Below are 56,904 nucleotides of genomic sequence, written 5' to 3' on the forward strand. Positions count from 1 at the left end.
AAAGGAATCCTTCTGGTCACCTTACTCGCCGTCTCGTACTTTCCGCCCGCGGCGTTCATTTTACCCCTGTTCAACTTCTTCACCGGAAACGTCTCCGTGCTGGGCGTGTCGAGTCCGAACTGGTTCAACACGCCGGGTGCGCTAGTCACGCCGTTCAGCGGACTCTACATGCCCTTGACGATTTTTATTCTGACGACGTTTTACGGACAAATTCCGGACGGGTTGGAGGACGCTGCCCGCGTCGAGGGTTCGACGCGAATCGGGGCGCTGTTTCGCATCATCATGCCGCTTTCGGCACCGGGCGTCGCCACGGCGGGAGTGCTGACGTTCATTTCCGTCTACAACGAGTTTTTCTTCTCGTTCCTCATGACCGACGGCCAACCCCAACACTGGGCACCTATCGTGTGGGGGATTCTCAACTATCAGGGCCAGTTTCAGGCGTTCTACAACCTGATGGCCGCCGCGAGTGTCGTCGGCGTTCTGCCGGTTGCGGTTCTCGTCGTCATCGCACAGGAAAAAATCGTCAGCGGTCTCACCGCGGGCGCGCTCAAGGAGTGAATCCCAAAGCCGCACCGCCGCTTTTTCGACGGCGTCAGTTCGTTCTTCCGAGGCGTACATGCCGAATCGTAATTGCGTTCGTTGGAACGCCGGCAACCACCTGCACCAGCGGATGACTGGTTTGCAAGCCGATGAACCTCGCTGTTGACGACCACTCGGCTGGAGAATTCGGGCATGCTCGGTTCGCCGGAGTTGTCGAGCAGTTTCGGTGCGGTTTTGTCGATTTAATATCGCTGTATCAAATTTATAGATGATTTTTGACATTGGGTTTTAAATCGATGAAAATCGACTTTCAGCCGTTCTTGATTCTGTTTTCTCTATTTTGGCGGTCGATAGCTCAGACTCGGATCGGCCCATCTGATAAATAAAATATATTTATTGCTTCGTTCGGAGTGGTGTTTACGGATACCGACTACAAATAACTGCAACCGCACCGCGACAGCCACACGCCTCCCCAACTGATTCCCTCACTCGCTTTGTTCGCTCGGTCATCCGCTTTCAGAGCGAAGCTCTGACGAGCCATTCGTTCGCTTCGATCATCACGAAGACCGCACGCGAACCTCACCACTACACGCGCAGATTTAAATACCGAAACGGAACCACTCCAGTTCAACAGCCCTAAGCACGGGGCAGACAGAGAAACTATGATGGCGGACTGGCGGACCATATTCGGTCACGACGAACCCTACGACGAGCAAGAGGATGGCATCGAGACGGCCATCGAAACCGCCCGCGACGATGGCTTTTCGGTCATCGAAGGAGCTTGCGGAACTGGCAAGACCATGCTGGCGCTGACGGCGGGTCTACACCTCGTCCGCGACCCCGATAGCCAGTACGAGCGCGTGTTCGTTCTGACCAGCGTGAAACAGCAACTCCGCCAGTTCGAAACCGACCTGAAGATGATAAACGCGAACCTGCCGGACGATTGGAATCCGATTTCGGCCCTGACGCTGATCGGGAAAGCCGACGTATGTCCGTACAACCGCGAAAACGCGGGCGGCATCGACGACTCGAACGTCTACGACCGCTGTGAAGGGCTACGGGAGCGAACCCGCGATATAACCGGCGAAAGCGGTGCCACGACCGCTCAAAATCTCGCCTCACGGGCCAGAAGCCAGCAGATGGGATTGGCGGACAGCGGCAGTCAATCGGGAGGCGCGTCCTACCTCGAAACGGCGGGTGAACCGTCGCCCTATCCGCCAGAGATGCCGGAGTACGGCGATGTGGAGTACTGTCCCTTCTACGCGCAGTTTTTGGAGGACATGCCCGAGGACGGCGACCCGATCGAATCGGTTCCGTTCGATTTCGACAGCATGGGCCTCATCGAACCGAGCGATCTCGTCGCGCATTCGGTTCAGTGGGGCACCTGTCCGCACTCGATGATGGGCGCGCTGTTGAACCACGTCGAGGTCGTCGTCGGAAACTACTACCACGCCTTCGACGAAGTGACGACGGCGACGTTCACGGGCGCGCTCGTGGACGATTCGACGTTTCTCGTCTGCGACGAGGCGCACATGCTGGAACCCCGAGTCCGCGACCTCGTGAGTCAGTCGGTTGGCGACAAAACCCTGCGTGACGCGGAAGCCGAACTTACGCGCGTCATCCAACCCGTGAAGTTCGACGACAAGGATTCGACGCACACCACCGCCGATGCGAACCTCGTTCGTTCCGAACTCGAAGATGCGAGCGTGAGCCTACGGGAACTGGAGCAAACGCGCGATTTCGTCCGCGACCTCCGCGAGGAAGTTGATCGACGAGTGACCGCCTACCTCGAACGCGAACATCGCGGGTGGAAGGCGAATCTCACCGATCTGCCTGACGCGGAAATTCCGCTCCGCGACCCGACCGTCCCGCAATCGGACGAGATTTCGAAGTGGGCGGAGCAGGAGGGCTACGACGGAGGAACGTGGGCGCGCGCCGAAAAGGTCGGGGCGGTCGTCGCCAAAATCCTCAACGAGGCAGAGGAGGAAGACAGAGAGCGGAGTGCCCTGCCCGCGGGCAGGGCACTCGGCGAGTGGTATCGCAACGACCACGAGGAGTATTTCCGCGAAATCGTCCTCGAACGAACGTGGAACGACCGCGAACCCGGCGATTCGTGGCGGCGAGCGTACAACGCCCAACTCGCCATGCAGAACTGCGTTCCGAGCGACGCCATCGGCGAACAGCTCGGCGAATTCGGCGGGGGAATTTTGATGAGCGCGACACTCGAACCGCTCGAAATCTTTCAGGAGGTGTCGGGACTGGTTCACCTCGAAAACGACGGCAGACCGGTCGTGGAACGAACCTTCGGCCTGAACTTCCCGAAATCGAACCGCGAGAGTTTCGCGGTGGACGCGCCGAAGTTCACCTACAGCAACCGCGGCGCGCCGGGCGACGAGACAAGGGAACGACAGGTGTACGCTGACGCGATTCGGGACGTGGCACAGTCACCCGGCAACGTCCTCGTCGGAATGCCGAATTACGCGGAAGCGACGTGGGCCGCGGAGCATCTGCGCAAGGTTGTTGACAAGCCGGTTTTGCTGGACGAGAGCAGTGCGGACGACGCCACAGAGGACTTAAAAGACGAATTTTTCGGCGGAGAGGCGAAAGTCCTCGTCACGAGTCTTCGAGGAACTCTCACGGAGGGCGTCGATTATCGAGGCGACCGGCTCAAAGCCGCGGTCGTCTGTGGCGTTCCAATCATCAACACGGCAAGCCCGCGAACGCGTGCGGTTCGAACCGCTTACGAACGAAAATTCGGCGACGGATTTACCTACGCACTCACGGTTCCAGCGGTCAGAAAGGCACGGCAGGCACTAGGGCGAGTAATTCGCGGGACGGACGAGACGGGAATCCGCGTGCTGGTGGACAGCCGATACGCCCGCGAGTCGTGGGATGGCGTCAGGGAGTTTTTCCCGGAAGCCGAACGGGAAGAGTTTCAACCAGTCAGCCCCGACATGCTCTCGCTCGGACTGGAACGATTTTGGCAGACGCACTGAGACGGCAGGACGACGACACGAACTGCTGGCCTAACCGGCGAATCGCGGAGCGAGTCCGTAAATGACGACCTTTCGGCCCGAGTGGGCGTGACGACTAGTGGATTGTTTCCGACGGTCGAAACGGGGATAACGCGGACATCTCGCACACAATTCGCGGTTACGGAACCGAACAGTGTGACCGGTTTTTACTCGGCGCAGGCGTCCCCCGTTCAGAGGAACAAAATGACGGGGTCACCGAAATCACAGCGTCGAGCGTTTTTGAAGACGGCAGGGGGTGTTGCCGGAGTCGGAGTTCTCGGACGCATCGCGATGGCGCAGAACAACCAGACGGAGACGACGGACACGACCAATGGAGGCAATACGACTGAAACCACGGACGGTGGTACCGAAACGACGACTGGAGGTGAGCGGGTTATCGTCCTCGGCGCACGAACCGACGCTTGGCTCGGGTTGGCGCCGGGCGTCATCGAGCGTGCGGACAATCCGACGATAGGGTTGGTTCCAGGCGAACGCTATCGAATCGTCTGGGTGAACTTGGACGGTGCAAGACACCGGTTACAGATACTCGGCGAAGAAAACGGAGATTCGGGGAACGTGTTGAGGGAAACCGGAGCGTCATCCCGCAGGGGGGAAACGCGCGCGATGTCGTTCCGCGCGACCGACCGTGTGCGGCGCTATCGCTGTCGGTATCATCCGAATAGCATGCAGGGCAATATCGTCCGGTCGGGTGATTTCGGAACGGGGACGGAAGGAACGTTCACGACGGAGGAAACGACCGTCGATGACTTCACCGATACGACCGATGGGACGTTTACGACAGATACGACCGAAGGGACGTTCAACACGGGCACGACCGAACGGTTTACGACCGAAACGACGGACGATTTCACCGACACAACCGAAAGAACCGACACTACCGATACCACGAGCAACTACTAAGCGGAGTTTCTATCGCTGGTCGCGATATTTTCCAAATAACTTCGTGGACGATTCATCGGAGATTCGGTGGGGGTGAACCGGTTTTCAAAGAAACAAGCGAAAAAGCCAGATAATATGATAGAAAGGTATCATATTATCGTTCAATGTGTAGCGAGCCAATCGACAAAATATAGTTAAAGAATGTAACTTAGAAGAACGGTTAGCGGTTTTGTAAACATCGCTATTAATTTTATTCGGATTATAATATTACTCCAACATCTCCTGAGTGCAGTTGTCGAAACAGTTGGACTGTGATGACACCGGAACTGCGGGACTGTTCGCACTCGATACGGAAACAGGCGAGACCAAGTGGCACCGAGACGGTAACAGACCAGTGTACGCTGACGACCACCTCTACGTGGCAACGGAGACGGAACCGAGGCGGTCAACCCGCAGAGCGGAGTGACCGTCTGGACGGCACCAGACGTGAGAGGGTCGATGAGCGTCGCGGACGGAAGCGTCTACGTGCTCAATGACACCGAAGGTCGGATAATCTCGCTGGATGCCGATGCGGGGACGGAACAGTGGAATACCACGCTTCCGGTCGACGAGGATGACGTTTCGGGATACGCAATCTCGAACGGCGTCATCTACCTGACCGCCAACCCGGACACGGTGTACGCCCTCTCGGCTGACGACGGCAGTGCGCTGTGGACGAAAACTGCAGAGCACAGCATGGCGGACAGCACGATTGACGAGATTAGTGCTCCCGCCGTAGCGAACGGCGTCGTGTACGTCGGCACCGATGACGATTACGAGTGGAACAAGCCGGAGAACAGCGAAGAGATGGGTGCCGTACACGCCTTCGGCGGCCAAACTGGCGAGGAAGTCTGGCGCTTCGAAACCGCCGCCGACATCCAAGGGCCGCCCACGGTTGCCGACGGACAGGTCTACATCGGTGGCGAATACGCCAGCCAAGACGCCTGGGAGGACGAATCCGAGTACTCCGATCACCCCTCTGACCTGGTTGGAACGGTGTATTCGAGCAACGTAGTGTACGCACTGGATGCCGATTCCGGCGACGAGAGCTGGAGTTACGCTGTGTCGCGGTACACTAACGACAAGAGAGTTCGCGGTATCGCGGTCGCCAACGGCGACGTATACGCGTGGACCGACGACGACGCCACGTACTACCCGTCGGGTGAACTCTTCGCGCTCACATCGAGCGACGAACGACCGAACTCAGACGAACGGTTGGCTGACGATTCGCTGTACGAACAAAACTCGCGGCCAACCGAGACGATAGAGACGGAACCACCGAACGCCGACGAGAAGGAGTTCGAAGGCGGCGAGACCGTCTCGCTCGATGCCTCGAACTCGACAGATTCGGACGGCGAAATCGTCTCCTACGAATGGGACCTCGACGGTGACGGTGAGTTCGAAACGACCGGTACGACTGCCGAAGTAACGGTGCCCGACTGTGAAATCCTCGAAGTTACACTGCGCGTCACGGACGACGACGGTAGTGTCGGCACCGGTAGCGCCGAGCTGCGCGGCAAGTAACGAATCGTAACGACCTCGGTCGCTTTTTTTATCGCTGTTCGACCAGTTCAGGCGTACCACCTTCGACGACGTGAGCGTCTCGGGCGTCGAACCCGACGCGAACCCGGTCGTTTTCCGGTGCCTCCGAAACCCGAAGTATGACCGGTTTGCCGTTCCAGTCCAGGTGTACGCGGAACGCTTCGCCGAGAAACTCGACCGTCTCGACGGTCGCCGAGAACGTATTTTCGCCACCGCCCAATCGAAGTGCTTCGGGGCGAACGCAGAACGTCACGTTGCCGTCCGTCGCGTCTGCAACTCTAAACTCGTGGTCGTCGACCGCGACCAGCGACCCCCCCGTTTCGTGTGCAGCCGTCTCGCCCGAGAAAACGTTGTTTTCACCGACGAACTCCGCGACGAATCGTGATTTGGGTCTGCGATACACATCCTCTGGGGAACCGATCTGCTCGATTCGACCGTCGTGCATGACGGCCACGCGGTCGCTTATCGCCAGCGCCTCCTCTTGGTCGTGGGTGACGTAGATGGTCGTAATGCCGAGGTCGGACTGGATTCTGGAGACTTGCGTTCGAAGGTCGTCCCGGAGGCGCGCGTCGAGGGCGCTCATCGGTTCGTCCAAAAGAAGCACGTCCGGGCCGGGGGCGAGGGCGCGAGCGAGGGCAACGCGCTGTTGCTGGCCGCCGGAGAGTTCGTCGGGATTACGGTCGCCGAAGTCGGCCAAATCGACCAATTCGAGGAGTGATTGAACGCGCTCGTCTCGCGTCACCGTTCCGGGCGGGTCGCGGAAACGGAGGCCGTATCCGACGTTTTCCGCGACGCTCATGTGGGGAAACAGCGCGTAGTTCTGGAAGACGATTCCCACGTCGCGGTCTTCCGGCGGCACGCCAGTCATTTCGCGTGTTCCGAACTGGACTGTTCCTGCGGTCGGTTCCTCGAATCCGGCAATCGCGCGGAGCGTGGTCGTCTTGCCGCATCCGGACGGGCCGACGAGGGTGAAGAATTCGCCGTTTTCGACGTGAATCGAGAGTTCTTCGAGGGCGGTCACGCCGTCGTACTCCTTGCGCACGCCGGAGAGACGAACGTCAACCATTTTTCCACCTCGTTGCGTCCATCCGCCCACCTCCGAAGGACAGTCTATCCATTCTCCCACCTTCCGCCGAGGCGATCGATGACGACGAAACTGACCGCGGTAACCGCGAGCAGAACGGTTCCCATCGCGGTCGCTGGGCCAAGCGTTCGGTTGCCGAGGTAGCGTTCGACGGCGACGGGCATCGTGTAACTGCTACTGCCCGTGGCAAGAATAACTGTCGAGTCGAATTCGCCGATGCTGATCGCGAAGGCGAAGGCGGCCCCGGCGGCGAGTCCGGCCGCGACGAGTGGGAGTTCGATGTCCACCAACGACCGGAATCGGGTCGCTCCGAGCGCTCGCGCGGATTCGACCATTCGGGGGTCGATACCGGAAAGCATCGGGGCGACGTTTCGCGTGACGAAGGGGTAGGCCGCGACGGCGTGAGCCGCGACGATGGCGACCGCGCCGCCGACTTGGATTCTGGTTCCGGCGACCGGAACGCCGAAGACGAGTCCGCGAAGCATGCCGAGACCGACCATCACGCCGCTAACCGCGAAGGGAGCCATCGCAATCGCCTCCACGAGTCGGCCACCGCGCGCTCTGGAAACCACCGCAATGACGACGCCTATCGGGAGCGCGATGAGGAGCGTGCCGACGCCGAAGAACAACGAGTTCTGGACTGCGACGCCGGGTTTCGTCTGAAAAGTTGCCCCCGAAACCTGCCGGGTGACGAGAAATTCGTAGTACCGCAGGGTGAATCCGTTCGGCCCGGTCAGGCTTTCGAGGACGGTGCTGACGAGGGGGCCGACGAAAAGGACGCCGACGACGAGGACGTAGACCAGCACGCCCGCGCGTTCGAGCGACTCCGATAGCCCGCGAACGCCCGAAAACAGCCGTTTTCGGGCAAGTGGCCGACTCGCTCGGGTTGCTGAAGTCTGTCGCGCTTCGTACCTGAGGTATGCGTAGGTCAGCCCCAGTGAGAGGGTGGTTTCGAGAACGGCGAGAACCGCGGCTTCCGAATAGTCGAGCCTTCGGACGAGGTCGTATATCCACACCTCGACGGTCTGGAACTGGAAGCCACCCAGCGCGAGCACGATGGGAAACGACATGAACGTGAAGATGAACGCGAGAAGCGTACCGGTCAGAATCGCGGGGAGGAGTTGCGGAAGGAGCACGTCGCGGAACGCTCGAAACCGCCCTGCGCCGAGGCTGCGGGCGGTTTCGACTTCGCGCGCGTCCACGCTCTCCCACGCTGCGTTCGTTATTCTGGCGACCAACGGCGCGTTGTAAAACGCGTGAGCGACCACGATTGCTGGCAGATTGTAGAGTAAGGAATACGGTCCCAGTCCCACGATTCCGAGCGCGTCGTTTAGCAGGCCTCGCTGGCCGAACATCGCCACAAAACCGATGGCGACGAGAATCGAGGGCATGACGAACGGGATGATGGTCAGCGACCGAATCATCCGTCTGCCGGGGAACTCGTAACGCGAGAGAATGTACGCACCCGGCAATCCGATGGCGACGCTGGCGAGCGTGGAGAGAAGCGCTTGCCACGCCGTAAAGCCGAAGATTTCGTTGATATAAAACTGGTCGGTTAGAACGTTCAGGAAGGCGTCCAGACTGCCCGCATCCGCAAAGACGATGGCAACCGGAAAATAGAATAGCACGGCGAGGACGGCAGTGGTTGCGACTCCGAGAAGGGGGAGCGCGTGCCGTTCCAGCCACTGCCGAACTTCCATTCAGTTGGTTGCGATTTGCCGCGCCCACTTGTCAACCCATCCTTCGACGTTGCCCTTCAGATCGTCGTAGGAGTAGGTCACCGGTTGGTCGGGCGCTTTGGCGTACTCGTCGAACTCCTTTCCGGGGTCGGCCCAGTCGGTCGCCGGGAACTGGACGTTGAGCGTCGGAATCTTCGACTGGGCTTTCTTCGAGAGCACGAAGTCGAGGAAGACGTCGGCCAACTGCGGGTTGTCCGTGTCGGCGAACTTCGCCATCCCTTCGGGGTTCGCGTAGCCCTGTCCGTTCAGGAAGCCGATTTGGTGTTTTTGCATATCCGCGCCGGAGCGGTTTGCGTACACCTGGTCGGTGGAGTAGGAGACGACAATCGGCCGTTCGCCGTTCGAGTAGGCCGTGTAGGCCGCATCCCACGACCCGAGAATTTGGGTATCGTTTTGCATCAACTGCTTCCAATAATCGAGATATGCGTCGGGGCCCTTCTCGTGAATCGACCAGAGCAGAAATGCGCGCCCGGTAACCGCCTGCTGGGCGTTTTGGGTGATGAGCGTGCTCCGGAACTTCGATTTCGTCAGCGCGTCGAATGAGGCGGGTTCGTCCACTTGGTGTGCGTCGTAAACGAGGCTGATGTAACCCGTGTCGTACGGAACCGCCCGCCGTTTCGGGTCGAACTTCAGATCGTCTTTGACGTGGCCGTAGTTCGACAGCGAATCTGCAACCGGAGCGAACAACCGTTTACCGCCGATTTTGTCGTCGATCGTGATGAGATGGTCGACGTTCAAACCGACGTACACGTCGGTGTCGATGGTGACGCCCTGCGCTTTTCGCTGAATGAAATGATTCACCTCGTTTTCGGGCGTCTGCCATTCGAGCGTGGCCTGCGGATATTCCTTTTCGAACTCCGTTTTCAGCCACTGGCCGGGCGAGGAACTCGGCGAATCAACAAGCGCGCTGTACGTGGCAACTTTCAGCGTGCCACCGAGCTCGGCTTGAGCGGTCGTCTTAGCGGACGTTCCCGAAGCACCGGAGTCCGTCGGTTCCGAACCGGAATTGTCGAGACAACCGGCGAGCCCTGCGAGGGCGGCGCTTCCCGCCGTGAGGAATGTTCGACGTTTCATTACCCAGTGGTTGTAGTCGGTGATACTTAACCGGCATGATGTTCGGCCCGTGGAGAGAAGTGGACAGGAGGGAGTGTAAATTAAATATCGCTATATGAAATATGCCGAGGATGGTATCACGCTTGCAGAATGGAAACTTCGAGTAGATTGAGATTCGTGCTGAAGTACGTGGCGTCCTCTCCGAGTCGAAGACGGTCACCGGTCGGCAGAAATTGGCGCGTGAACAGGAACGTGTAGATGGGCGTCCCGTAGATTTCGTAGGTGATGACGTATCCGTTATAATCGTCCGGTTGCGAAAGTACCTGCACGCCGTCGGGCGGTTCATCGAGGATGGCGACGGTTATCGTGGCGGGAAGATTTCCGAGGACGCGAAACGGAACGTGAGGGTGATAATCGCGGGTGAACAGCAATGCGGTACCAATCGGCGGACGTTCACCGGTCTGGCGGGTGAGGACGTTAAAAACGGATTCGAGCGAAGGGGGACCGACTGAAGTGGCGTCGATGAGTTCCGATGGTTCGTTCGCTCGTTCACGGTCGTCTTTCATACCAGTTCAGTCATTTTGGAGTACGGAAACGGACGGTTTGGTACCCACTCTTCTCTCTGTCGTATTCGAAAAATGAACGCGAAATCTCGTTGTTCTTCAACCAACACAACAGCGGACTACTTAGTTGCCGCCTCCGCCTTGGAGGTTGGTGCTCAGCAGGTTGAGTTCGCTGCTGAAGATGGTGGCGTCGCCAGAGAACCGTCGTCGGTCGCCCGAACTGAGACTCGCAGACCTTGAGAACATCATCGTGGTTATCGCCGCGTTTTGGCCCCCAAGGTTGTAACGAATCACGTAGCCGCTGTAGTCGTCGGGCTGGCTGATTTCGGGCACGTCACCGCCACCGGGTCGTTCGAGCAGTCGCACCGTAGTCGATTGCTCCAAGGCGTTCGTGACGCGGAATGGAACGTTCGGGTGGTAGTCGTATGTGTAGACCAACACCTCACTGTCCTGCGCTGCGGCGGTTCCGGCACTACCGAGACCCAACGCAAGCGCACCCGTTGCGAGCGCGCCCTTCTTCATAAACGAGCGTCGTTCTGCCGATTCGACGTTTTCTGTGTCTGTTTGTTTCTTCTCGGTCATCCCTTTTCCCCTCCCGGGGTGACAGGCTATAGGCCGGAACCTACGATAAAGGGCTTCCACCGTTTTGCAGGCCAATGAAAAACTATCCTCGTTAGGTTCACACCAGCAATCGACTCGAACAGTTAACATTCGAACCCTCTTTTCCGTTACCGAGTCGCCTGAGGCCGTTTCCGGGTGGTAATGACGAAAACCACGCCATCGTCGTGAGGTGATTCCATCGAGCAACGCGAATCGCCGACGGCGTATCGGAGCGAGCGGACGGAAAAGAGCCGTTACGACCGAGCGCGTGTGAATTGCTCCCCGACTACGCCGTTTCGAGTTCACCGTCGGAACCAGTCCACTCGGTAAGACTCCCCTCGTAAAACCCGATGTCGTCGTAGCCCAGATGCGAGAGGACGACGTAGGTGTGGCTGATTCGTCGGGCAGTGTTGCAGTAGAGAACTACCCGCTTGTCGGGTGTCACGCCGTTCGAATCGAGGATGTCGCGGAGTTCGTCCGACGATTTGAGACCGCGGGTATCGTCATCCACGAGGTCGAGCCAATCGACGTTGATCGCACTCGGTAGATGTCCCTCGGCAAACTCCTGGGGGTCGCGGGTATCGACCAGCACGGCATCCGGGTCGTCGATTGCCGATTCGACTTCTTCGCGTCCGATAAGTGGATTTTCCTCGGGTTCTCGAACCCGATACGTCACCGCATCCGGGTCTACTGTGTTGGACGTCGTTTCGTGGGTTCCTTGCCACGAACTGAAATCTCCATCGAGGAGGTGGAGGTTTTCGTGGCCGTACAGTTCGGCGGTGACGAGGAATCGTGCCGCGAACACGCCGTGCATGTCGTCGTAGGCGACGATGGTGTCGTTTTCGGTGATTCCGGCATTTCCGAGGAGGTCGGCCCACGTTTCGGCCCCGGGGAGCATTCCCGCGTCGTCCGCGTCGGCGGAGCGAAATTCATCGAACGGAATGTTGACCGCAGTCGATAGGTGGCCGATTCCCTCGAACTCCCATTCGTCGCGCACATCGACGACGTGTACCTCGTCCAGTCGTGCTGCGAGCCAGTCCGCGGAAACGACGACGGTATCCTGCATCAAATCGACCTAGCGACGCCAACGTCTTAGCCACCCGGGTTCCGTCGAATCGAGCGGAAGACCGGAGAATCCGGAAATAATTTCCGGATGTTTGTGGTTGATTTCCGCCAGTGTATCCGACGACAACGCTTTGCGGTGAAATCGGGCGTATTTTGCGGCAATATACGCCGGAAGACTCGACAGAAGGCGGAACCTTCCGGCAGTAACAACGATATAATCGGGGCGCAGAAAGATAGACGTGCATGAGTAACAGTGATTACGCAAAAGACGTGCTCGTGACCGCGGACTGGGTCGAGGACAACTTGGATAAGTTCGAGAGCGATGATCCCGAATACCGCCTAGTAGAGGTGGACGTGGACACCGAGGCGTACGACGACGCCCACGCCCCCGGCGCAATCGGGTTCAACTGGGAAACCCAACTACAAGACCAGACGAAGCGGGACATCCTCGAAAAAGAGGACTTCGCAGACCTGCTCGGAAACCACGGTATCACCGAAGATTCCACCGTCGTCTTGTACGGTGACAATTCCAATTGGTTCGCGGCCTACACCTACTGGCAGTTCAAATACTACGGCCACCGCGACGTGCGCCTGCTGGACGGCGGCCGCGACTACTGGGTCGAAAACGACTATCCGACCACGGACGAAGAGCCGGAATTCTCCGGAGTCGAGTACAACGCCCGCGGGCCGTTCGAGGGAATCCGCGCCTACCGCGACGACGTGGAGAAGGCGATCGACCGCGGCGTTCCACTCGTGGACGTTCGCTCGCCAGAAGAGTTCAGTGGCGAAGTGCTCGCCCCGCCAGGACTCCAAGAAACCGCACAGCGCGGCGGCCACATTCCCGGCGCGTCGAACGTCTCGTGGGCGGCCACGGTCAGCGACGACGGCACGTTCAAAAGCCCCGATGAACTCCGCGAACTGTACGAGAGCGAAGGCGTAACGAACGACCAGGAGGTCGTCGCCTACTGCCGAATCGGCGAACGCTCCTCGATTGCGTGGTTCGCGCTATCGGAGCTGCTCGGCTACGACAACGTCGTCAACTACGACGGGTCGTGGACCGAATGGGGCAACCTCGTCGACGCACCTATCGAGACCGGAAGCGGAAACTAGTCGCAAAGCGGTCGATAAATCAGTATTTTCTATCGATGAAAGTGGTCGAGGAGGTTCGATAAGAGCAACACGTCAGAGGTACGTATCTATACAGAGACCTACTAGCAGGGGTTATAGAGAAGCGACCGAATCTCGATACTGACGCGTCTTCCGGACGCTTCACGAGATCACACATGACCGGTAGTTTCGATACAATCGACAAATTGGCCGAACCGAAACCGAGAGCCACCGACGGGCGATCGTTGGAGTTGTCGTCCGTCGTGGTCGAGTACAATGGCGAACCGGACAGATGTACTATTTATCCGACCGAAGCGACCCGCCTCCAGCGAATGGCGAACTGGATGACCGCCGACGCGGATGCGTTCGTTCCGCTTGACGAGATGTGTTAGTCCGTAGCCTGCTCGCGGTTCGTCCTTCGTTCGTCCGTTTTCTTTCCGCCGTCGGAGAATACAAGCGGGTCGCCTGCGTACCGTGGCGCATGGATTCGGACGAATTTGTCGAAGCAGTCCGTAAGGAGAACGAAACCGCCCTCTCGCGGCTCGGTTCATCGAAATCCCTGTACGCGGCAACCGGAGGCGAACTGGAACCCGACGAAGTGTTTCGGGCCGCCGCCGACTCCGAGCATGCGGCATCCGAGACGTTCACTCGGTGGGCCGATTCGGAAGACGACGAGGATGCGAGCGACCTGTTTGCGAGCAACGCCGAGACGGAGACGAAGCATTACGAGACGGTTTCGGGGAAAATGGACGACCACGAACCGGGCGATATTCCTGCACTGCACGAGTATCTCCGCGGACTGGACGACACCCGCGAACGACTGGGTGGATTCGTCGGGCGCACGCTCGCGAGCGAAAAATCGAAGACGCAGTTGACTGGTTTTTTCACCGGGCAGGCGGACCCCAAATCGGCGAGTCTGTTCCGCGATTTGAAAGGCGACCTCGAAGAACAGTTGGACGGAGCGGTCGAGCTGCTCGCCGAACGTTGCAATTCCGACGAAGAGTGGGAGCAGGCAAAAGAGGCCGCTAACGGCGCGATTACCGCGGCGTACGAAGAGTACACGGAATCATTGGAGTCGATGGGCGTCAATCCGAAACCAGTCTGCTGAGTGAAGTCCACCGCGAAGTTCAGACGCCGCTTACGGTTTCGCGGTGTGCTTTGACGTGGTCGTAAGCGCTCTCGATTCGTTCTTCCGTCTCCTCGTCAACGTCGGATTTGAGTTCCGACAGCGAGTGCATGATTCGGTCGAGTCGGCCGTGGTCGGGACCGTGGTCTGCTTCCGCGAGGTCGCTTAGCGTATCGGCTTGCGATTCGAGTCGGTCTTTTACGTCGCCGGAAACATTCGTGCTAGCGTGTTTCAGTTCCTCTGCGGCTTGCACCAGTTCTTCTCGTGGCATGGCCGGGACTACGACGGGAAGGAAAATAGTGCTATGGGCGCGTGCAAAAATGGGTGCGGAATCGCATCCGAAACGGAAGTATCGCCGCTCCTCAACCGGGAGATATTCGGCAGAATTCGAACGCGAACGACCGGTGAAGGGGAATCGCGGAAACCCCAAAACCCTCCCAGATTGCCCATTCGAAAATTGACTCGGGCATCGCGTGTCGCAGCACGGTTGCCGATTATAGGGGTGAGCAGGAATTCCCCCATCCCCCCAGAATGCGGGGGTGACCGCATTCACTCATTGTTGATAGTCGAGTAATGTGTAAATAGTGCTTCGAACGTCCAGCTTTTTTATTCGTATCGAAGCGCGTCGATGGGGTCGGTTCGGGCCGCGCTCCACGCCGGATACAGTCCGGCGACCACGCCGACGAGAACGCCGACCGCGATTGCGATGGCGAACCACTCCAGCGGGAAAGTGAGCGACACGTCGATGTAGCCCGCGACGAGGTACGCCGCGCCGACGCCAAGCGGCGTTCCCAGCAGTGCACCGAGCAGGCCGAGCATGACGGCTTCCACGAGGAACAACTGAATAACGTCCCGGCGCTGTGCGCCGACGGCTTTCATGATACCGATTTCCTTGGTTCGCTCCGTAACGCTGACAAGCATGATGTTGGCGATACCGATGGAACCGACGACCAGCGAGATGACGGCGATACCCGTCACGAAGCCGGTGAGCGTGTTGAGCAGGTCTTGCACCTGCTGGAGCAGTTCCTCATTCGTCCGGGCAGAAAAGTCGTACTCCGTCGGCATGAGCGAAGCTGCATCCGAATCAGCTTCGAGATAGCGGAGCATCTCGTCGCGGGCGGGTTCAACCGCGTCCGGGTCGGTCGCAACGACCGTGAGCAGCGGATACACGCGGCGATTCTCGCCGTCAATCGACACGCTCGTCTCGTAGAACGGGTCGGTCGGCGTGTAGACCCGCGGTTGGGAGGCAAAACCCTCGAACGGCCCCTGACTTTCGGAACCATTCAGAATGCCGACCACGGTAGCGTTGACGCCCGAACCGTTCGCGCGGAGGATGGCGATGGAGTCGCCGACCGAGACGTTTTCGTCGAATTGGGTCGCCGCGGCGGTGTTCAGGACGACTTCGTTCGCGCCGCTCGAGAACGCGCTGCCGGATTCGAATTCCGCGCCGTCGAAGTACCCGGGCGTGATGGCGACGACATCGCTTCTGGCCACCGTGTCGTTGCCGTACCTGAGCCCCGAGGTCGGAACGCTCCCGCGCGGGATGACGCTTTCGACGGTGTCGATGCCCTCGATTCGGGTTATATCGCGCTCTGAGAACACGGGTTGTGCGCCCGCGCCGGGCGCACCCTGCTCTCCCTCGGGGCCGGTCCAGACGTAGATTTGTTGGGCTTCCTCGCCGCCAACGTCGCCGATGATGGACGCCTGTACGCTTGCACCGAGAGTTGCGAGCGCGATGACCGCCGCAACCCCGATTATCACGCCGAGCGTCGTCAACGACGAGCGGAGTTTGTGACCCCGGATGGAGCGCCAACTCATTCGGAACACTTCGCGCGCGTCCATCAGTCGTGTTCTCCGTGGTTTTCGGTCGTGCGCGCCGCAGCCATACAAACGTGAACGGAGTATATCGTCAAAATCCTACCGCCGACGCGAGTTGGGTTGGGTCGAAAACCACATGGACAACGTGGCGCGCGCATCGGCGGGTCTGAGGAGAACGAGGTTTCGCAAAAATCTCGGACGCGAGCGGTGCAACCGCGAGCAACGAAGACCCGTCGATTATCTCGCGAGGGATGAGCAACCGAGCGCAGGCGAGGGAGCGAATCGGTTGGGAAGGATGTGGCGGTTGCGGTGGCAGTTATTTATTGTCGTGATTTGCTCACTACTATTTGACGATACTACGTTTTGGCAAATCACGACAACAAACGAAGCCCTCGAACTTCGCTCGTTTCACTCGCTCCGCCCTCGCCCTTCATCCGCCACGGAACCGCCTTGGTCACACCCACCCCAGCCGATTCCTTTGCTCACTGCGTTCGTTCTGGTCATCCACCATCAGTGGTACGCTCTGATGAGCCATTCGCTCGCACGGGAAGAGACACGGTTTCCCCTGCTCTCGTTCGCGTCGCTCACGAGAACTCCGCCGTCGCTCACGAAGACCTCGCACGCTATCAAGACAGGCCTTCGGACGATATGTCCTCAGGCCTGTCTCAGCGCGCCACAGGAAATAAAGCGAAATTCGTAACTCCACCTATCCAAACGTCCTCGCAAACCTTTTTCGAACCGAGGCGAAAAACCACATCGTATATGAAATCGACGGGTGGAAGCGACGAGGCGAAGCGAAACGCGGGCGAGAGCGCGGCAGAGGCGGTCAAAGACGGGATGGTCGTCGGACTGGGAACGGGAAGCACGGCGGCTCACGCGATTCGCGCGATTGGGCGCGCGGTGGACGCCGGAATGGATATACGGGGAGTTCCGACTTCGTTCCAGTCGCGCCAACTAGCCCGTAAGGAAGGGATTCCGCTGACCGACCTCGATTCGGTGTCGGAAATCGACCTCGCAATCGACGGGACAGACCAGTTCGCCGGAGGAAGTCTCATCAAGGGCGGCGGGGCGGCCCACGCCCGCGAAAAAGTGGTAGACAGTGCGGCGAAACGGTTCCTCGTCGTGGCAGACCCGAGCAAGGAAGCGGAACGACTGGATCACCCAGTCCCAGTCGAAGTGCTTCCCCCCGCTCGAACCACGGTAGCCGCGGATATCCGGGAGTTGGGCGGGGAACCCACCTTGCGCGAAGCGGAACGAAAGGACGGTCCGGTCGTCACCGACAACGGAAATCTCGTTCTCGACTGTTCGTTCGGTGAGATTCACTCGCCCCGGGAGCTCACGAGGAGTCTCGCGTCGATTCCCGGCGTGGTGGAACACGGCCTATTCGTCGGGATGGCGGACGAGATTCACGTCGGCACCGACGACGGCGCGGAAATTCGGTAGTCGGAGGGTCGGAGAACGTTCAGCAGTCGCTGGGCGGGCGAAAAATAAATGGAAGAAAGTTTCGTGTTTTACAGGTCGCGAGGTTGGACCGTCTTCCGGTCGTTTTCCTCGGCACGTCGGGCGGCGTCATCGAGGAGCGCAGCGACTTCTTTGTCGAGTGCATCGTAAAAGTCCGACGCAACGTTTTTGTCGTCGAGCGCTTCCTTCACAGCGGCTTTGACAATAAGGTCTGCCATACAGGATTGACGTTCCGTAGCCCAGTTAATAAAGCTTCCCAAATTATGCGGTTAAGCCCCACGAGTAGAAGAATCCGCCCGACTCTACCAACTGGGCCAAAACTTTTAAGTTGAGAAAAGTAGACAGGCGTGGGACGATAGACGGGAGTAGGAGGAACACAGAGAGGCATATATGCGGGAATTACTCGAAGCGGTCGCCGCGGGAGAACTGAGCGTCACCGAAGCCGAGTCAAGACTGTCGGGCTACGCGACGACGGAGGCCGGACGCTTCGACGCCGCCAGAGAGACGCGCAGAGGCGTCCCGGAGGCGATTCTCTGCGACGGGAAAATGCCCACCGAGGTAGCAACCCTCGCTACGGCGGCCGTCGAAACGGCGGGGCGAGCGCTGGTCACGCGGGCCAACGACGAGCAGATACGAGCAGTCCGCGCACGCCTCGCGGAGGAGCATCCGGACGCGAACGTCCGAGTCCGCGAGCGAGCAAACATTCTCGTCGCGCACGCAGTCGGATTCGACAAACCAGAACTCGACGCCACGGTGGGCGTCGTCAGCGCGGGCACGAGCGACGCGATTCCCGCCGGAGAGGCGGTCGCCGTCGCGGAAGAGATGGGCGCAACCACCGAAGAGATTCACGACGTGGGCGTGGCGTCCCTCGTGCGCGTGCTGGACGAAGTAGATGCGCTCCGCGACCTCGACGTGCTCGTCGTCGCCGCCGGACGCGAGGGGGCGCTCCCCACGGTAATCGCGGGGTTAGTCGATACGCCCGTCATCGGCCTGCCGGTTTCGAACGGCTACGGCCACGCCGGACAGGGAAAATCCGCGCTCTCGGGGATGTTGCAGTCCTGTACCGTCCTTTCGACCGTGAACATCGACGCTGGATTCGTGGCGGGTGCACAGGCAGGGTTGATAGCGCGAGCGATAGATTCGGCGAAGGAATGATGATGGGAGCGAAAAGTCGAGAGTAGTTCAGGGGTGTCGTTCAGGCGGACTGCGTTCGAGTGTCTTGCCGTTGACGTCGGAAACTGACCACCGTAAGCGGGAGAAGAATCGCCAGCAGGACGGCGAAACCAATGGTAGCGAAATGCAGTTCGAAGAACCCGACAGCGGCAAGGTACGCCCAGAAGAGCGCGTACCCGGTATCAGTGACGAGAACGATTCGCGGTTTATCCTGGATGTACCGACCGTAGAGCATGACGAGTTGGGCGACGAAACTCACTACCGCGAGACCAATGAGAAGGAGACGCATTTTCTGTACGGTCGTTTTTCTCCGATATAATCGTTGTGCTACGAACGGTTCTATCGGATGAGCAGTCGTCGAAATCGTGGGAGAAACGAAAATCAGCGAGTGGTCACGCCGAGACTTTGATTTTGTCTTCAGCGCCCAACGCTTCGACCACCAGTTCGGCAACGTCCACGACTTCGATGTCCTCTTCGTATCCACCCGTTTTCCGTCCGTCCTCGTACATCGTCATGCACATCGGGCAGGCGACGACGAACTTCTCGACGCCCGAGGCGGCGTCCGTGTCCTCCAGCGCCTCCCGGATGCGCTCCTCGCTCGGTTTGGGGTCTTCCTCGAAATCCATCCAGAGGCCGCCGCCGCCGCCGCCACAGCAGAACGAGTTGGCGCGGTTGCGCGGCATCTCGTCTAGCGTACAACCGGTACCTTTGACGATTTCGCGGGGTGCCTCGTACTCGTCGTTGTACCGCCCGAGGTGACACGGGTCGTGGTAGGTGACGGTGTAGTCGAGTTCGTTCCCGGACAGACCCGTGCGGCCCGAGCGGAACAGTTCTTCCACGACCTGCGTGTAGTGATAGACCGGTGCGTCGAACTCCTCCGCCATCTCCGGATACTCGTTTTTGAACGTGTTGTAGCTGTGCGGGTCGGTACAGACAATTTTGTCGAAATCGCATTTCTCGAACGCGGCGACGTTGTCCTCAACGAGCATCTCGTACAGGCCTTCCTCGCCGACCCTGCGAACGTCGTTTCCGTCGTTTCGCTCCTCCTCGTAGAGGATGCCGTAGGAGACGCCCGTCTCGTGGAGGATGGTAGCCAGCGAGCGCGCAACGCGGCGATTTCGCTCGTCGTAGGACGGATAGTCGCCGACGTACCAGAGGAACTCCACGTCCTCGTCGCGGGCATCGGGAATTTCGAAGTCGAGTTCCTCCGTCCACTCGGGACGACGGCGTTCGGGGTCGCCGAAGGCGTTCCCGTTCTGGAAGACGTTCATCATCGCGTCCTGCACGTTCGCGTCCATCTGGCCGGATTCGGTCAGTCTGCGGTTCATGTCGCTGAACGACGTGAGGTGTTCGATGTCAACCGGACAGGCGTCCATGCACGCCATGCAGGACATGCAGGATTCCATGGTCCTGCTGTCGATGACGCTGGAACCCCCGTCCGCGATGATTGGCTTCTCGTCGGTCGTTCCGGCGTCCAGATTCTCGCGGTACTGTTTCAGGTCGAGAATCACATCTCGGGGGTCGAGCGGCCGACCGGAGGCCTTTGCCGGACAGACCGACGAACAGCGGCCGCATTTCGTACAGGCGTCCTGGTCGAGCAGCTGCCGCCACGAGAAGTCGTCGATACTCGTCGCGCCGATTTCATCGGGGCTGGCGTCGGACGGGACGCCCGGAAGCCGTTTGCCCGCTTTCTCGTCGCGCGTGACGACGTTGGCGAACGACGAGAGCATGTGGAACGGTTTGGCGTAGGGAATCGCCGCAACGAAGACGAGCGCTGGAATCGCGTGCGCCCACCAAACGACCGGATACCATGCCACTGCGGCAGTTTCAGAGACGCCCGCGATTTTGAGCACGTCGGCTACGAACCAGCCGACAAAACTGACGGTTTCGAAGTCAGGAAAGCCGGTTCCGAGAATTCGGAACCCTTCGGTGATGTAGCCGCCGACGCCGAGCACGAACAGCGTCCAGATGAACAGGTCGTCCTCTCTACTGGTGTGTTTCCCCCAAAGACGGTGGTTTCGGACCCAGTAGCGTCGGTAGATGGCCATGCCGACGCCGACGACGAACAGCAGGCCCATCGCGTCCATCACGAGCGAGTAGGCGAGGTAGAAGTTACCGGCGAAAAACGAATCCTCACTGCCGAGGACGTAGTGGGTGAACTTCTGGTAAATATCCATATCGATGGCGAGAATTGTCGTACCGATGAGGAGGGTCAAAAATCCCCATAAGATGAACGAGTGCATCAAGCCGCCGTACAGGTCGCGGTTGAACTGTTTCTCGTTCGAAAGCACAACTTTCGCCGCGTGCGTGATTCGACCCGGAAGGCCGTTCAGTCGCTCGAACCAGTCGTCTTCCCCGTTTGCGTACCGCGCGAAGCGGTTGTAAACGCCGAACAGGAAGAAGAAGACGGCAACTGCGGCGAGGAAATAAAATATCGCCTCGCCGATAAGCCCGATTCTCCAGAACGTCGGACGCGTCGTGCCCGACGCCTGTGCAAGCGCGAAGATTTCCATGTTTTATCAGGTGGAGACGAATTGCTTAAATCTTGCTTCCCGTCCATCCTCCCGCTGTCTTGCGAGAATAAAAAACAAATTTGTAATTTATACGAATACCCAGCCGACGAGCGCGCAGATGAGACAAATCGCCGGAACGTCGCGGCGCGAAATCGCCAGCGGGGGAAGGGTTGGGTTCCACGCGAAACAGCGAACGCGGAGTGCGAGCGAAAACGTATCCGCGCGGGAGAACACGCGCGCCACCCCCGCTGCCCCGACGAGCTGCATTCGCTCCGCGAGCGACCGCTCCGTTCCGAGTCGGGCGGCGATAGCTTCTCGAATCGCCCGTAAATCGGCCTGTAAGACCGGAAGAAAGCGAAAAACGAAGGCGACACCCATCCCTAAAAATTGACCGGGGCGACCGGGGACGAGCCACTGAATCGCCGCGCGCGACTCCCGAACCGGCGTCGTCCGGATGTACGCGGCGCTCACACAAAGGATGAGAATCACGCGATAGCTGGCCAGCGCGGGCGGAATCGCGTCTGCCGGAACGAACCACGGCGACCCGAGCGTCAGGGACGCGAACAGCGGCCCGCCGAGCAAAAACGGAAAGACGGATCGAAACTCGCGGAGCACCCAGAGGGGCGACGTCTCCGCAGAGATAAGAACGACTCCGACAAGCACGCTTAGCAATGCAAGACCGCGCGGCGTCGTGTGTGCGAGCGCGGCGAAGGCGAAGACGGCCTGAAAAAACAGCTTCACCCGGGGGTCGAGTCGTTCCGAAAAGGCCCCCATTGAACGATGCGAAAGCGTCATGGGACGTGGATGCCGAAATCGGCGATTTCCGACGCCACATCGTTCGGTTTTCCATCGACTGCAACCCGTCCGTCCTGGAGTGTGACAACTCTGTCGGCGAGCGGCCACACGTCACGCAGGTCGTGCGTGACGACGACGAATCCGGTTCCCTTGTCCGAACAGCGTTCGAGGTGGGTGATCACGGAATCGCGCGCCGGAGCGTCCAATCCGGTAAACGGTTCGTCCAGCACGAGGTGTGCCGGTTCCATCGCCAGCGCGCCCGCGATAGCGACGCGCTGGCACTCGCCGCCGGAGAGGGAGTCGATTCGGTCGTTTTTCCGGTCAGCCATTCCGACCGCGGAAAGCGAGGTTTCCACCCGGCGGTCGATTTCCTCGTGGGAAAGACCGAGGTTTTCGGGGCCGAACGACACGTCCGCGCCGACAGTCGCCGAGACGAAAGTGTCTCGCGGATGTTGAAACACCATTCCGACGCGCGTTCGCGCGGCCACGAGGTCGTCTTCGACCGGCGTTCCATCGACCAGTACCTCACCCTCGTCGGGCGTGAGCAGGCCGTTGAAATGCCGGACAAGCGTCGTCTTGCCGCTCCCGTTCGGCCCGGCGAGGACGACGAACTGTCCGTCGGAAATCGTCAGCGAGACGCCGTCGAGCGCGACCGTTTCACCGAATCGGTGAACCAGGTTTCGCGTCGTTATCATTCGGCGGTGACGCGGTCGCTCCGAACGATACCGACCGCGGCGGTGATTTTGAACGCTTCGAAGGGAACGAACGCCAATGCCGAAAGCGTGAACGCCTCGACCAGCGCGTAGTTACCGAAGTACGAGAAGCCGACCGTTCCGAGCACGTAGATGACGGCGGTTCCGGCAGCCATCCCGGCGACGAGTCGAACGACACCGACTCGTTTCGGGTCGTGGAGCGTCAAACCGCCGTGGACGATGATGCCGATGACGAACGCGGCGACGGGGTACGAAAGCAGGTAGCCGCCGGTGAGTCCGACCAGTTCAGCGACTCCGGCGGAGCCATTGGCAAAAATCGGCGCGCCGGCCGACCCTGCGACGAGGTAGAGTACCGTGGAGGCAGACCCCCAAAGCGGCCCGAGGAAGATTCCGGCGAGGAAGACGCCGAGGACTTGCAGTGTGACGGGAATCGCCGGTGCAAGGGGGTTGGGAAACGAAACTTGTGCAAATGCGCCGATAACCGCCGCGAACAGCGCCGTACGTGCGATATTTCCGACCATTTGCTCGCCGACAAGTTCGACCGAACCGGTTTCAGTTGACATGGTCAATTATCGCTCGTCAACCAGTAATATAGCTTCGGTTGACAAGGAGAGTATTAAATATACTAACATGCGAACAGACTCCGAAAATTGGACAAAATTCCACTAGTCGCCCAACAGGTTTTTATATTATCGCAGCATCAGGTACGCGCCATGGATAAGAAAACCGAGGAACTTCGTGACATCTTCATGGATGTAACCGACGAGGAAACAGTTACGGAGAAACAAGCGGAGACGCACGGCTCTCTCGGCTCAGAAGAGAAGGTTAACGAGCGACTGCGCGATGTTATAGAGGAGATGCGCGGGCGTTACGACTTCGGAACGTCCCTCTCCGACGACGAGTTGGCCACCGTCGTTCGACAGTTCTCGGCGGGCAAGGAGGACAACGAAATCGCGGACGAACTCGGCGATGCGTCGCTCGGTGAGACCGTCTTCCGCGCGCGAATCGACCTCCACCTCTTTCGGGAATCGGACACCGATGCACCGTTCGACATCGCAGACCTCAAGGATTGTCTCGTCTCCGAGATGTCGGTCGCCGACTGCGCCGACCAACTCGATACGAGCGAATCCACGGTTCGGCGCTACCAACGCATCATCGAAGCCAAAGACGAAGCGCGGTCGGTCAATCAGCAGTACACCAACGAGTTCGAAAACATCCTCCAAGACCGCGAGCTATCAGACCGGATGACGCAGGATATACAACAGGACGGATTGGAGGACGCGACCGAGGGAATGGAGTCGAACGTTTCCTTCTAAAACCACTTTTTTCTGCGGTCGGGAGCGAAAACCAGCGCCGTACGGCGCTGGTTTTCGCCTACCTCTCTGGAAAAATCTGGACCAAAAGCCTTCGCTCCTTCCTTCGGTCGTCGCTCGGCCCGCTCGCTCGTTAATTCATTCCTCGCTCGCAGAGAGTGGCTAATTCCTCCGGTTGCGGAGAATGCGGATGCCAGCGGACAGACACTGGGCTGATTCTGGCGAATGGGTAATGGGCCGATTTCCGAAAGTTGTTTCGCCTACCGATTTCCGGCGATTGGATCGTCTGCTGTCGCATGGTGGTGGAACCAGCGTGCTATTCACGGTGGAAGAATATCTCTAATCGATGGTTCGGATGTTGATTCTGCTGAAAACGAGAACGTCGGGTTCTCACGAAACTGGTAGTTGAAGAAGATCGAACCGGACGTCACTCAGCGCCGGATTCGACGCCTTCTTCGACGGTTGGGGTTTCGATTTCCGCGTCGTCGAGACGGGTGATTCGGGCCTTCATGATGCGAGTGTTTTCCACCTGTTCGACGTGGAGGCGGACACCTTCGTAGTCGATATCTTCGCCCTCCTCCACGAGTCTTCCCGCGCGGTTGAAGATGAACCCGGCAATCGTCTCGAACTCCTCGCCCTCCGGTAGTTCGATGTCCATCGCGTCGTTCACTTCGTCGATGTTGACCTCACCGCGGACGATGACCGTATCGTCGTCGATGTATTCGATTGGCTCTTCTTCCTCGCCGTCGAGGATTTCGCCGACGATTTCCTCGACCATGTCCTCCATAGTTACGAGTCCCTCCGTCGTCCCGAACTCGTCGATGACGATGACCATCTGCATCCGGTTTTCGCGCATTTCGGTCAGCAGTTCGTCCACGTTTTTGCTTTCCGGAACGTGAAGCGTCGGTTGAATCAGATTGTTGAGTTTGAGACTGTCGCCAGCCTCGCCGTAGGATTTCTCGCGCACGAGGTCACGAACCGTGACGATACCGATGACGTTGTCCAGACTACCCTCGTACACCGGAACGCGCTCGTGGCCCGCTTGAACGAGCGTTTCGATTGCTTCGTCCACCTCGGCGTCCTGCGGTACGGCGGTCATGTCGAGGCGGGGCGTCATCACCTCCTTGGCGATGGTGTTGTTGAACCGGAAGATGCGGTCGAGCATCTCGCGTTCGTCCTCCTCGATGACGCCCTCGCGCTCGCCCGTCTGAATCATGTCCTGAATCTCGTCGCGCGTGACGTACGAGGTCTCGATTGCCGAGCGACCACCCGTGACGCGGTTGATGACGCGCGTGAGATAGTCGAACGTGATGACGAGCGGGAGAAGAATGTATTCGGAGTATTTGAGCGGTTTTGCAATCCTGAGTGCCCACGACTCCGTATTTTCGACGGCGTAGGATTTCGGCGCGCTCTCGCCGAACAGCAGGACGAGCGACGTGATACCGAACGTCGAGATGAGCACTGCTGGGCCGGGGTTGAAGTAGATACCGACGATAGCAGTCGAGAGCGAGGACATCGCGATGTTGACGATGTTGTTTCCGACAAGGATCGTGACGAGCAGACGGTGCGGGTCGTTTTTCAGCGAATCAACCGTTTTTGCGCCTTCGACACCGTCTTCGACCAGTGCTTCAACTCGATGTTTTGCGAGCGAGAACATCGCAATCTCGGACGAAGAGAAAAAGGCGGAGAGACCAAGCAAGATGACGATGGCGGCCAATCCACCCCACTGGATAACCGAATCGGTGATTGTAACACCAAACATACTATCGGGCGGAGCGGTTTGCGCGAGGATGACCAGTTTCGGAGAGAGTGTCATTCAATAACCCACCTTGAGCGTGGGTGGGATTAACTCTTTATTCTTTTGCTGACTGATGTGACGGGTGAAACTGCCGCGAGCGAAGCCCTTACGGGTATTTCGTTCCAAACGTTGTCCATGAGTGCCAAGACAGCAGACCCGACCATCACGCTGTATCGATTACAAGCGTGCCCCTACTGCGAGCGCGTGGTTCGGAAGCTACAGGAGTACGATCTGCCCTACCAGTCGCGGTTCGTCGAACCGATGCACTCCGACCGGAACGTCGTCAAGCGAATCAGCGGGAAGCGAACCGTCCCCGCCATCGTGGACGAAAGTACGGGCGTAACGATGAGCGAGAGCGCGAACATCGTGGCGTACCTCGAAGGAACCTACGGAGGAGAGAATTGATGGTCGAGTTCGACGTCGTTGAACTCGGCGAGGCGGAGTATCCGGAAGTCGGTGAGACGGCCCCCGATTTCACGAGGCCGCTCGTCAACGAAGAGTTCTGGGAGGATGTCTCGCTTTCGGACGTAACCGCCGACGGACCAACACTCCTCGTGTTCTACACCATGGACGGCGGATTCCCGGCGACCTACGTCTGGAACGAACTGCGCGAACGCGCGTGGGACGAGGACAACAACGTGCAAATCGTCGGCCTGTCCATTTCGACGCCGTACGAACACAAGACGCTCATCGAGGAGCGCAAAATGGATTTCCGACTGTTCAGCGACCCGGCGAACGAAGTCGCGGAGGAGTACGGCATCGACTTCGAGATGGACGGGATGTCCGGTATCAGCGAACCGCGGCCCGCGGTGTTTCTGCTGGACGAAGAGAGAACGATCGAATACGCGTGGGTCGCAACGGAGTGGCCGGAGTTTCCGAAGTACGACGAAGTCGAAGCGGCCATCGAAAAACGATAATCTACACTCAAAGCGTTTTAAAGAAGGGTTCTGTTTGAAGCAACACCAAGTTCCGGGCATCGGAAACTGTTAGGAAAGCGGCAACGGTGTGACGCTACGTTTTTTCCCCCCACCGTAGAAAAGCGAACGTGGACGAGATAGAGCAAGCAGTGCGTGCCATTCGAGACGGGAACCTCGCCGTCTATCCGACCGAAACGGTGTACGGCCTCGGAGCGGACGCCCTCAATCCAGACGCCATCGAGCGAGTGTTCGAGGCGAAACGGCGGGCGCGAGAGAAACCGATTTCGCTCGCCGTTCCGGACGTGGAGTCCGCGCTTTCCTACATTCGCCCCACGGAGCGCGAACGAGAGTTTATGCGGGATTTTTTACCGGGGCCCGTTACCGTCCTCTGCGAAAAGCGGGACGTCGTTCCGGACGTACTTACCGCCGGTAAATCCCGCGTCGGCGTTCGGATTCCCGACCACGACCGAGCGTTGGAACTGCTCGAACACGTCGCGCCGATTACCAGCACGAGCGCGAACGTGAGCGGGCGAGCGAGCGTGACGCGCGTCGCCGACCTCGATGAGGAAATCAGGGACGCCACAGCCGTCGCAATCGACGGTGGGGAAACCGGCGGAACCGGGAGCACAGTCGTGAACGTCGAACGTGGCGAAATCGTTCGGCGCGGCGAACTCGCCGACGGAATCGAGGCATGGTTAACCGCCGAGACTCCCGAGGAGTGAGCGAAGAGAACGGGTTTTGACGCCGCACTCGGCGCGGTACTCACACGCCTCACATTTCGACCGATTGTTCAGTCGCGGTGGTGGCCCGTCGATAGCCCGAGCGGTGCGAACGGCGCGGCGATACGCGGCTTTGCGACGGGTACCGAGCCGAATCTCTCGGACGACACCGTAGGCAGGGTATTCGACGAACGCGCGCTCTACCATTCGTTCGTGTTCCCACGAGAGCGCCTTCGCCGCGGCGACGGTGCGGACGGTTTGTGCCTCCCAAACGCCGTGTTCGGGAGGTGCTCCGGTGAAAATCATCGACGGAACGGGCGTTTCCAAATCGAGGACTTTGTGAACGATTCCGCGGCATTCTTTTCCCTCGGTGAGTCGTTCGCGGTCGGAAGGAGAGACGAGTTCGGGCCACGCATCGAAGTCGGTCGCGAGGTCGAGATTCGAACGTAACTGGCCGGGAGAAACTGCAATCGGGCGGGCAGTCAGGTCGGCCGAATCTGCGGCGAGAAGTTCGTCGTACTCGAACGCGAGTGCTCGTCGTTCGGTTACGAGGTCGGGAATTTCGATGTCGTCCCGACGCTGATAGTACAGTTTGCGCGGACAGTACGTCGCGGTTGCGAGTTCGCTGAACGGAATTTTCGGCACGGCGGTTTTGGCCGCGGTATCGTATATAAATCTCAGGGCGTGTCGCACGGGAAAACAGCAAAAGGGGCAAGAGTCTGGACGGACTCTGTTCGCACATGAGCGACTTCGATAAGGAGGCTGAGCGGGAGAAACTCCGCCAGCAGTACGAGGCGGAAAAGGAGGAACGAAAGGCGACCCAGCGGATGAGCGAGTTGCTATTGCAAGGGGCAACCATGACGGGGAAACACTGCGACGACTGCGGTGACCCCATTTTCCGCCAGAACGGAACCGAGTTCTGTCCGACCTGCCAACAGCAACGGTCGGCGGGTGAATCACCTGCCGAAGCGGAGGCAACGCAGAACGCAGAGCAAGAACCACAATCGGGAGAAACCGAATCCCCGGAAGGAATTTCCACGGATGCGGCGAATATCGAAGTCGAAGAAACGAGTGCAGAAACGACCGGGCAATCACCCCCATCCGGCCATTCCACGGAGCCATCGAACCAGCCTCGACGCGCGCCACCGAGTCGGATGGGTGCGTCGAACGAACGAAACGCGGAACCCAGAACGAGGGTTGAGCAGAGCGAACGTGGAGGAACGGGCGACCTCACCGAAGCACGAAATGCGCTGATTCGAAAGTTAACGCGGCTTGCGACGGAGGCGGAGCAGACGGACGACGTCGGACGTGCGCGCGAACTACTGGCCGCGACGCGGGAAGGGGCGGAAGCATTGGCGGCGCTAGACCAAGCGAAGCGATAATTTAGAACGGCTCAACCGCGAAAAACATCAAGTACGTCACGACAGTGTTTGAGCTGAAAAATGGCCGTAACTATCGTTTCGTGTGTAACAACTCCCGGCGAAGGCGGGATGCGGTCTCCTTCGGGTAGTCGAACCAGTTCATCGCGTGCCCGAAATCCGGGTCGAAATCCGACGGAAAGCGGTCGGAAGTGTCGTGCTGCGGTTCGCCGTACAGTTCCTGCTCACTTGCCTCTGCGGGGATTTCGTGCTGTGGTTTGCCGTATAACTTCTCTATGACCAACCCGTCGTCGTCCTGCATGGTGGGCCGGGATAACATGGCTTTCTCTGCTCGGTACATCGCCGGGAAGCCTTTAATGTGGATTGACCGTTCACGCCGTTTACACCGGTTCATCCTACCCATACCTCGAAGCGCAAATCCCTGTTAGGCTAAAATAACTGGATACGATACTGGCGGAATCGAACCTCGTTTCCGTCCCCCGGTAAGCAGTGCTTACGGGTCGTACTCCTCAGCGACGACTTCGCGGATTCGGTCAGCGGTGACCTCGCCGACTCCCTGTGCGTCCATAAGTTCGTCTTTCTCCGCAGTCATCACCGATTGAACCGTTCCAAACGTCTCCAACAAGGAACGAGCAGTCACGGGACCGATATCCGCGATGGAACCGACGACGTACTCCTGTTGCTCCGGAAGCGTCTTCGCGTGCTTGTCGCCGTGAACCGAAACCTCGCGGTCGCTCACCTCCTGTTCGCGCGTGGCGATAACTTCGAGCAAATCCGTGGTGTCCTTTTCATCTTCCGTCCGAAGGATACTCGCGCCGAAATCGACCGCCAGCGACGACAGCGCGCCGCGAATCGCGTTGGGATGGACGTTTCGTTGTTCGTACAGTCCGTCGCCCTCGATGATGACGATTGGTCGAGCGTAATGCCGGTTCATGTCGCCGACCTGCTCGAACACCGACCGGTCGCCGCCGACCAGTGTGTCGAGGAAGTCGCTCACCGATTTTCGTTCCACGACGACGCGGTCACTGAGGACGTAGTCGCCCACCGCGAGTGTTTCGAGGCGAACGTCCACACCTTCGCGGGCCGAAAGGTCGCGCGCGATGTTCGCGTCGAGTTCGCGCTGGTCGGCGACGATTTCGACGCTCTCGCTGTTGTCGCGTTTGCGGGCGGTCGCCACGACCCCGTCCGACTCGTCTGCACGTTTCTCCTTCGAATCCCCCGCTTTCGCGTCGAATTCCTGCAAACCGTGGCTGACTTCGTCGGAACCGTCAGCGTCGAAATCGCCCAAGGTCTGCTGTGATCTGTCGAGTTCTTCTTCCACCTCCATCGCGATGCCCTTCAGTTTCCGCAACTCGGACTCCATCTCGTCCTCACGACGCTTCGAAATCCAGAAGTACGCCTCGTCGCGCGTGTCCTCCGCGAGCAAAACCATGACCTGTCCTTGTGCCTGCCGCCCGGTTCGTCCCTTACGCTGAATCGAGCGAACCGCGGTCGGAACCGGTTCGTAAAACAGCACCAAATCGACTTCCGGGACGTCCAGACCCTCCTCCGCAACAGAGGTGGAAACCAGCACTTCGAACTCGCCAGCGCGGAAGTTGTCGAGCGCCTCCTGCTGTTCTTTCTGGGTCATACCGTCGCTTCCGTCCTTATCGCCCTGCCCGACGAACCGCCGAGCGTCGAAGTGCTGACCGAAAAATTCCGTCAACGTCTCCGCCGTGTCGCGCGATTCGGTGAACACGATGATTCGCTCGCCGCCGTCCACAAGCGTCTGCGCGACGAAGGTGTGGGCCTTTCTAAACTTGGGGTGGCGGTCATCAAACTGCACCGCCTTCCGCATCGCCTCTTGCACTTTCGGTTCCGAAACCATGCGTTGACTAGCTTTGGATGCCCCCGACGACCGAGCGGAGTTGCGCTGGCGTTCGAAATATCGACGGAGGGATTCGACGCTCTGGGTTTCTGCGAGTTCGACCGCGCGTCGAAGTTTCATCACTTCTGCGTGCGCGGACATGCCTTTGTACCCTTCCGACTGGTCGTTGTCGATGAGTTTCTGCAACTGCCCCCGAACCTTGTTCAAGTCCTTTTGAGAGATGTCCGGGCGCGTCGTGTTGACGACGCCGAGCTGTTTCAGTCGCTCCAGTCGGTCGGAGATGACCTCGTTCAGCGCGTCCCGAATCTCCAAGATTTCGTCGGGAAGTTGGACGCGAACCCATTCGACATCGGTGTCGTGGGTGTAGGTCGAAACGTCGCTGTCCTCCTCGGTCATCACCTCGACTTCGTGCAGGCCGAGGTTCTCACACACCTCCATAATCGACTCATTGTCGCCGCCGGGAGACGCGCTCATTCCGGTCACAAGTGGGTCGTGGGCATCCGTATGATACCGCTCGGCGATGTAGTTGTAGGCGTAATCGCCGGTCGCCCGGTGGCACTCGTCGAACGTGATGTGCGTAACCGGCCCGAGGTCGATACGCCCGCCCACCAAATCGTTTTCCACGACCTGCGGCGTCGCGATGATGACCGTCGAGGATTCCCACAGTTTCGACCGTTCGGCGGGGCGCACTTCACCGGTGAACACGACGATTTCCTCGTCCGGAACAGAGAGCGCCTCCCGGTAGAAGTCGGCGTGCTGGTTGACCAGCGGTTTCGTCGGCGCGAGCAGAAGCGATTTCCCGCCGACTTCGTTCAGTCGCTCCGCCGTGACGAGCAAACTGACCGTCGTCTTACCCAGTCCCGTCGGGAGACAGACCAGCGTGTGGTCGTTGCGTGCGGTGCCCGCGAGTTGAATCTGGTAGAGTCGTCGCTCGATGAACTTCTGCGCGAGATAGGGATGTTCCACGTAGTTCGTTTCAGCGTCCGTGGTCGCCATTCGTCGTATGGTTTCGTCGTCATTCGGTTAAAGGGTTCGTGTGGCGGAGTGAAAGTGAACGGCGAAGATTTATACGCAAAAGCGGGACCAACGTCGGTAAATCGAGGTTCGAAGATATCCCATCAGACAATCGCCGGAGTGTACTGCAATCCGATGAAAATCGCCACTCCCGCACCGATTGGTATCGTGAGGTTGTCGTCGATGACGTAGCCCGCGATGACCGGTTTGACACCGTCTGCGAGCGTCGCGGCGACTGCGCCGAGAATCGCCGCCGGAATCGGTAAGCCGAAAATAGAGGCGATGGCGACGCAGACACCGAACGTCGCGAGCAGGGTGTGAATCGCCTTGATACCCAGTTCGCCCGAGCCGAGCAGACCGCTGATTGGGTCGGCGATGGTCAGCATGAGCATCGCCGGAATCGCAACGTACGGCTGGAACACCCATGCGGTGACGGTCATCCCGAAGAAGTAGAGTGCGTAGCCCGCGAGATTATCCTGTTCGTACTCCCGCGTGAGTTCGTCGTAAATCCGCCAATCGAGACCGACGTACAGGCGGATGATTTCGAGGACGAGCGCGGCGAGCGATCCGAGAACGAGCAACAAGCGCAGGTGGTGCCACGTGACCAAATCCAGTAGGTAGAGCGCCGGAAATCCGGTTCCGCTGACGTGCACCAATCGACGCTTGATTTCGCCCGACACGGTTACAGGTTGCTGAATGCGCGGTCGCCGCTTCGAAGGTCGGCGAGGATATCGTCGAGGTCGGAAACTGCGACGCGTACCTGTTCGGTCGAATCGCGTTCGCGGAGCGTCACGGTGTCGTCTTCGAGACCTTCGTAGTCTACGGTCACGCAGAACGGCGTCCCGACTTCGTCTTGGCGTCGGTAGCGCCGACCGATGTTGCCCGAGTCGTCGTAGGTCACGTCGAAACCGTTCGCACGCAAGTCGGCGGCGATGTCGCGTGCGGTTTCGCCCATGCCGTCCTTGTCCATGAGCGGGAAGACGCCGACCGTGGTCGGGGCGAGTTCGGGTTCGAGCGCCAGTCGGGTGCGCGTCTCGTCCTCGACGTCGTCCTGCTCGTAGGAGTGGACGAGGACGGTGTAGAGAGCGCGGTCAACACCGATGGAGGGTTCGATGACGTGCGGCGTGATGTGTTCGCCGGATTCTTTGACCTCATCGACGCTGAAGCCTGTTTTCTCGATAGGAATCGTGTACGATTCGCCGTCGGCCTCGACGGTGACTTCGTCGCCGTCGAACGCAGAGCGGTCGCGCTCCGCGAGGGTTTGCAGTGCGTCGGTGATATCGCCCGCCGCGCCGCCGAACTCCGGACCGAGGTAGCTCATGTCCGGTTCGACGGTCGCGCGTTCGACCACCTTCGGTTCGTCGTACTGCCGGAAGACGGTGAAATCGTCGTCGGAGTACTCGCCGTGTTTCGAGAGGTCGTAATCGCTTCGGTCGGAAATACCGGCGAGTTCAACCCAATCGCCGTCGATTTCGCCCTCGGCGTCCCAGCAGTCGCTCGCGTAGTGTGACCGCTCGCCCGCGAGGTGTTGACGGAATCGGAACCGATTCATGTCGATACCGATTCGCTCGTACCACTCCTGGGCGACACCGACGTAGTAGGCGACCCAGTCGCTTGCGATGATGCCTTCTTCGACCGCTTCGCCAATCGTGGTGACGATGTACTCACCCTCGTCCGCGTTTTGTTCGGGGGTCGGGTACAGCCTCACTTCCACGTCTTCGACCCGTTCGATCGGCGGTTCGTCCTCCTCGGGGTCGATGAAATGTTCCAGCTCCGCCTGCGTGAGCTCACGGACACGGACGATGGATTTCCGGGGGCTAATTTCGTTCCGGTAGGCTTTGCCGATCTGTGTGGTGCCGAACGGAAGGCTGTTGCGCGCGTACTCCTTGAGTCGCGGGAACTCCACGAAAATACCCTGTGCCGTCTCCGGACGAAGGTAGCCCGGTTGACCCGAACCGGGGCCGATGTCCGTCTCGAACATGAGATTGAAATCCTCGACCGGTTCGCCCGCAAGCGGGGTGTCGCAGTTCGGACAGTGCAGGTCGTGGTCGGCGATGAGGTCGCCGACTTCGTCCAGCGGGAAGCTTTCGGCGTCCTCGATACCCGTGTTGTCCTCGATGAGGTGGTCGGCGCGGTGGCTCTCGCCGCACTCAGGGCATTCGACCAACATGTCGTCGAAGGTGTCGAGGTGGCCCGAGGCTTCGAACACGGGTTCCGGCATGATGGTCGGCGCGTCGATTTCGCGGTGGCCCTCCTCCACTTGGAAGCGGTCGCGCCACGAGTCCTCGATGTTACGTTTCAGCGTCGCGCCTTGCGGGCCGTAGACGTAGAAACCCGAAACGCCGCCGTAGGGTTCCGCGGCTTGAAAGAAAAAGCCGCGTCGTTTGGCGAGTTCGACCAGTTCGTCGCTCATTTGAGCGCCTCCAGCAGGTTCACGTCTCGAACGATGCCGACGAGTTTGTCGCCGCTGACGAGGGGAACCTGCTCGATGTCGTTGTTCAGCATCATCTGTGCAACTTCGCGGGCGGTTTTTCGTTTCGTGACGTTCACGACGGTTTCGGTCATGAACTCCCGAACCGGCGCTGACGGAATCTCGACGTTTCGGGTCGGGATGTAACTGTTGCCGACCGATTTGATACCTTCCCACATCCAGTCGTCGTCCTCGTTGGCGATGCTGCCGCCGGTGTCATCCTCGCCTTCGACAACGCGGGCGACCTCGATGATATCGACTTCGGTGATGATACCGTCCATATCACCTTCGGCATCGAGGACGACCGCGTAAGGGACGTTGGCGTAGAAAATCTCGCGCTCGGCGACGGTCAGCGGCGAGTCAACGTAACAGGTGTTCACGTCCTCGTTGGCCAGCGTGCCGACTTCGGTGTCGCCGTCGGCTTCTCCTTTTGCGATTGCCCGAACAACGTCCGTGACGGTGACGATTCCTTCAAGTTCGCCGTCAACGACCGGAACGCGGCGAGTACCTTCGTCTAGCATCAGCGTGGCAACGTCCTCGATGGTCGCGTCCTGCGTCGTCGTCCCTACATCGCGCATCAAAAGCGCGAGTTGGTCTTCGTCGGGGTTTTCGATGAGGTCATCGCGTGAGATGAGGCCACGGTACTGCTCGCCGTCGTCGGTCTGTTTGACGACCGGAACTGAAGAAAACGAGCGTTCTTGGAGGTATTCGAGCACGTCGTCGCGCGTGCCCGGAAGCTCGACGGTAACCACGTCTGACCGGGGCGTCATCGCTTCGGCAACGTTCATACGCGCCGGATACGGTTTCACCCTTCTTGTACCCTGCGAAGCGTTCAGTGCTATCGACACCGGGGTATATATACTGGGAGTGAAATCGAATCGGAACCGACCAGCAGAAGAGACTAAGCAAGAAGAACAGACCAGCAGGTTCGGCCGAACGAACGGAAATCAGCGAGCGAGAAAATTACTCCTCGTCGTGGTGGTCGCCGACGTTCGGTTCGGCGACGTAGTTTTCGTACTTCTCCGGGTTCGGGAAGAATTTCGTGTAATCGTCGTGGTGGAACGACCCGAGAACCGTTCCGTCGATGGTCTGAACGTGGCTGAACATCTCGTCTTCCCGCATTGCGGCTTTCACGAGCGCCGGTGCGTGCATCATCTCGTAGGAACCGGCGATGAGAATCGCGGTTTCCGTATCGGGGTCGAGATACTGCGTAAGCATGAATACGCGAGAAGACATCTCTTGGCGGAACACCCGATACGAGGGGAACGCACCAGCCTCGACCGCTTCGCTGAACTCGTCGGCGTAGTTGTCGGGAATGACGTAGACGAATCCGAACCGGTCAGTTTGCCCCGCGTCCGGGTTTTCGGGCGCGGTGTGACTGGCCGGAATGTCGATGACGTTCCATCCCTCTTCTTCGAGTTCGTCCGCCATCGCTTCCATGTCGTCGAGCGTCCGCTGCCACGCCCCTTTCTCTACGTCCGCGTTGGCCGCGATGCGGTCTGCGTAGTCGATATTCTCGTCGCCGATTTCTGGCATACAGCCATGTCAGGCGTCGAAGCGGTAAAAACTGTTGTTACATTCCCACGCCGAACGCGGTTTCCATGATGTAGGACGTCGCGAGAACCGCGATACTGGCGATGAGCAGTTTCGTTGCGGGAGACAGTCGTTCTTCGGGCGGGATCGAGTAGTGAGACAGCGGCGGAATACGCTGTACCGCCGCTTGGAACCGCGTCTCCTCGCGCGAGCCGATAACGTCACCCCTCTCGTCGTTTCGCACGATTTCGACGCCGCCGTCGTCGGTTTTGTTGACGTCCCACGGTGCCGACGGGAGCATCAAGAACGTCGCGTAGCCGAAAATCGCAAATCCGATGAGAAAGAGGAAGTATTTCACTCCGACGAGGGCGGAACCGAGCGAGAAGCTAACCACGACGCCGACGAGGAACGCGAAGCCAGCCACCGCGACTGCGTAGACGAGCGCGTCGAGCGCCTGTCGAACCCGGCGTGGAGACTGGTTCGCATCGACCATTACCGCATCGTGTAGGGTGTGAACTCGTCCGGCTCTTCGTAATCGTCCAGGTGTCGGTGACAGTGACTGAATCGACCGGTATCGCTCACGACGTTGTCATCCGGATTTTCGGCGTCACAGACGCTCCCGAACACGTCGCGGAGGTAGTTACGAGCCTGTTTGTCGTCGTTGTTTTCGATGTACCCCGCGGCTTCGTCGATGTGTTTTTCGATCTCTCGCGGCACGTCGAACTCGCCGAACAGCTCTTGGCGAATCTCGCCGATGTCGGAGAAGCGCGTCTCCATCCCGAGAATCTCCTTCACTTGGTCTGTCATCGACCGCTCGGCGCGCGAGCGTTCGCGCACGACTTCGCGGAACACTTCGACGGCAATCCAGAGATCGTCGTCGATTTGCTGGAACTCCTCCGGGCGAATCTTCATCGGACAGCGCGTGCTGAACGGACACCCTTTCGGCGGGTCGCGCGGGCTCGGCGGCGTTCCGCGGAGCGTGATTCGGTCGCCCTTCGACGTTGGGTCGGGGTCGGGAATCGCCGACAACAGGGAAATCGTGTACGGGTTTTTCGGGTTCTCGAACAGTTCTTCTGCTTCACCGAGTTCCATGATGTGACCGAGATACATCACCGCGACGCGGTCACAGATGTGGCGAACCACGGAGAGGTCGTGGGCGATGAACAGATAGGTCAGACCGAACTCCTCCTGCAAGTCTTCGAGCAGGTTGAGAATCTGGGCCTGCACGGATACGTCGAGCGCCGACACCGGTTCGTCGAGGACGATGAACTCGGGTTCGAGTGCGAGCGCGCGGGCGATGCCGATACGCTGACGCTGACCGCCGGAGAACTGGTGCGGATAGCGGTAGTAGTGTTCCGGTTGAAGTCCGACAACGTCCAACAGTTCGCGGACGTGCTGTCTGCGCTCCCGCGGCGTCTTCCAATCGTGAACGTCCAGCGGTTCGCGGATGATTTCGCCGACCGTCATCCGGTCGTTGAGGCTGGATTCCGGGTCTTGGAACACCATCTGGCTGTTCCGCCGCCAGTTTTTGAGTTCGGTGCCGGAGAGTTCGGTGATATCGGTGCCGTCGAACAGCACCTCGCCGTCGGTTGCGCTCTCCAGTTGGATGAGCGTTCGACCGAGTGTCGATTTCCCGCAGCCCGATTCGCCGACCAATCCGAGCGTTTCGCCGCGTTTGATGTTCAACGAAACGCCGTCAACGGCTTTGACGGGGTTCGAATCAACGAGTCCGCCCTCACCGTAGTAGGTCTTTAAATTGTTGACCTGTACGAGCGTCTCGCCTTCCAAGACGTCGACCGATTCAGATTCGGTTTGCTGTACCTTGCTCATAGTTCCTCCTCACTTTCTGTTTCGGCGTCTCGATGCATCTGGATAGCTTCCGACTGCGTCACGTCTTCGGGATACAGCAGGCACGCGGACGTGTGGTCTTCCGCGTCCTCGTTGACGGAGAGGGGCACGGGATGAACTTTGTCACATTCTGCGAACGCTTTGGGACACCGAGGTGCGAACCGGCAGTACGTCGCCGGTTCGTTCGGCGTCGGCACGTCGCCCTCGATAGTTTCGAGGCGAGTTACGTCCGGGTTGTTCCCCGGGATACTCCGCAAGAGACCCTGCGTGTAGGGATGACGTGGATTCTCGAACAGTTCGACGACGGGGGCACTTTCGACGATTTCACCTGCGTACATCACGTTGACACGGTCCGCAATTTCTGCGATGACGCCCATGTCGTGCGTGATGAACATGATTGCGAGGTCGCGCTCTTCTTGAAGTTCGTCTAGAAGTTCGAGAATTTGCGCCTGAATCGTCACGTCCAGTGCGGTCGTCGGTTCGTCGCAGATGAGCAGTTCAGGGTCACAGGCGAGTGCCATCGCAATGACGGCACGCTGACGCATTCCGCCCGAAAACTCGTGTGGATACTCTTTGACCCGTCGGGAAGCGTCCGGAATCCCAACTGCTTCGAGTAGACTAATGGCTTCCTTCGTCGCCTCCGCTCCGCGAAGGTTTTGATGAAGCTTCAGCGCCTCTTTGATTTGGTTCCCGACGGAGTAGACGGGGTTCAGACTCGTCAGCGGGTCTTGGAACACCATGGCGATGTCCCCGCCACGAAGTTTGCGGTACTGCTTTTCCGACTTCGAGGTCAGCTCCTCGCCGTCGAACTTGATACTGCCGCCGAGAATCCGTCCCGGTGACTTGATGAGACCCATGATGGAGCGTGCTGTCACGCTCTTTCCGGAACCCGACTCGCCGACGATGCCGACCGTCTCACCGCGCTCGATATCGAACGAGACGCCGTCGCAGGCGCGGATGACTTCCTTGTCGGTGAAGAACGCGGTCTGGAGGTTCTCCACCTGCAAGATTGCCTCCTCGCTGGTTTTCGACGTGGAGTATTCACTCGGCGCCATTATGCACCACTCCCTCCTGCCGCGGCGACTTCGGCACTGCCGTCTTCACCGGAGTCGCTCTGTGGGTCGATGGCGTCACGGATGCCGTCACCGAGCGCGTTGAATGCGGTTACGACAAGCACGATGAGTACACCCGGAATGAACGAAATGTGCCACGATTGCGTCGCAACGTATGTCTGTCCGACGTTCACTGCACGACCCCATTCGGGGGTTGGTGCGTTGACACCGAGTCCGAGGAACGACAGTCCTGCGACGGCGATGATGATACCACCGAGCGTCATCGACGCGTACACGAGCAGGTAGCCGAGGATGTACGGTGCCATGTGTTTTTGCATTGTTACGCGTGGTTTCTGTCCGAAGCTTCTCGCCGCATCAATCCATTCCTGTTCGGACACTTGAAACGCGGGACCGCGGACGGCGCGCCACAAGAACGGCCACCCGGTTGCGGCGAACAGCAATGCTAAGAGGAAACCACCGTTGTAGACGCCCGCTATCCACGTACCCTGGAGAACGAAAGATAGTAAGATGAGGAACAACAGCCGCGGAAGCGACATGATGGAGTCACCGACGACGACGACGGCGAGGTCGGCCAGACCTTTGTAGTACGCCGTCAACAGGGCGAGTCCCGCCGCGACGAATCCACTCAGGCCGATAGCGACAACGCCGATGAACAGCGATACGCGCGCGCCGTGTACCATGAATGTGAACATGTCTTTACCGGACGGCATGGTGCCGAACGGATGCCATCGGTCGAACTCGTCGTAGGTCATCGGGGCGACGTTGCTACCGGCACCTTCCGAGCCCGACCCGCGGTTTGCCTCACCGATGAGGGTAGTCTCGACTTGCCCCGTTTCCGTATCCAAATATTTGGTTTCGTAGGAGAACGGATTTTCGATGGTTCGTTCCACCGTCGTCGTGCCGAGCGCCGGGGCGAAAACTGCCATCACGACGAACATGAAAACGACGATGAAGCCGAACAGTCCCCACGAGTGACCGCGGAATCGATTGACCATGTCGTCACGCGGCGTCCAATCCGCGTAGCGGTAGTGCTCGCGGAAGGTCAGGTAGCCCCGCCAGAGCCAGTACAGGAAGACGAGGGCATATGCGTAGACGAGTACGACGCGAAGCGCCCAGATGATTGCCGGAGACAGTCCGAGGAACGTTCCGCCCCATCCGCCACCGGGCTGTCGCCATCCAGAGTTGTCGAAGATATCCCTCGACAGTAGCGTTGGAATATTTGCGAGTGCGTCACCGACAGTGGCGAACGGCGCGGCGATGGATGTCAGGAACGACGGCAGTTTGTCCATCAGCAACTCCCACGGCATCGCCATCACGGTATTCGCTAGCGCACCAAATTCGAGCGCGACGAGAAGGGCGAATCCGGTGAACCAAAGCATCGCCGGACGCGGGTTGTCTGCGATACGTTCGCGGATCGGTCGTTCGTCTTCAGCGTCAGGAGTACGACTCATTTCAGGCACCTCCATCGTATCCGACACGGGGGTCGATGATGGTGTACAGGAAGTCCTGTAAGATATTTATTATCACGACGAGGAGGATGAACACGAACATCAAAGAACCGACTAACGGCAAATCCCCCTGCATGACTGCGGTGAAGAACAGGTAGCCGATTCCATTGAGGCTGAACACCGTCTCAACGAGCACGGAACCACCGATGAGCAGGTACGCCTCACCCGTAATAATCGGGACGAGCGGGATGAGTGCGTTCCGAAAGATATGCTTCCAGACGAGCGAACGAGGCGGAACCCCCTTCGCTCGTGCAGTCTCTATGAAGTTGGAGTTGACTGTCTCCAACACGGCGGTTCGTCCGATACGCATCTCGTTACCCATCGACGCGGAACCGAGAACGAGCGCCGCCGGTGCGATTTTCTTGAGTGCGGCGAGGAACTGGTCTAAGTTCGTCAAATTGGTCAAATCCGGACGACCAATCACGCCAACCGGAACTATCCAGTTCTGCCAGTCGAATCCAAATAGCAGTCCCTCCGACTGAGAGAGAACCTGCGTCAGAATCACTGCCAACCAGAAGTTTGGCATGGCACGCCAGACGATACCGCCGAACGAGGCGGTATAGTCGCTCCACGTGTTCGGGTTAAGCCCGGCGTAAAAACCGAGCGGAATACCGATGAAAAGGGCGATGAGCACAGACCAGAATCCCAGCCACAGCGTAACTGGGGCGTATTGCATTATCATCGAATACACGCTGGTGTCTGGCTGAAGCACCCACGAATTACCCAACTGCAGGGTAAGCATGTTGGTCATGTAGTCGGTGTACTGTTGCCAGAGTGGTTGATTCAGTCCGAGTTGATCTTCGATTTGGTTGTACGCTTGGGGGTCGCCCGTTGGGCCAAGAATTGCCGCGACGGGGTCAAGCGGTCCCATCCGAATAACGATGAACGTTATCGTCGTCCCGAGTAGCAAAACGGGAATGGACAGTAGTAGGCGACGAGCGAAGTAGCGCCATCGACTCATGATTCTCCGCTCACCTCCCGATTTCTCTCAAGCGTGTCGTGCGGTAGGTTGCACCCTGTGATAACCGCGTTCATGGCTGATACACACCCGTATTTTGCGCTCCACTCATTATGTCTTGCGATAACATCATCGTAATTTTGGACAGATACATCTCTGTCAGGTCATCTGAGATGATATTTAACGGTGAGCAACCGTTATTATTTACGTTCGCCGATTTCGACGTTGTTGTACATCTGGCGACTGTAGCCAGCGCCACCGTACTTGGGCACGTCAACCCATTCGTAGGAGAACCGCTCTTCTAGGTTGTGGTAGGTCGGGAGGAACACGACGTCTTCCCAGTTGGCCTCTTCCATGGTGACGTAGGCCTCGTTGCGGGCGGATTGTGCTTCATCCGTTGGGCCACGGTTGCTTTGGATTTTCTCCCACGCGCTCGTCGCCTGGTTCGCGGCGTCGGTACCCGACCAGTTCGTGTACGACTGCGGCGAGGACTTTGAGGTGTCCGTCAGCGGCGGGTAGAGCAGGCCGAGGAAGTTGTCCGGTGCTGGCCAGTCCATAACCCAGCCGAGCGAGTACGCTTCGAGGTTTCCGTTACGGCCACGCGAGAGGAGCGTGTTAAACGGTGCGTTGTTGACTTCCATGTTGACGTTGACCGATTTGAGTTGGTCACGGAGGATGTTGCCCACTTTGGGCCACGTGGTTGAAGACTGGTAGACCGTGAACGTGAAGCTAAAGCTCTCGTTACCTGGGCCGTAGCCAGCGTCCTTCAACACCTGCTCCGCTTTTTCGAGTTGGGATTCGTTGTAGCCGTATGGATAGTTGTTCTCCGCGTGCGATTTGTACTTGTTCGCACCGCCGGGGTAAATCATCGGTGGGGTGAAGTGGTGGGACGCTTCGCCGCGACCCTTGAACACGTCGTTGACGAGGCGCTCCTGATTCATCAGGTACGCACAGGCCTGTCGAACGGCTTTTGGGACGGCTTCCGTGTTGAATCCCATGTAGTATGAACTGATGGTAGAGACACCGAGGTAATCCATCGTCGCACCGCCCGCGGTCGAACCGTACTTGCCGACGATACGGCCCTGGTCGTCCGTGCTGGTGTCCTTGACCTTGTCCTGACTGTATTTGGAGGTTGGGAGGTTTCCGGCGTAGAGGATGTCCGCGTTCTTATTGATGAAACCGTAGGTGTGCTGGGCGTCGGCGTCGGACGAAATCATCCAGTGGATACCGTCGACCTTCGCCTTCTCGCCGTGGTAATTCTTGTATTTCGTGACTTCCGCGGAGTCGTCACTCGTCCACGACTTGAACTTGAACGGTCCGGCACCGACGGGTTCTTTCGTGGCGAACTGGCCGTGTTTGACTTTACCGTCGTAGCCTTCGATGTCGCCGATGATTCCCTCCGGAATGACCGCGAAGGAGGTATAAGCGAGCATCTCCAGCGTGGAGTGGAACGGCTCGACGAGCGTCATTTCAAGCTCGTAGTCGCCGGTCGCTTCGAGCGACAGCGAGTTGGTCTTTGCGACGGTCAGTTCTTCTTCCTCACCGTCTTCGTTCGTGTACGTTTTCGTGGTCGTCTCGTGCTCGACACCGATAGAGTCGAGGATGAAGTACGAACGACGGGAGTTCGTCGATTCGGCGAGGCGTCGCCACGAGTAGACGACGTCGCTTGCCGTCACTTCGTCTCCGTTGTGGAACTTGACGCCTTCCTTGAGTTTGAAGGTGTACGTCCGTTGGTCGTCGGAAACCTCGTGATTCTCGACGAGTAGGTTTTCAACGGCAATTTCTGCGTTCGGATAGTTCATCAGCGGGTCGAAAATCTGCTGAATAACCGTTCCGGAGGCCGTGTCAGTCGCCTTGACCGGATCCAGCGTGGTCATCGTCGAGTTGATGAGCTGGAGCGTCTTCCCACTGCTGTTGCCGTTTCCGTTACCGTCGCCATCGCCGTCACCAGTACAGCCAGCGAGTGCGGCGGCAGTTGCCGCACCTCCGGTTGCTTTCAAAAAACGCCGACGGGTCAGGTTGTCAGTATCTGTCATCCATCAACCGGTTGTGTGTCACAGCGGATAAACTTACCGCTTAGGATTGGCACCGTTACGGTCTTAAACGGGGTTTTAATTGCAACGAGAGGTGGATTTAGGAATCTATTGACAACGAAGTAGTTTAGTGATTATGACGAAACGAATGATTGAAAAATGGTAAATGGAGGAAAGAAATGTCAGTCGGGAAGCGAGACGATACTCCCGAGAAATTCGACATTTCCCGGGGATTTTACCGACCCCCGCGTGAAATACTATCAGTATCTAGACTACGTGCCAGCGTTTCGGTGCGCTTATATTCCTTGGTATACATTCTCAAAGTATGACGCCGGATACGGCAGCAGTGTCGGTGTCGGTTGCAGATGACACCGAGGTTATGGCCTCAGTGGACGATGACGGAGAGACGAAGCGACTCGTCATCGCAGACATCTCATGTGAGGACGCATGGATATCCATGCACGTAAAAGACACAACCTCGCTACCGGACTGGCAGTAGTCCCCGATAGCTCGTTTCGCTCCCCGAACAGCCCCCCACCACATTCTCCTTTCTTTCACGTTCGAGAAGTTACCACGCCTTCCTGTTCGAATTGTGACTGGAAATGGGAACCATCGCGGGAACGCTCACCCTACCGAACACGACGGCTCGGGAAACAACGCAATACTGAACCTTTTTTGTCCTTGGTGCGGTTCAATGCAGACATGAACTATCGGGAGGTCACCGGGGAACAGGAGTTCGTCGCCCGACTCGGGCACGGAGCGGATTGGCGCGCTGAAATCGAATCGCTCGCGGAAGACGAAGACGTCGATTCGGCGTGGTTCGTCGCCATGGGCGCAGTGCAGGATGCGGACGTGTGGTTTTACGACCAAGACGAGAAGGAGTACCGAGAGGTGAGCTTCGACGAACCGCTCGAAGTCGCCTCCTGCGTCGGCAACGTTTCGCTCCTCGACGGGGAACCGTTCGCTCACACGCACGCGGTGCTTTCGCGCCGGTCGGGACAGGCGATCGCGGGACACCTCGATTCCGCCACGGTCTTCGCCGGTGAGTTGTACATGCGAACCTTCGAGGAGCCGCTCGTTCGCGAACGCGACGAGGCAACCGAGTTGGACCTCTGGCTCTAACATGCGCGAGGAAGACCGCCAGTATTTCGAGCGGCTGGAGTCGCAGTTGGACGAGGCGTTCGACGTTGCCGAAGCCGCACGCGAAAATAGCGGCGATCCGCAACCGGAGGTCGAGATTCCGGTAGCCAAGGACATGGCCGACCGCGTGGAGAACATCCTCGGCATCGAAGGCGTCGCGGAGCGCGTCCGCGAGCTCGAAGGACAGATGTCCCGCGAGGAGGCCGCCCTCGAACTGGCGAAGGATTTCGCAGAGGGCAACGTCGGGGATTACGATAGCCGCGACGGAAAGGTCGAAGGTGCAGTTCGAACCGCGGTCGCCCTGTTGACGGAAGGTGTGGTCGCCGCCCCTATCGAGGGAATCGACCGCGTGGAAATCCTCACGAATGACGACGGAACCGAGTTCGTCAACGTCTACTACGCCGGACCGATTCGCTCGGCGGGTGGGACGGCACAAGCGCTGTCGGTACTCGTCGCCGACTACACCCGCGCGCTCATCGGAGTAGACGAGTACAAAGCCAGAAACGACGAAATAGAGCGGTACGCCGAAGAGATCAATCTCTACGATTCAGAAACCGGTTTGCAGTACTCGCCGAAGGACAAGGAGTCGAAATTCATCGCGGAAAATATCCCGGTTATGCTGGACGGTGAAGCGACCGGCGACGAGGAAGTATCCGGGTTCCGTGACTTGGAGCGCGTCGATACCAACAGCACCAGAGGCGGAATGTGTCTCGTTCTCGCGGAAGGTATCGCGCTCAAGGCACCCAAAATCCAGCGATACACGCGAAATTTGGACGAAATCGACTGGCCGTGGTTACAGGATCTCATCGACGGCACCATCGGAAAGGACGACGGCACAGAGGAATCGGAGGCGGAAGCCGACGATTCCGAAGGAGGTGACGAGGGCGATAAAGCTGAGGAAGAAGCCGAAAGCGACGAACCGGACGGGCCACTTCGCGTCAAACCCGCGACGAAATTCCTACGCGATCTCATCGCCGGACGGCCCGTGTTTACCCATCCGAGCGAAGCGGGCGGCTTCCGTCTCAGATACGGAAGAGCGCGAAACCACGGATTCGCAACCGCGGGCGTCCACCCCGCGACGATGCACCTCGTGGACGATTTCCTCGCGACGGGGACACAAATAAAAACCGAGCGCCCCGGAAAGGCGGCGGGCGTCATCCCGGTGGACACCATCGAGGGGCCGACGGTACGACTCGCAAACGGTGACGTTCGCCGAATCGACGACGTCGAGGAAGCCCTCGAAGTGAGAAACGGCGTCAAAAAAATTCTCGACCTCGGCGAATATCTCGTCAACTACGGCGAATTCGTGGAGAACAACCATCCGCTCGCACCCGCCTCGTACACGTTCGAATGGTGGGTACAAGACTTCGAACACTCGGGGGCAAACGTGCAAGCGATGCAGGACAACCCGCACGTCGATCTCGAAGACCCGAGCATCGAGGAAGCGCTCGATTGGGCAGTCGAGTACGATGCACCGCTCCATCCGAACTACACCTACCTTTGGCACGATATTTCGGTCGCCGAATTCGCGCTGCTCGCCGACGCCGTGGAGGCGGGCGAAGTTCGGGACGGACGACTTCATATCGAGAACGCGGACGACGTTCGAATCGCGCTCGAACATCTGCTCCTCGAACACTGGCAGGGCGAGGAAATCGAGATTTCCGCGTGGAAGCCGTTTGTTCGCGCGCTCGGGTTCGACGACGATTTGAACAGGAAGTGGGACGGCATTGACGACCTCTCTCGAAAAGCACGCGAATGGGGGAAGGTCGGGGACGAAAACGAAGACGAGAGCGGTACCAATGCGATCGAAGCGGTGAACGAAGTCGCGCCGTTTACGGTTCGAGAGCGCGCACCGACGCGAATCGGGAATCGGATGGGTCGGCCCGAAAAGTCGGAAAAACGCGAACTCAGTCCCGCGGTTCATACCCTGTTTCCGCTGGGCGAAGCGGGGGGCGACCAGCGCGACGTGGCGAAGGCAGCGAAACACACCGAAGGCATGTCGGGCGTGCGCGGGCAAGCCGAACTGCGAATCGGTCGCCGGGAGTGTGAGGCGTGTGGCTCCCTCACGTTCAAATGTAAATGTCCGGACTGCGGCGACAACACCTACCCGGATTACGAATGTCCCGACTGCGGCACGACGGTCGAACCGGATCAGTCCGGACGCGCGGAGTGCCCGCGCTGTGAAATCCTCGCGACGAGTGTCGAACCGCAGACGGTCAACCTGAACGAAGAGTACCGAAATGCGCTCGAATCGGTAGGGGAGCGCGAAAACGTCTTCGACACGCTCAAAGGCGTGAAAGGGCTGACCTCGGCGCACAAAACGCCAGAACCAATCGAAAAAGGAATCCTTCGCGCGAAACACGGCGTCAGCGCGTTCAAGGACGGGACGATTCGCTACGACATGACTGACCTGCCCGTGACCTCGGTTCGTCCGGCGGAACTGGACGTGAGCGCCGACCGACTCCGTGCGCTTGGGTACGACGAGGACGTCCACGGCGAGCCGTTCCGGCACGATGATCAACTCGTCGAACTGCGGGTACAGGACATTGTCCTCTCCGACGGGGCGGCAAAGCACCTGCTCAAAACCGCCGATTTCGTGGACAATCTCCTCACCGACTACTACGGCCTCGACCCGTTTTACGAGATGGAAGAGCGCGAGGAACTGGTCGGCGAACTCGTCTTCGGGATGGCACCCCACACCTCCGCCGCGGTCGTCGGACGGATAATCGGTTTCACGAGCGCCGCGGTCGGATATGCGCATCCGTATTTTCACGCAGCGAAACGAAGAAATTGCGATGGGGACGAAGATTGCGTAATGCTCCTCATGGACGGCCTGCTTAACTTCTCGAAGGAGTTCCTGCCGGACAAACGCGGTGGTCAGATGGACGCCCCGCTGGTGATGTCCTCGCGTATCGACCCCACGGAAATCGACGACGAGGCGCACAACATGGACATCGTCGACCAGTATCCACGCGAGTTCTACGAGGCCACCTTGGAGATGGCCGACCCGGAGGACGTGGATATCACCATCGCGGAAGACTACCTCGGCACCGACGAGGAGTACACCAACTTCCGGCACACCCACGACACCTCGAACATCGCGCTCGGCCCCGACCTCTCCGCGTACAAAACCCTCGGGTCGATGATGGACAAGATGAACGCGCAGTTGGAACTGGCCCGGAAGACGCGGGCGGTAGACCAGACCGACGTTGCAGAGCGCGTCATCGAGGGGCACTTCCTGCCCGATCTCATCGGAAATCTGCGCGCGTTCTCGCGGCAGGAAACGCGGTGTCTGGATTGCGGCGTGAAATACCGTAGGATGCCCCTTTCCGGCGACTGCCGGGAGTGCGGCGGTCGAGTAAACCTGACGGTGCATCAGGGGTCGGTGAACAAGTACATGGACACCGCGATTCAGGTGGCCGACGAGTACGATTGTCGAGAGTACACGAAACAGCGACTCCAAATTCTGGACAGGTCGCTGGAAAGCGTGTTCGAAAACGACAAGAACAAGCAGTCCGGGATTGCGGACTTTATGTGAGTTCCATGAATGAATGTAGTGAGATATTATAAATAAATACACTATATTTTATATTTTAACTAGACGAGAAAATTTATGCCACTGCGTCAACAAGTACGTCCTATGCCCCGCTAACGACGAACCCTCCTCAAAACGACAGGCCTCGCACTCAGTAGCGGGACGCTCGCGTCGATTGCCGGGTGTCTCGGCGACCCATCGACTGACAGCGGTAGTGGTCCAAATGAATCATCCACACCGAACCCGTCGACTGGCAGCGATAGTAGTCCAGATGAATCGACCACACCGAACCCATCGAAAGGAACCGCAGCGACGGATTTCACACAGTGGCTCCCGGATCCAGCGACCACCCTAGTACAAGATGGCTACGGGATCCAGTATTTCGACATCACAGGCATCCGTTCGCATCAGGATTCCATTCACGAGAACGCTTACTCCCGACTCAAAGACCAGATGTTGCGCCCCGTTCCCAACGAGTACGTCGATGAAACTGCCGTCGATACCGCAATGCAGTTCGATGATGTGCGGTTGGCCCTCGGGTCGTTCGATCCGGAGGAAATTGGCGAGAAAATTACTAGTGACAGGCAGTCATCGACAACCACATCGACGCGGAGTTCTACGACAGCGACGCGAACCACCCGGCCGGAGCCGAAACGCTACCGCGGATTCGACCTCTACGGCACGGAGTACGTCTACGCTGTCTCGGAGGACGTCATGATGGTGGTGTCACCATGGCAGAAGGACAACGTGGTGGAGTACACGAAAGCTGTCATCGACGCGCCAACTGGGGAGACGAACCAGTACGCCGACGGCAACGAGTATGTGGCGGGGATGATTGGAGTCGTTGACGAAACCCACGCACTCTGGTGCTACCCGGAGGCGATAGACGGATCAACATCGCGTGGCTTCCGAAAGGACATCATCACGGGAGAGCTCAAATCGTGGCGATTCGGAACCGAGACAACCCACCTTACATTTGCAAACACCTACCCCGACACCGAGACGGCGGAGAGCGGAGAGCTGACGGATCACATCGAATCGGAGTCCAGACGGTTCGGTGCGTACGATGGACTCGATGTTGAAACAGAGGGTCTGTTGGCCTGGGCCGACGGCACCGTTCCGACGAAGGAATTCGATCATCTGGCGGCAGGCGGTCCAGACGATGGTGTCCACACCACTCACCAATCCCGTCGCAACCCCCGCTGAAGGCTACTGGAATCACCTGTGGTGACAGAAGCCCATATGGACAGCATTCCATTCCCATGTCAGGGACGCTTCCTCAAGAACGTAGCTCAGAGCGTGCTGACTACGCGTCCTGTATTCAACACGACCACTGATGCTCACCGTCGAACGAGAAGTTCGGGGTGCCCGAAGCTTAACTCACTCGCGCCCGCCCGGAGCGGGAGTACCGCGATTCCGCGATGGCGAAAATGAGCGTGCTGGTGAGTCCGAGCAGGGTTCCCGCGGTCAGCATTCCGGCGAGGAACTCCAGCGAAACTCGGCTCAGGAAGTAGGCGCTAACGGCGTACAGAACCCCGCCGATGGAGAGGACGTAGAACGGCGCGTTGAGGTACCGCCATTCGAACTCGTCGTCGAGGTACTCGTCCGTGATTTGGCCAAGGCTGGAGGTGATGCCCGCCGCCGAGAACCAGATGACTGCGCCGTAAACGAGGGAGGCGAGCACCCTGAGCGCGCCGAGGTCGGCACCGCCGCGTTCCGCTCGAACCATTTCGAGGGTTTCGACGCCGCTGACGCCGCCCACGACGAGCAGGGCCGCGGCCACGACGTAGGTGATGAGCGTCACCCGGCCGGAGTACAGGCTGTTTCTAGTCCTCTCCGCGACGTGGTCAACGAGACGTTCGAGTCCGAGTCCGCGGAACAGAATGTATAAACCGAGCAGCGCGGAGGTGCCGCCGAGAACGGCCCCCGGCATTCCAATCCGGTCTGCGAGGAGCGCGAGCGGGTAGATAAGCAGGAGGATACCGAGCGGAACCAGAAGCGTCCCGCGCGTTTCGGGGTCGTTCAACACCTGTTTGATGGTGTAGTACATCGACTCCAAATCCTGCGCCTGCCGAACGACGACTCGGCGGACGCCATCGACGGGAATCCGGGAGCGGATAACAGGGACGACGCTCTCGTCCTGCGCGCCGTCGGTGACGATGACGGTCGTAATCTCCTCGCTCGTGCTGATGCTCGCGAGGACGGTGTCCACTTCCTCGCCGACTTCCCGATTCGCGCTAATGTCGCTTCCCTCGTTTCCGGTGACGACCGCGACTTCGACGCTTTCGTCGGCGTCGATTCGATCGTACAGGTGGGCGCCCTCGAACATGACGTTCACGTCGCTATCCTCGGGGTCTGCGGTGGCGAGCGCGACCGCGGCGGCCTCGACTTCGTCTCGGCCGATGACCGGAGTTTCGAAGTCCGTCTTTCGGCCGAGGTCGTCGTCGAGGTCGACACACAGCACCAGCAGCATTGCCCGTACGTACGTGGGGGATGGTTAACTGTTTTCGGGAGAGACGGGACGAAGACGGCTTGCAAGTCGAGCGGGGGAGGAACGATCCGCGAGAAACGGGGCGAGCGTTCCGCCTCGAAATGGAGAGGAGTGAGCAGCAACGAACCGCGGAAGACGAGGAGAACGTTCGGCCTCGGAATAGCGGGCGGTGAGCGACAGCGAACCGCGAGCGAACAAGACCATCCGTGAAGAAATGAAAACAGCATGAACGATACAGAGAGAGTTGCTCGCGCAACATTAGGGTGTGTATAATAATACTGGTATGCGCACGTTCCCCGACCATGACGCAAACACCGACACGCCGCCGCCTGCTTCGGGCGGTTGGGGCCGCCACGGCGGTCAGCCTCGCCGGCTGTTCGTCCGATGACGACGATGGGACGACCACCGGGCAGGGAGCCACGAACGGAACGACGGATTCCGCGACGAGGGGAGCGACTACAGGCGGAGGTACCGAAACCGAGACAGCAGGTGAAACAACCGACGAAACCACCGAAAGTACGCCAGAGGAAACAACCAAAGAGGAGACGAGCAAGGACACCACGACGGGGACGGAACCGCCGGAAGGCGGTGGTAACGTGCAGTTTGGAACCAGCGGGGGTGCGACGGTACGGGGGACGCTTCTCGGCGATGGGTCGTGCGGTATCGTGTTCGCTCACGATAGCGGTTTCGACCGCGGCGGATGGAATCCGCAGATGAAAACGTTCGCCGGAAAGGGGTACACCTGCCTCGCCATCGACCTGAATCTGGACGACGAAAGCACGACACCAGAGTACGTTCTCGCGGCGGTTCGGTATCTTCGTCAGCGGGTCGGCGTGGAAAACGTCGTGCTCGTCGGCGCTGGTGCCGGTGCGAACGCGGTGGTTCGCGCAAATGCCCAAGCGGGAAGTGGAACCATCAACGGAACGCTCGTACTCGCTCCGGGAAAGAATGCTGACGTGGCGAGTCGGATGCAGGGATGGAAGCTGTTCGTCGTGAGCAGCGGCGACGAAAACCAGTACGTGCAGACGACGAAGCAGATGCACCAGAACGCGTCGAACCCCAAACGCCACGAGAAGGTTACGGGAGGAGCACACGGCCAGCAAGTCTTCGAAGCTAACAAAAACGAGATGAAGTCGCTACTGGGCGGGCTGCTAAGCACGGTGTGTGGCTGAGGGCAGACCGAGGGTTAGGACAGACAGTGGTCGAGGATGGTGTGCAGAGAGTAGCACACCGAGAGTGGCGTGATTCGCACGCTTTTTGAGGCTCCGCGGGTAAAACGGGATAACCAATGATTTCCAAGGGCTGTGAACAGTGCGCCATGGGGGGCAAGATGGTGCTCTTCGTATACGGCTACTGCGACCAGCGCGACTGCTTTTACTGCCCGCTCGGGGAGAATCGGAAGAACGTCACCGACGTGTACGCCAACGAGCGGAAAATCGAGAACGACGAGGACATCATCACCGAGGCGAAGCGGATGGACGCCCTCGGTACCTCCATCACGGGCGGCGAACCGCAGGAAGCGATGGCGAAGACCTGTCGGTACATCTCGATATTAAAGGACGAGTTCGGCGACGACCACCACACGCACCTCTACACCGGCATCACGGGTGGTCGGGAGAACATGCGCCGACTCGCGGAAGCCGGACTGGACGAGATTCGTTTCCACCCGCCGTACGAACTGTGGGGCGACATGCACGGAACCGAGTGGGAAGAAATTCTCTACATCGCCCGCGAGGAGGGCATCACGCCGTCATTCGAAATTCCGGGCATCCGCGCCGAAGAGGAGTTTCTCGAATTTTTAGACGAAGGCGCGGCGGAGTTCTGCAACGTCAACGAGTTCGAGATGAGTCAGGGGAACTACCGTCGGATGCAAGAAGAGGGGTACGAACTGCAAGAGGGCCACATGTCCGCCGTCGATGGCTCGAAGGAGGAAATTCTGGACGTGATGGGCGACCACGAGCGCGTCTATTTTTGCACCTCGGTGTTCAAGGACGCCGCCCAGCACCGAAATCGCCTGAAACGAATGGCCCGCCAGATTCGCCGGGAGTTCGACGACGTAACCGACGACGGCACGCTCATCTACGGCAAGACGTGGACCGCGGAGGAGCGATTCGCCGAACTGGGAGTTCCCGAGGAGTTTTACACCGTCAAATCCGACCACATCGAAGTCGCGTGGTGGTTGCTAGAAGAGATGATAGAAGAGGGCGACGTGGACAAAGGCGAAATCGTGGAGCAGTATCCGACTTACGACGGACAAGTCGTGGAACGGACGCCGTTGGCGTAAAATACGCCGCGAGCGACGGAGGAGCGAGAGGTTTTTGGTCCAGATTTTCGCGTCTCGTGAGCGAGAACACCCGAGGAAGTAAAAAGGTGGTTGTGGCAGGTTCGAGCAGATCCGTTGGCGTAAGATCTACTCTATTCGATTTTCGTCTCGTTACGTCTCTTCCAACACGAAGACGATTGCCCCGAGAATGGTGCTAAGCAGTGCTAACAGTGCGCCAAAAATGATAAATTCAGGTGCGAGCGCGAATCCGACGAGTAAGCTAACGACCCCGATAGCAATGAGCAGGCCGGAAAGCACGAACAGGCCGACAACGGCGACGATTCGGTTCATTGGGTATCACTCCCATCTTCGACATTTTTATCTTCCGAATTCTGACGAAAAGCATAGTAGACGCAAAGCAGTTCGGCGAGTGTGAGGGAGAGACCCACTCCGAGAAGTATCTCCTGTACGATAAGAAACGAGTAAAGAAACGCGTCGCGTTCCGAGGAAGCGGTAGCCGGGGAACAACCACCGAATTTTGGCAGACGACACGAACCACGCGAGATTGCAATCGACAGTATCGACGAGCGAGCGGACCGACGACCGACCGAAGGGAGAAGAGGCATTTGATCTACCGTCAGAGCTTGCTCTGACGAGCCCTCGTTCACTTCGTTCACGAGGAAGCCGTTTGCCAGGGGGCACGCCGGAGGCGCTCCCACAGGAAAAGGTTGCGGAAGTGTTTAGGTGAGTGCCACAAAATTCTCACTCATGCCGGACTGTCCACTGGCAGATAGCTGCCCCAGTTTCGAAGAACGAATCAGTGGGATGGGCTGTCACCACTACGGCGACCGCGGGGGCGCGGAGTGGTGCAACCACTACAACCAGCCAATCCGCGAACTGAAAACCGCACCCGTCCAACCGGGCGAGGAAATCGTCGTAGAAATTGACGACATTCACGAGAGCGGTTCCGGCGTCGGTCGAACTGACAATGGATTTATCGTCCTCGTGGACGGCATCCTCCCCGACGCCCGCGCGAAGGTGAAAATCACGAACGTCAAGGGCAACCACGCGACCGCCGACCCCATCGAACGTCTTCCGATGGAACCGGAGGACGAAGGCGAAGGCGAAGGCGAGAACGAGGACGACACGGAAGCGTCGGAAACGACTCGCGACAACAAGCGAGAACGTCGCGAGCGCCTCGGAAGTCGGGACAACTTCTGGGGCGGATAACCCGCCGAGTGGACAGTCCTTTGCGGGTCGGGCATGTACGCACAGGCATGCCGGAAGAAGTCGGAGGAAAAGCGATATGAGCGATGAAACCGACGTAGACGAGATTCTTCGCCGAGCAGGATTCTCCGCGGAGACGAGCGTCCTCACCCAACGACAGGCAGAGGTGTTGGTACTCCGCGAGCGAGGAGCCGCACAAGCGGAAATTGCAGACCGACTGGGTACCTCGCGGGCGAACGTCTCCAGCGTCGAAGCCAGTGCGCGCGAAAACGTCAGTAAGGCACAAGAGACGGTGGCGTTCGCGGAAGCCCTCCGGGCACCAGTTCGAATCGAGCTCGAACCGGAAACCGACCTTTACGACGTGCCGTCGCGGGTCTACGACGCTTGCGACGAGGCCGGAGTGAAGGTGAACCACGCCGCTCCCGAACTGATGAAACGGATCAGCGACGAGGCTGGTGACGCCATCGAAGGACGGGCGGTTCGCACGCCCCTGCTCATCGGTGTGACACACGACGGCGAAGTGACGGTTCGGCAACCGTCCCCCGAGGAGTTTTAGCGTTTCCCGAGAAGTTCGAAGTATGAACCTCGATTTGGAGGACAACACGGCGCTGGTAACGGCGAGTTCGAGCGGATTGGGATTGGCGAGTGCGAAAGCGTTGGCCCGAGAAGGGGCGAACGTCGTTATTTGCGCTCGCAGTGAGAACGGATTATCCGAAGCCGAACGCGAAATCGAGGCGATGGACGGCGGCGACGTTCTCTCCGTGCCGACGGATATCACCGACCCGGACGAAATCGAGGCGCTGGTCGAGGCGACCGTCGAGGAGTTCGGCGGACTCGACCACCTCGTCACCTCGGCGGGCGGACCACCGAGCGGGCCGTTTCTCGACACGACGGAGCGCGATTGGTACGCCGCCTACGATTTGCTCGTGATGAGCGCCGTCTGGTTGACGAAGCGCGCACATCCGCATCTCGTCGCCAGCGACGCCGGAACCGTCGTGAACATCACTTCGACCAGCGTTCGGGAGGCAATCGACGGGCTCGTTCTCTCGAACGCAGTTCGCCGGGGAGTCATCGGCCTGATGAAAACCCAAGCCCGTGAATTTGCGCCCGACGTGCGAGTTAACGCGGTTCTGCCGGGCGCACACGAGACGCCGCGAATTCAGGAACTCGTGGAGGCCGCCCTCGAACGCGGCGAATACGACAGCTACGAGGACGGACTCGCTGACTGGGCGAGCGACATTCCGATGAGTCGAGTCGGCGACCCGATGGAACTCGGCGACGCAGTTGCCTTCCTCTCCAGCGACCGGGCGAGTTTCATCAACGGCGTTTCGCTCCCGGTAGACGGCGGCAGACTCCGAAGCTAATGACGGAGCAAAGCGCACCGACGGAATCGGCGACCGTTCTCTCGTGGAGCGGCGGGAAGGATGCCGCACACGCCCTGTACGCACTGGGGACGGACGAAGTGACCGAGCTGCTGACGACGATTTCGGAAAACGGTCGAAGTAGCATGCACGGCGTGCGCCGGGAGTTGTACGCGAAACAAGCCGAGAGTCTCGGTCTGCCGATTCAATTTGTGGAAATTCCGCAGGAATGCGTGAACGAGGAGTACGAATCACGGATGGCGAGCGTGATGGCGGAGTACGAATCTCGCGGAATAAAGCGAATTGCCTTCGCCGATCTCTTTCTAGAGGACGTGAGGAACTATCGGGAAAGCAGGCTCGCCGAAACGAATATCGAGGGAATTTGGCCGCTCTGGAATCGGGACACGGACGAACAGATTCGGGCGTTTCTCGACGTCGGATTTCGCGCGACGGTCGTAACGGTGGACGGATCGCTGTTCGATTCCTCGTTCGCGGGCCGGGAACTCGATTCGACGTTTCTCGCCGATGCGCCGGAATCAATCGACCCGTGCGGTGAGAACGGTGAGTTTCACACGTTCGTTTGGGACGGCCCGATTTTCGACTCGCCGGTTTCGACCGAAACCGGCGAGGTCGTCACGCGCGAAGTGGGCGACGGCGAGTTCCACTACTGCGATTTGCGGTAGAACTGTGTCGTTTGTGAAAACCGAAACGAATCGAACTGGCGCGCACCGCGCCAGTTCGATTCACACGCACGATTCACTCCGATTCGATTTTCTCGAGTATCTGTTTCGCCTCGTCGCGGGCCGTATCCTCTCCGGCCTGCTTTTTGATGAGGACGCTTTGAACCTCCCAATCGTCGCTTTCCTTTCGCTTTCCGGTTCTGACCTCCGCACCCTCGGACACGTCTCGGGCGGCGTGTTCCGCCCAGTCGGGCGTCCGAATCGTGTCGAACTCGTCGGGGTCGCGGAATCGGACGTGGATATACTCGTCTTCCGTTTCGACCGATTGGATGTCTGGCATATCGGTCATTGTATCAGTAGTTCGGGAAGGAGCGTAAGAAAAGTAGTGGCTAATCAACGTCGCTCAGAATCTGTCTTCCGCCCGTAATTTTGAAACTACTTCGCGCACGCGTTGGGCATCCGACTTCGGAACGACGAGGACGCGGTCGTCGTACGATGCGACGACTAAATCGTCCACCCCGACGAGGCTTACGTGTTTGTCGCTGGCGACGACATTACCGGTCGCGTCGATAGTCAGTGCGTCGCCGAGAACGGTGTTTTCACCGGAGACGAGCCGTTCGAGTGCATCCCACGACCCCAAATCGTCCCACTCGAATTTGGCGGGAACGACGTAGGCATCGTTCGTTCGCTCCATCACGGCGTAATCGACGCTCACGGATTCAACGCGGTCGAATCCGAGAGTTGGCGCGCCGTCTTCGAGTGCCGAGACGAGAGGAGAGAGCGGTGAATCGCGAGCCTCTCGAAGGAAAGCGCTAGGCGTCCACGCGAACAGTCCGGCGTTCCAGTAGAAGCCGTCCTTTACGAACTGCTCTGCGGTTCCGGCGTCGGGTTTTTCCCGGAATTGAGCCACATCGAAGTGACCTCCGTAGTCC

56 protein-coding genes and 1 pseudogene (2 of these 57 only partly in view) are annotated in these 56,904 nt (G+C 59.1%); 25 read left to right on the forward strand and 32 right to left on the reverse strand.

Translation table 11 applies throughout. The annotated features are described in order from the left end of the window. The 5 genes from LIX15_RS05940 to LIX15_RS05960 all read left to right on the forward strand — a co-directional run. Positions 1-558: the 3' portion of a carbohydrate ABC transporter permease gene (locus LIX15_RS05940; RefSeq protein WP_227776573.1), read on the forward strand. 369 nt of this gene lie to the left of the window's left edge; the window shows 558 of its 927 coding nt (coding positions 370-927); its start codon lies off the left edge, out of view; its stop codon occupies positions 556-558. Positions 559-1,202: 644 nt separating this feature from the next. Continuing rightward, complete coding sequence (locus tag LIX15_RS05945; protein ID WP_345410433.1) at positions 1,203-3,536, forward strand: ATP-dependent DNA helicase; 2,334 nt, start codon at positions 1,203-1,205, stop codon at positions 3,534-3,536. Positions 3,537-3,758: 222 nt separating this feature from the next. Beyond that, positions 3,759-4,475, forward strand: a complete 717-nt coding sequence (locus tag LIX15_RS05950; RefSeq protein ID WP_227776575.1) for a hypothetical protein — start codon at positions 3,759-3,761, stop codon at positions 4,473-4,475. A gap of 265 nt (positions 4,476-4,740) precedes the next feature. After that, on the forward strand, positions 4,741-4,920 hold the full coding sequence (locus LIX15_RS05955) for a hypothetical protein (RefSeq protein WP_227776576.1): 180 nt from the start codon (positions 4,741-4,743) through the stop codon (positions 4,918-4,920). Between the two features lie 32 nt (positions 4,921-4,952). Continuing rightward, entirely contained in the window at positions 4,953-6,017 is a 1,065-nt protein-coding gene (locus LIX15_RS05960; protein WP_265338413.1) for an outer membrane protein assembly factor BamB family protein, read from the forward strand. A gap of 28 nt (positions 6,018-6,045) precedes the next feature. Here the strand turns inward: LIX15_RS05960 and LIX15_RS05965 are convergent, their stop codons facing one another. From LIX15_RS05965 to LIX15_RS05990, 6 genes are all read right to left on the reverse strand, one after another. Beyond that, positions 6,046-7,101 carry an ABC transporter ATP-binding protein gene (locus tag LIX15_RS05965; RefSeq protein ID WP_227776578.1) on the reverse strand — a complete coding sequence of 352 codons (1,056 nt, stop codon included), beginning with the start codon at positions 7,099-7,101 and terminating at the stop codon, positions 6,046-6,048. 44 nt (positions 7,102-7,145) lie between these two features. Beyond that, entirely contained in the window at positions 7,146-8,819 is a 1,674-nt protein-coding gene (locus LIX15_RS05970) for an ABC transporter permease (protein ID WP_227776579.1), read from the reverse strand. Beyond that, the gene (locus LIX15_RS05975) at positions 8,820-9,932 is read right to left on the reverse strand and encodes a thiamine ABC transporter substrate-binding protein (protein ID WP_227776580.1); all 1,113 of its coding nucleotides are present in this window, start codon (positions 9,930-9,932) and stop codon (positions 8,820-8,822) included. It abuts the gene before it with no gap. Positions 9,933-10,048: 116 nt separating this feature from the next. Then, positions 10,049-10,477, reverse strand: a complete 429-nt coding sequence (locus LIX15_RS05980) for a hypothetical protein (RefSeq protein ID WP_227776581.1) — start codon at positions 10,475-10,477, stop codon at positions 10,049-10,051. A gap of 120 nt (positions 10,478-10,597) precedes the next feature. Continuing rightward, complete coding sequence (locus LIX15_RS05985) at positions 10,598-11,056, reverse strand: hypothetical protein (protein WP_227776582.1); 459 nt, start codon at positions 11,054-11,056, stop codon at positions 10,598-10,600. Positions 11,057-11,360: 304 nt separating this feature from the next. Beyond that, positions 11,361-12,140, reverse strand: coding sequence for a sulfurtransferase (locus LIX15_RS05990; RefSeq protein ID WP_227776583.1), 780 nt, complete (start codon positions 12,138-12,140; stop codon positions 11,361-11,363). A 242-nt stretch (positions 12,141-12,382) separates the two neighbouring features. Here LIX15_RS05990 and LIX15_RS05995 point away from each other — a divergent pair, with 242 nt between their 5' ends. The 3 genes from LIX15_RS05995 to LIX15_RS06005 all read left to right on the forward strand — a co-directional run bounded on the left by LIX15_RS05995 (position 12,383) and on the right by LIX15_RS06005 (position 14,354). Further along, on the forward strand, positions 12,383-13,249 hold the full coding sequence (locus tag LIX15_RS05995) for a sulfurtransferase (RefSeq protein ID WP_227776584.1): 867 nt from the start codon (positions 12,383-12,385) through the stop codon (positions 13,247-13,249). 173 nt (positions 13,250-13,422) lie between these two features. Then, entirely contained in the window at positions 13,423-13,638 is a 216-nt protein-coding gene (locus LIX15_RS06000; RefSeq protein WP_227776585.1) for a DUF7511 domain-containing protein, read from the forward strand. Between the two features lie 89 nt (positions 13,639-13,727). Further along, positions 13,728-14,354, forward strand: a complete 627-nt coding sequence (locus tag LIX15_RS06005) for a rubrerythrin family protein (RefSeq protein WP_227776977.1) — start codon at positions 13,728-13,730, stop codon at positions 14,352-14,354. 19 nt (positions 14,355-14,373) lie between these two features. On the opposite strand, the gene LIX15_RS06010 is transcribed toward LIX15_RS06005, so the two are convergent. Then, positions 14,374-14,643: a DUF7553 family protein gene (locus LIX15_RS06010; RefSeq protein ID WP_227776586.1), complete on the reverse strand. Its 270-nt coding sequence runs from the start codon at positions 14,641-14,643 to the stop codon at positions 14,374-14,376. A gap of 335 nt (positions 14,644-14,978) precedes the next feature. Then, positions 14,979-16,214 (reverse strand): ABC transporter permease, encoded by a 1,236-nt coding sequence (locus LIX15_RS06015; protein ID WP_227776587.1) that lies wholly within the window; start codon positions 16,212-16,214, stop codon positions 14,979-14,981. A gap of 738 nt (positions 16,215-16,952) precedes the next feature. Here LIX15_RS06015 and rpiA point away from each other — a divergent pair. Beyond that, positions 16,953-17,633 (forward strand): ribose-5-phosphate isomerase RpiA, encoded by a 681-nt coding sequence (gene rpiA / locus LIX15_RS06020; protein WP_227776588.1) that lies wholly within the window; start codon positions 16,953-16,955, stop codon positions 17,631-17,633. Between the two features lie 68 nt (positions 17,634-17,701). On the opposite strand, the gene LIX15_RS06025 is transcribed toward rpiA, so the two are convergent. Continuing rightward, a complete protein-coding gene (locus LIX15_RS06025) occupies positions 17,702-17,869 on the reverse strand; it encodes a DUF1931 domain-containing protein (protein WP_227776589.1) in 168 nt (55 codons plus the stop codon). Positions 17,870-18,041: 172 nt separating this feature from the next. Here LIX15_RS06025 and larB point away from each other — a divergent pair, with 172 nt between their 5' ends. Further along, entirely contained in the window at positions 18,042-18,806 is a 765-nt protein-coding gene (gene larB / locus LIX15_RS06030) for a nickel pincer cofactor biosynthesis protein LarB (protein ID WP_227776590.1), read from the forward strand. Positions 18,807-18,846: 40 nt separating this feature from the next. Here larB and LIX15_RS06035 read toward each other — a convergent pair whose 3' ends face one another. The 5 genes from LIX15_RS06035 to LIX15_RS06055 all read right to left on the reverse strand — a co-directional run bounded on the left by LIX15_RS06035 (position 18,847) and on the right by LIX15_RS06055 (position 23,408). Beyond that, positions 18,847-19,113 (reverse strand): hypothetical protein, encoded by a 267-nt coding sequence (locus tag LIX15_RS06035; RefSeq protein ID WP_227776591.1) that lies wholly within the window; start codon positions 19,111-19,113, stop codon positions 18,847-18,849. A 103-nt stretch (positions 19,114-19,216) separates the two neighbouring features. Then, positions 19,217-21,337 (reverse strand): heterodisulfide reductase-related iron-sulfur binding cluster, encoded by a 2,121-nt coding sequence (locus LIX15_RS06040; RefSeq protein ID WP_227776592.1) that lies wholly within the window; start codon positions 21,335-21,337, stop codon positions 19,217-19,219. Positions 21,338-21,424: 87 nt separating this feature from the next. Continuing rightward, complete coding sequence (locus tag LIX15_RS06045) at positions 21,425-22,132, reverse strand: energy-coupling factor transporter transmembrane component T family protein (RefSeq protein ID WP_227776593.1); 708 nt, start codon at positions 22,130-22,132, stop codon at positions 21,425-21,427. Next, positions 22,129-22,827, reverse strand: a complete 699-nt coding sequence (locus tag LIX15_RS06050) for an energy-coupling factor ABC transporter ATP-binding protein (protein ID WP_227776594.1) — start codon at positions 22,825-22,827, stop codon at positions 22,129-22,131. Before LIX15_RS06050 ends, LIX15_RS06045 begins: the two co-directional genes overlap by 4 nt. Continuing rightward, a complete protein-coding gene (locus tag LIX15_RS06055; RefSeq protein ID WP_227776595.1) occupies positions 22,824-23,408 on the reverse strand; it encodes a biotin transporter BioY in 585 nt (194 codons plus the stop codon). The genes LIX15_RS06050 and LIX15_RS06055 overlap by 4 nt, the downstream gene beginning before the upstream one ends. Positions 23,409-23,558: 150 nt before the next feature. On the opposite strand from LIX15_RS06055, the gene LIX15_RS06060 reads away from it, so the two are divergent. Then, positions 23,559-24,161, forward strand: coding sequence for a conditioned medium-induced protein 4 (locus tag LIX15_RS06060; RefSeq protein ID WP_227776596.1), 603 nt, complete (start codon positions 23,559-23,561; stop codon positions 24,159-24,161). 424 nt (positions 24,162-24,585) lie between these two features. Here the strand turns inward: LIX15_RS06060 and LIX15_RS06065 are convergent, their stop codons facing one another. Further along, the gene (locus tag LIX15_RS06065; RefSeq protein WP_390184354.1) at positions 24,586-25,974 is read right to left on the reverse strand and encodes a hemolysin family protein; all 1,389 of its coding nucleotides are present in this window, start codon (positions 25,972-25,974) and stop codon (positions 24,586-24,588) included. Between the two features lie 117 nt (positions 25,975-26,091). On the opposite strand from LIX15_RS06065, the gene LIX15_RS06070 reads away from it, so the two are divergent. The 3 genes from LIX15_RS06070 to LIX15_RS06080 all read left to right on the forward strand — a co-directional run bounded on the left by LIX15_RS06070 (position 26,092) and on the right by LIX15_RS06080 (position 27,595). Next, positions 26,092-26,361, forward strand: coding sequence for a glutaredoxin family protein (locus tag LIX15_RS06070; protein WP_227776597.1), 270 nt, complete (start codon positions 26,092-26,094; stop codon positions 26,359-26,361). Next, positions 26,358-26,873, forward strand: coding sequence for a redoxin domain-containing protein (locus LIX15_RS06075; protein WP_227776598.1), 516 nt, complete (start codon positions 26,358-26,360; stop codon positions 26,871-26,873). Before LIX15_RS06070 ends, LIX15_RS06075 begins: the two co-directional genes overlap by 4 nt. 128 nt (positions 26,874-27,001) lie before the next feature. Further along, entirely contained in the window at positions 27,002-27,595 is a 594-nt protein-coding gene (locus LIX15_RS06080; protein ID WP_227776599.1) for an L-threonylcarbamoyladenylate synthase, read from the forward strand. Here the strand turns inward: LIX15_RS06080 and LIX15_RS06085 are convergent. Further along, positions 27,569-28,237, reverse strand: a complete 669-nt coding sequence (locus LIX15_RS06085; RefSeq protein ID WP_227776600.1) for a CRISPR-associated protein Cas4 — start codon at positions 28,235-28,237, stop codon at positions 27,569-27,571. The genes LIX15_RS06080 and LIX15_RS06085 overlap by 27 nt on opposite strands. A gap of 95 nt (positions 28,238-28,332) precedes the next feature. Between LIX15_RS06085 and LIX15_RS06090 the strand changes: the two genes are divergently transcribed. Next, positions 28,333-28,974 carry an Sjogren's syndrome/scleroderma autoantigen 1 family protein gene (locus LIX15_RS06090; protein WP_227776601.1) on the forward strand — a complete coding sequence of 214 codons (642 nt, stop codon included), beginning with the start codon at positions 28,333-28,335 and terminating at the stop codon, positions 28,972-28,974. A gap of 70 nt (positions 28,975-29,044) precedes the next feature. On the opposite strand, the gene LIX15_RS06095 is transcribed toward LIX15_RS06090, so the two are convergent. From LIX15_RS06095 to LIX15_RS06150, 12 genes are all read right to left on the reverse strand, one after another. Then, on the reverse strand, positions 29,045-29,290 hold the full coding sequence (locus tag LIX15_RS06095) for a hypothetical protein (RefSeq protein WP_227776602.1): 246 nt from the start codon (positions 29,288-29,290) through the stop codon (positions 29,045-29,047). Positions 29,291-29,464: 174 nt separating this feature from the next. Then, entirely contained in the window at positions 29,465-31,834 is a 2,370-nt protein-coding gene (locus tag LIX15_RS06100; protein ID WP_227776603.1) for a DEAD/DEAH box helicase, read from the reverse strand. A gap of 122 nt (positions 31,835-31,956) precedes the next feature. Then, entirely contained in the window at positions 31,957-32,532 is a 576-nt protein-coding gene (locus LIX15_RS06105; protein ID WP_227776604.1) for a diacylglycerol/polyprenol kinase family protein, read from the reverse strand. 2 nt (positions 32,533-32,534) lie between these two features. Then, entirely contained in the window at positions 32,535-34,265 is a 1,731-nt protein-coding gene (glyS, locus tag LIX15_RS06110) for a glycine--tRNA ligase (RefSeq protein WP_227776605.1), read from the reverse strand. After that, positions 34,262-35,110, reverse strand: a complete 849-nt coding sequence (locus tag LIX15_RS06115) for a CBS domain-containing protein (protein WP_227776606.1) — start codon at positions 35,108-35,110, stop codon at positions 34,262-34,264. The genes glyS and LIX15_RS06115 overlap by 4 nt, the downstream gene beginning before the upstream one ends. Positions 35,111-35,285: 175 nt before the next feature. Further along, entirely contained in the window at positions 35,286-35,858 is a 573-nt protein-coding gene (locus LIX15_RS06120) for a DUF7529 family protein (RefSeq protein WP_227776607.1), read from the reverse strand. A gap of 37 nt (positions 35,859-35,895) precedes the next feature. Next, entirely contained in the window at positions 35,896-36,348 is a 453-nt protein-coding gene (locus tag LIX15_RS06125) for a DUF7555 family protein (RefSeq protein ID WP_227776608.1), read from the reverse strand. Continuing rightward, a complete protein-coding gene (locus tag LIX15_RS06130) occupies positions 36,348-37,685 on the reverse strand; it encodes an ABC transporter ATP-binding protein (RefSeq protein WP_227776609.1) in 1,338 nt (445 codons plus the stop codon). The genes LIX15_RS06125 and LIX15_RS06130 overlap by 1 nt, the downstream gene beginning before the upstream one ends. Continuing rightward, positions 37,682-38,758: an ABC transporter ATP-binding protein gene (locus LIX15_RS06135; RefSeq protein WP_227776610.1), complete on the reverse strand. Its 1,077-nt coding sequence runs from the start codon at positions 38,756-38,758 to the stop codon at positions 37,682-37,684. The genes LIX15_RS06130 and LIX15_RS06135 overlap by 4 nt, the downstream gene beginning before the upstream one ends. Beyond that, positions 38,758-40,227, reverse strand: a complete 1,470-nt coding sequence (locus tag LIX15_RS06140) for an ABC transporter permease (protein ID WP_227776611.1) — start codon at positions 40,225-40,227, stop codon at positions 38,758-38,760. Before LIX15_RS06140 ends, LIX15_RS06135 begins: the two co-directional genes overlap by 1 nt. 1 nt (position 40,228) lies before the next feature. Then, positions 40,229-41,245 carry an ABC transporter permease gene (locus tag LIX15_RS06145; RefSeq protein ID WP_227776612.1) on the reverse strand — a complete coding sequence of 339 codons (1,017 nt, stop codon included), beginning with the start codon at positions 41,243-41,245 and terminating at the stop codon, positions 40,229-40,231. A gap of 197 nt (positions 41,246-41,442) precedes the next feature. Continuing rightward, positions 41,443-43,278 (reverse strand): ABC transporter substrate-binding protein, encoded by a 1,836-nt coding sequence (locus LIX15_RS06150; RefSeq protein WP_227776613.1) that lies wholly within the window; start codon positions 43,276-43,278, stop codon positions 41,443-41,445. A 322-nt stretch (positions 43,279-43,600) separates the two neighbouring features. Between LIX15_RS06150 and LIX15_RS06155 the strand changes: the two genes are divergently transcribed. From LIX15_RS06155 to LIX15_RS06170, 4 genes are all read left to right on the forward strand, one after another. Beyond that, positions 43,601-43,774, forward strand: a complete 174-nt coding sequence (locus LIX15_RS06155; RefSeq protein WP_227776614.1) for a DUF7556 family protein — start codon at positions 43,601-43,603, stop codon at positions 43,772-43,774. Positions 43,775-43,977: 203 nt separating this feature from the next. Then, positions 43,978-44,397: a PPC domain-containing DNA-binding protein gene (locus LIX15_RS06160; RefSeq protein WP_227776615.1), complete on the forward strand. Its 420-nt coding sequence runs from the start codon at positions 43,978-43,980 to the stop codon at positions 44,395-44,397. Between the two features lies 1 nt (position 44,398). After that, the gene (locus LIX15_RS06165; RefSeq protein ID WP_227776616.1) at positions 44,399-47,953 is read left to right on the forward strand and encodes a DNA polymerase II large subunit; all 3,555 of its coding nucleotides are present in this window, start codon (positions 44,399-44,401) and stop codon (positions 47,951-47,953) included. Between the two features lie 450 nt (positions 47,954-48,403). Continuing rightward, complete coding sequence (locus tag LIX15_RS06170) at positions 48,404-49,156, forward strand: hypothetical protein (RefSeq protein WP_227776617.1); 753 nt, start codon at positions 48,404-48,406, stop codon at positions 49,154-49,156. A gap of 169 nt (positions 49,157-49,325) precedes the next feature. On the opposite strand, the gene LIX15_RS06175 is transcribed toward LIX15_RS06170, so the two are convergent. Then, the gene (locus LIX15_RS06175; protein ID WP_227776618.1) at positions 49,326-50,423 is read right to left on the reverse strand and encodes a DUF373 family protein; all 1,098 of its coding nucleotides are present in this window, start codon (positions 50,421-50,423) and stop codon (positions 49,326-49,328) included. Between the two features lie 320 nt (positions 50,424-50,743). Between LIX15_RS06175 and LIX15_RS06180 the strand changes: the two genes are divergently transcribed. Both LIX15_RS06180 and LIX15_RS06185 read left to right on the forward strand, forming a co-directional pair. Next, positions 50,744-51,613, forward strand: coding sequence for an alpha/beta hydrolase (locus tag LIX15_RS06180; RefSeq protein ID WP_227776619.1), 870 nt, complete (start codon positions 50,744-50,746; stop codon positions 51,611-51,613). Positions 51,614-51,729: 116 nt separating this feature from the next. Beyond that, on the forward strand, positions 51,730-52,725 hold the full coding sequence (locus LIX15_RS06185; RefSeq protein ID WP_227776620.1) for a radical SAM protein: 996 nt from the start codon (positions 51,730-51,732) through the stop codon (positions 52,723-52,725). Positions 52,726-52,875: 150 nt separating this feature from the next. On the opposite strand, the gene LIX15_RS06190 is transcribed toward LIX15_RS06185, so the two are convergent. Beyond that, complete coding sequence (locus tag LIX15_RS06190) at positions 52,876-53,055, reverse strand: hypothetical protein (protein WP_227776621.1); 180 nt, start codon at positions 53,053-53,055, stop codon at positions 52,876-52,878. Positions 53,056-53,472: 417 nt separating this feature from the next. On the opposite strand from LIX15_RS06190, the gene LIX15_RS06195 reads away from it, so the two are divergent. From LIX15_RS06195 to LIX15_RS06210, 4 genes and pseudogenes are all read left to right on the forward strand, one after another. Then, entirely contained in the window at positions 53,473-53,934 is a 462-nt protein-coding gene (locus tag LIX15_RS06195) for a TRAM domain-containing protein (RefSeq protein WP_227776979.1), read from the forward strand. Positions 53,935-53,983: 49 nt separating this feature from the next. Then, a pseudogene (locus LIX15_RS06200) lies at positions 53,984-54,487 on the forward strand (Tfx family DNA-binding protein); the annotation flags it as partial. A 22-nt stretch (positions 54,488-54,509) separates the two neighbouring features. Further along, positions 54,510-55,295, forward strand: coding sequence for an SDR family oxidoreductase (locus LIX15_RS06205; protein ID WP_227776623.1), 786 nt, complete (start codon positions 54,510-54,512; stop codon positions 55,293-55,295). Then, the gene (locus tag LIX15_RS06210; RefSeq protein ID WP_227776624.1) at positions 55,295-55,975 is read left to right on the forward strand and encodes a Dph6-related ATP pyrophosphatase; all 681 of its coding nucleotides are present in this window, start codon (positions 55,295-55,297) and stop codon (positions 55,973-55,975) included. The genes LIX15_RS06205 and LIX15_RS06210 overlap by 1 nt, the downstream gene beginning before the upstream one ends. A gap of 73 nt (positions 55,976-56,048) precedes the next feature. On the opposite strand, the gene LIX15_RS06215 is transcribed toward LIX15_RS06210, so the two are convergent. Continuing rightward, positions 56,049-56,321, reverse strand: a complete 273-nt coding sequence (locus tag LIX15_RS06215) for a hypothetical protein (RefSeq protein WP_227776625.1) — start codon at positions 56,319-56,321, stop codon at positions 56,049-56,051. Positions 56,322-56,375: 54 nt separating this feature from the next. Next, positions 56,376-56,904: the 3' portion of a mannose-1-phosphate guanylyltransferase gene (locus LIX15_RS06220; RefSeq protein ID WP_227776626.1), read on the reverse strand. Its footprint extends 461 nt past the window's final position; 529 of the gene's 990 nt are visible here — the last part of the coding sequence; the start codon falls outside the window, past its right edge; the stop codon is at positions 56,376-56,378.

The sequence above is a fragment of the Haladaptatus pallidirubidus genome (assembly GCF_020700235.1).
GTDB lineage: Archaea > Halobacteriota > Halobacteria > Halobacteriales > Haladaptataceae > Haladaptatus > Haladaptatus pallidirubidus.

Coding starts and splice junctions, on each gene's coding strand:
- LIX15_RS06015 (WP_227776587.1), bottom strand. CDS start 16,214: ATGGACGCGCGCGAAGTGTTCCGAATGAGTTGGCGCTCCATCCGGGGT.
- LIX15_RS06125 (WP_227776608.1), bottom strand. CDS start 36,348: ATGGTCGATGCGAACCAGTCTCCACGCCGGGTTCGACAGGCGCTCGAC.
- LIX15_RS06135 (WP_227776610.1), bottom strand. CDS start 38,758: ATGGCGCCGAGTGAATACTCCACGTCGAAAACCAGCGAGGAGGCAATC.
- LIX15_RS06045 (WP_227776593.1), bottom strand. CDS start 22,132: ATGACGCTTTCGCATCGTTCAATGGGGGCCTTTTCGGAACGACTCGAC.
- LIX15_RS06070 (WP_227776597.1), top strand. CDS start 26,092: ATGAGTGCCAAGACAGCAGACCCGACCATCACGCTGTATCGATTACAA.
- LIX15_RS05960 (WP_265338413.1), top strand. CDS start 4,953: ATGAGCGTCGCGGACGGAAGCGTCTACGTGCTCAATGACACCGAAGGT.
- LIX15_RS06170 (WP_227776617.1), top strand. CDS start 48,404: ATGTTGCGCCCCGTTCCCAACGAGTACGTCGATGAAACTGCCGTCGAT.
- LIX15_RS06130 (WP_227776609.1), bottom strand. CDS start 37,685: ATGAGCAAGGTACAGCAAACCGAATCTGAATCGGTCGACGTCTTGGAA.
- glyS (WP_227776605.1), bottom strand. CDS start 34,265: ATGAGCGACGAACTGGTCGAACTCGCCAAACGACGCGGCTTTTTCTTT.
- LIX15_RS06025 (WP_227776589.1), bottom strand. CDS start 17,869: ATGGCAGACCTTATTGTCAAAGCCGCTGTGAAGGAAGCGCTCGACGAC.
- LIX15_RS05990 (WP_227776583.1), bottom strand. CDS start 12,140: ATGCAGGATACCGTCGTCGTTTCCGCGGACTGGCTCGCAGCACGACTG.
- larB (WP_227776590.1), top strand. CDS start 18,042: ATGCGGGAATTACTCGAAGCGGTCGCCGCGGGAGAACTGAGCGTCACC.
- LIX15_RS06185 (WP_227776620.1), top strand. CDS start 51,730: ATGATTTCCAAGGGCTGTGAACAGTGCGCCATGGGGGGCAAGATGGTG.
- LIX15_RS06005 (WP_227776977.1), top strand. CDS start 13,728: ATGGATTCGGACGAATTTGTCGAAGCAGTCCGTAAGGAGAACGAAACC.
- LIX15_RS06065 (WP_390184354.1), bottom strand. CDS start 25,974: ATGACACTCTCTCCGAAACTGGTCATCCTCGCGCAAACCGCTCCGCCC.
- LIX15_RS06095 (WP_227776602.1), bottom strand. CDS start 29,290: ATGTTATCCCGGCCCACCATGCAGGACGACGACGGGTTGGTCATAGAG.
- LIX15_RS06120 (WP_227776607.1), bottom strand. CDS start 35,858: ATGCCAGAAATCGGCGACGAGAATATCGACTACGCAGACCGCATCGCG.
- LIX15_RS06040 (WP_227776592.1), bottom strand. CDS start 21,337: ATGGAAATCTTCGCGCTTGCACAGGCGTCGGGCACGACGCGTCCGACG.
- LIX15_RS06140 (WP_227776611.1), bottom strand. CDS start 40,227: ATGAGTCGTACTCCTGACGCTGAAGACGAACGACCGATCCGCGAACGT.
- LIX15_RS06035 (WP_227776591.1), bottom strand. CDS start 19,113: ATGCGTCTCCTTCTCATTGGTCTCGCGGTAGTGAGTTTCGTCGCCCAA.
- LIX15_RS06215 (WP_227776625.1), bottom strand. CDS start 56,321: ATGACCGATATGCCAGACATCCAATCGGTCGAAACGGAAGACGAGTAT.
- LIX15_RS06010 (WP_227776586.1), bottom strand. CDS start 14,643: ATGCCACGAGAAGAACTGGTGCAAGCCGCAGAGGAACTGAAACACGCT.
- LIX15_RS05975 (WP_227776580.1), bottom strand. CDS start 9,932: ATGAAACGTCGAACATTCCTCACGGCGGGAAGCGCCGCCCTCGCAGGG.
- LIX15_RS06195 (WP_227776979.1), top strand. CDS start 53,473: ATGCCGGACTGTCCACTGGCAGATAGCTGCCCCAGTTTCGAAGAACGA.
- LIX15_RS06055 (WP_227776595.1), bottom strand. CDS start 23,408: ATGTCAACTGAAACCGGTTCGGTCGAACTTGTCGGCGAGCAAATGGTC.
- LIX15_RS06150 (WP_227776613.1), bottom strand. CDS start 43,278: ATGACAGATACTGACAACCTGACCCGTCGGCGTTTTTTGAAAGCAACC.
- LIX15_RS05945 (WP_345410433.1), top strand. CDS start 1,203: ATGATGGCGGACTGGCGGACCATATTCGGTCACGACGAACCCTACGAC.
- LIX15_RS06160 (WP_227776615.1), top strand. CDS start 43,978: ATGAACTATCGGGAGGTCACCGGGGAACAGGAGTTCGTCGCCCGACTC.
- LIX15_RS06145 (WP_227776612.1), bottom strand. CDS start 41,245: ATGAGTCGATGGCGCTACTTCGCTCGTCGCCTACTACTGTCCATTCCC.
- LIX15_RS06210 (WP_227776624.1), top strand. CDS start 55,295: ATGACGGAGCAAAGCGCACCGACGGAATCGGCGACCGTTCTCTCGTGG.
- LIX15_RS06000 (WP_227776585.1), top strand. CDS start 13,423: ATGACCGGTAGTTTCGATACAATCGACAAATTGGCCGAACCGAAACCG.
- LIX15_RS05970 (WP_227776579.1), bottom strand. CDS start 8,819: ATGGAAGTTCGGCAGTGGCTGGAACGGCACGCGCTCCCCCTTCTCGGA.
- LIX15_RS05985 (WP_227776582.1), bottom strand. CDS start 11,056: ATGACCGAGAAGAAACAAACAGACACAGAAAACGTCGAATCGGCAGAA.
- LIX15_RS06100 (WP_227776603.1), bottom strand. CDS start 31,834: ATGGCGACCACGGACGCTGAAACGAACTACGTGGAACATCCCTATCTC.
- LIX15_RS06205 (WP_227776623.1), top strand. CDS start 54,510: ATGAACCTCGATTTGGAGGACAACACGGCGCTGGTAACGGCGAGTTCG.
- LIX15_RS06155 (WP_227776614.1), top strand. CDS start 43,601: ATGACGCCGGATACGGCAGCAGTGTCGGTGTCGGTTGCAGATGACACC.
- LIX15_RS06175 (WP_227776618.1), bottom strand. CDS start 50,423: ATGCTGCTGGTGCTGTGTGTCGACCTCGACGACGACCTCGGCCGAAAG.
- LIX15_RS05950 (WP_227776575.1), top strand. CDS start 3,759: ATGACGGGGTCACCGAAATCACAGCGTCGAGCGTTTTTGAAGACGGCA.
- LIX15_RS05995 (WP_227776584.1), top strand. CDS start 12,383: ATGAGTAACAGTGATTACGCAAAAGACGTGCTCGTGACCGCGGACTGG.
- LIX15_RS06060 (WP_227776596.1), top strand. CDS start 23,559: ATGGATAAGAAAACCGAGGAACTTCGTGACATCTTCATGGATGTAACC.
- LIX15_RS06090 (WP_227776601.1), top strand. CDS start 28,333: ATGAGCGACTTCGATAAGGAGGCTGAGCGGGAGAAACTCCGCCAGCAG.
- LIX15_RS06190 (WP_227776621.1), bottom strand. CDS start 53,055: ATGAACCGAATCGTCGCCGTTGTCGGCCTGTTCGTGCTTTCCGGCCTG.
- LIX15_RS06115 (WP_227776606.1), bottom strand. CDS start 35,110: ATGAACGTTGCCGAAGCGATGACGCCCCGGTCAGACGTGGTTACCGTC.
- LIX15_RS05980 (WP_227776581.1), bottom strand. CDS start 10,477: ATGAAAGACGACCGTGAACGAGCGAACGAACCATCGGAACTCATCGAC.
- LIX15_RS05965 (WP_227776578.1), bottom strand. CDS start 7,101: ATGGTTGACGTTCGTCTCTCCGGCGTGCGCAAGGAGTACGACGGCGTG.
- LIX15_RS06165 (WP_227776616.1), top strand. CDS start 44,399: ATGCGCGAGGAAGACCGCCAGTATTTCGAGCGGCTGGAGTCGCAGTTG.
- LIX15_RS06050 (WP_227776594.1), bottom strand. CDS start 22,827: ATGATAACGACGCGAAACCTGGTTCACCGATTCGGTGAAACGGTCGCG.
- rpiA (WP_227776588.1), top strand. CDS start 16,953: ATGAAATCGACGGGTGGAAGCGACGAGGCGAAGCGAAACGCGGGCGAG.
- LIX15_RS06180 (WP_227776619.1), top strand. CDS start 50,744: ATGACGCAAACACCGACACGCCGCCGCCTGCTTCGGGCGGTTGGGGCC.